Annotated in this window: 32 protein-coding genes and 1 tRNA gene (1 of these 33 cut by a window edge); 16 read left to right on the forward strand and 17 right to left on the reverse strand. The window is 59.7% G+C overall.

Annotated features, from left to right (window positions below; all coding sequences use genetic code 11):
* Nucleotides 1-324, reverse strand: partial view of an RES domain-containing protein gene (locus H535_RS24415; protein ID WP_051298874.1) — the start only. It extends 450 nt beyond the left edge of the window; the window shows 324 of its 774 coding nt (coding positions 1-324); the start codon lies at nt 322-324; its stop codon lies off the left edge, out of view.
* Nucleotides 324-707 (reverse strand): hypothetical protein, encoded by a 384-nt coding sequence (locus H535_RS0108955; RefSeq protein WP_026819287.1) that lies wholly within the window; start codon nt 705-707, stop codon nt 324-326. Before H535_RS0108955 ends, H535_RS24415 begins: the two co-directional genes overlap by 1 nt.
* Before the next feature lie 596 nt (nt 708-1,303).
* Between H535_RS0108955 and H535_RS0108965 the strand changes: the two genes are divergently transcribed.
* The 3 genes from H535_RS0108965 to H535_RS0108975 all read left to right on the forward strand — a co-directional run bounded on the left by H535_RS0108965 (nt 1,304) and on the right by H535_RS0108975 (nt 3,967).
* Nucleotides 1,304-1,375 (forward strand) — tRNA-Gln (locus H535_RS0108965).
* Nucleotides 1,376-1,427: 52 nt separating this feature from the next.
* Nucleotides 1,428-2,990 (forward strand): bifunctional UDP-N-acetylglucosamine diphosphorylase/glucosamine-1-phosphate N-acetyltransferase GlmU, encoded by a 1,563-nt coding sequence (glmU, locus tag H535_RS24420; RefSeq protein WP_081416547.1) that lies wholly within the window; start codon nt 1,428-1,430, stop codon nt 2,988-2,990.
* Entirely contained in the window at nt 2,987-3,967 is a 981-nt protein-coding gene (locus H535_RS0108975; protein WP_026819288.1) for a ribose-phosphate diphosphokinase, read from the forward strand. Before glmU ends, H535_RS0108975 begins: the two co-directional genes overlap by 4 nt.
* Nucleotides 3,968-4,034: 67 nt before the next feature.
* Here H535_RS0108975 and H535_RS0108980 read toward each other — a convergent pair whose 3' ends face one another.
* From H535_RS0108980 to H535_RS27710, 3 genes are read right to left on the reverse strand one after another with little or no spacing between them, the layout of a single operon-like run.
* Nucleotides 4,035-4,382: a hypothetical protein gene (locus H535_RS0108980; RefSeq protein WP_026819289.1), complete on the reverse strand. Its 348-nt coding sequence runs from the start codon at nt 4,380-4,382 to the stop codon at nt 4,035-4,037.
* A gap of 3 nt (nt 4,383-4,385) precedes the next feature.
* Nucleotides 4,386-4,658 (reverse strand): hypothetical protein, encoded by a 273-nt coding sequence (locus H535_RS0108985; protein ID WP_026819290.1) that lies wholly within the window; start codon nt 4,656-4,658, stop codon nt 4,386-4,388.
* Between the two features lie 18 nt (nt 4,659-4,676).
* The gene (locus tag H535_RS27710) at nt 4,677-5,933 is read right to left on the reverse strand and encodes a M10 family metallopeptidase domain-containing protein (RefSeq protein WP_051298876.1); all 1,257 of its coding nucleotides are present in this window, start codon (nt 5,931-5,933) and stop codon (nt 4,677-4,679) included.
* A gap of 195 nt (nt 5,934-6,128) precedes the next feature.
* Here H535_RS27710 and H535_RS0108995 point away from each other — a divergent pair, with 195 nt between their 5' ends.
* The gene (locus tag H535_RS0108995; protein ID WP_026819291.1) at nt 6,129-7,370 is read left to right on the forward strand and encodes a S8 family serine peptidase; all 1,242 of its coding nucleotides are present in this window, start codon (nt 6,129-6,131) and stop codon (nt 7,368-7,370) included.
* A complete protein-coding gene (locus H535_RS0109000) occupies nt 7,367-7,597 on the forward strand; it encodes a hypothetical protein (RefSeq protein WP_026819292.1) in 231 nt (76 codons plus the stop codon). Before H535_RS0108995 ends, H535_RS0109000 begins: the two co-directional genes overlap by 4 nt.
* Nucleotides 7,598-7,620: 23 nt before the next feature.
* Here H535_RS0109000 and H535_RS24430 read toward each other — a convergent pair whose 3' ends face one another.
* The 3 genes from H535_RS24430 to H535_RS0109020 all read right to left on the reverse strand — a co-directional run bounded on the left by H535_RS24430 (nt 7,621) and on the right by H535_RS0109020 (nt 9,564).
* On the reverse strand, nt 7,621-8,397 hold the full coding sequence (locus tag H535_RS24430; RefSeq protein ID WP_051298878.1) for an AfsR/SARP family transcriptional regulator: 777 nt from the start codon (nt 8,395-8,397) through the stop codon (nt 7,621-7,623).
* 111 nt (nt 8,398-8,508) lie between these two features.
* A complete protein-coding gene (locus H535_RS0109015; protein WP_026819294.1) occupies nt 8,509-9,021 on the reverse strand; it encodes a LysM peptidoglycan-binding domain-containing protein in 513 nt (170 codons plus the stop codon).
* A gap of 45 nt (nt 9,022-9,066) precedes the next feature.
* Nucleotides 9,067-9,564 carry a LysM peptidoglycan-binding domain-containing protein gene (locus H535_RS0109020; protein ID WP_026819295.1) on the reverse strand — a complete coding sequence of 166 codons (498 nt, stop codon included), beginning with the start codon at nt 9,562-9,564 and terminating at the stop codon, nt 9,067-9,069.
* A 49-nt stretch (nt 9,565-9,613) separates the two neighbouring features.
* On the opposite strand from H535_RS0109020, the gene H535_RS29605 reads away from it, so the two are divergent.
* From H535_RS29605 to H535_RS24435, 7 genes are all read left to right on the forward strand, one after another.
* Nucleotides 9,614-9,778, forward strand: a complete 165-nt coding sequence (locus H535_RS29605; protein ID WP_211236563.1) for a hypothetical protein — start codon at nt 9,614-9,616, stop codon at nt 9,776-9,778.
* A 224-nt stretch (nt 9,779-10,002) separates the two neighbouring features.
* Entirely contained in the window at nt 10,003-10,674 is a 672-nt protein-coding gene (locus tag H535_RS0109030; protein ID WP_026819296.1) for a 50S ribosomal protein L25/general stress protein Ctc, read from the forward strand.
* Nucleotides 10,675-10,684: 10 nt separating this feature from the next.
* The gene (gene pth / locus H535_RS0109035) at nt 10,685-11,269 is read left to right on the forward strand and encodes an aminoacyl-tRNA hydrolase (RefSeq protein ID WP_026819297.1); all 585 of its coding nucleotides are present in this window, start codon (nt 10,685-10,687) and stop codon (nt 11,267-11,269) included.
* A gap of 500 nt (nt 11,270-11,769) precedes the next feature.
* Complete coding sequence (locus H535_RS0109040; RefSeq protein ID WP_026819298.1) at nt 11,770-14,331, forward strand: LuxR family transcriptional regulator; 2,562 nt, start codon at nt 11,770-11,772, stop codon at nt 14,329-14,331.
* Between the two features lie 27 nt (nt 14,332-14,358).
* Nucleotides 14,359-17,043 carry a helix-turn-helix transcriptional regulator gene (locus H535_RS0109045; protein ID WP_026819299.1) on the forward strand — a complete coding sequence of 895 codons (2,685 nt, stop codon included), beginning with the start codon at nt 14,359-14,361 and terminating at the stop codon, nt 17,041-17,043.
* Nucleotides 17,044-17,602: 559 nt separating this feature from the next.
* Nucleotides 17,603-20,194: a helix-turn-helix transcriptional regulator gene (locus tag H535_RS0109055; RefSeq protein ID WP_162144872.1), complete on the forward strand. Its 2,592-nt coding sequence runs from the start codon at nt 17,603-17,605 to the stop codon at nt 20,192-20,194.
* Nucleotides 20,195-20,752: 558 nt separating this feature from the next.
* Nucleotides 20,753-22,297, forward strand: coding sequence for a sugar transferase (locus H535_RS24435; RefSeq protein ID WP_162144873.1), 1,545 nt, complete (start codon nt 20,753-20,755; stop codon nt 22,295-22,297).
* 45 nt (nt 22,298-22,342) lie between these two features.
* On the opposite strand, the gene H535_RS28975 is transcribed toward H535_RS24435, so the two are convergent.
* The 5 genes from H535_RS28975 to H535_RS24445 all read right to left on the reverse strand — a co-directional run bounded on the left by H535_RS28975 (nt 22,343) and on the right by H535_RS24445 (nt 29,008).
* Nucleotides 22,343-23,062 carry a hypothetical protein gene (locus H535_RS28975; RefSeq protein ID WP_155838630.1) on the reverse strand — a complete coding sequence of 240 codons (720 nt, stop codon included), beginning with the start codon at nt 23,060-23,062 and terminating at the stop codon, nt 22,343-22,345.
* Nucleotides 23,063-23,190: 128 nt separating this feature from the next.
* The gene (locus H535_RS0109070; protein ID WP_155838631.1) at nt 23,191-23,421 is read right to left on the reverse strand and encodes a hypothetical protein; all 231 of its coding nucleotides are present in this window, start codon (nt 23,419-23,421) and stop codon (nt 23,191-23,193) included.
* 87 nt (nt 23,422-23,508) lie between these two features.
* Nucleotides 23,509-25,107 (reverse strand): Wzz/FepE/Etk N-terminal domain-containing protein, encoded by a 1,599-nt coding sequence (locus H535_RS0109075; protein WP_155838632.1) that lies wholly within the window; start codon nt 25,105-25,107, stop codon nt 23,509-23,511.
* Between the two features lie 484 nt (nt 25,108-25,591).
* Nucleotides 25,592-27,151, reverse strand: a complete 1,560-nt coding sequence (locus H535_RS27715) for a hypothetical protein (RefSeq protein ID WP_051298880.1) — start codon at nt 27,149-27,151, stop codon at nt 25,592-25,594.
* A 264-nt stretch (nt 27,152-27,415) separates the two neighbouring features.
* On the reverse strand, nt 27,416-29,008 hold the full coding sequence (locus H535_RS24445) for an oligosaccharide flippase family protein (protein ID WP_051298882.1): 1,593 nt from the start codon (nt 29,006-29,008) through the stop codon (nt 27,416-27,418).
* Nucleotides 29,009-29,517: 509 nt separating this feature from the next.
* On the opposite strand from H535_RS24445, the gene pssD reads away from it, so the two are divergent.
* From pssD to H535_RS28980, 3 genes are all read left to right on the forward strand, one after another.
* The gene (pssD, locus tag H535_RS0109090; RefSeq protein WP_245580237.1) at nt 29,518-30,021 is read left to right on the forward strand and encodes a PssD/Cps14F family polysaccharide biosynthesis glycosyltransferase; all 504 of its coding nucleotides are present in this window, start codon (nt 29,518-29,520) and stop codon (nt 30,019-30,021) included.
* Nucleotides 30,000-31,529 carry a sulfotransferase gene (locus tag H535_RS28365; protein ID WP_081416550.1) on the forward strand — a complete coding sequence of 510 codons (1,530 nt, stop codon included), beginning with the start codon at nt 30,000-30,002 and terminating at the stop codon, nt 31,527-31,529. The genes pssD and H535_RS28365 overlap by 22 nt, the downstream gene beginning before the upstream one ends.
* A 230-nt stretch (nt 31,530-31,759) precedes the next feature.
* Nucleotides 31,760-32,695, forward strand: coding sequence for a hypothetical protein (locus H535_RS28980; RefSeq protein ID WP_155838633.1), 936 nt, complete (start codon nt 31,760-31,762; stop codon nt 32,693-32,695).
* 151 nt (nt 32,696-32,846) lie between these two features.
* Here the strand turns inward: H535_RS28980 and H535_RS0109105 are convergent, their stop codons facing one another.
* The 4 genes from H535_RS0109105 to H535_RS24455 form a co-directional block, all read right to left on the reverse strand.
* Entirely contained in the window at nt 32,847-33,779 is a 933-nt protein-coding gene (locus tag H535_RS0109105; RefSeq protein WP_026819307.1) for a glycosyltransferase family 2 protein, read from the reverse strand.
* Nucleotides 33,780-33,839: 60 nt separating this feature from the next.
* Complete coding sequence (locus H535_RS0109110) at nt 33,840-34,409, reverse strand: YveK family protein (protein ID WP_155838634.1); 570 nt, start codon at nt 34,407-34,409, stop codon at nt 33,840-33,842.
* A gap of 242 nt (nt 34,410-34,651) precedes the next feature.
* Nucleotides 34,652-35,926, reverse strand: coding sequence for a hypothetical protein (locus H535_RS0109115; protein WP_155838635.1), 1,275 nt, complete (start codon nt 35,924-35,926; stop codon nt 34,652-34,654).
* A 28-nt stretch (nt 35,927-35,954) separates the two neighbouring features.
* Nucleotides 35,955-37,415 (reverse strand): O-antigen ligase family protein, encoded by a 1,461-nt coding sequence (locus tag H535_RS24455; RefSeq protein ID WP_211236564.1) that lies wholly within the window; start codon nt 37,413-37,415, stop codon nt 35,955-35,957.
* A 250-nt stretch (nt 37,416-37,665) separates the two neighbouring features.
* Between H535_RS24455 and H535_RS27720 the strand changes: the two genes are divergently transcribed.
* On the forward strand, nt 37,666-40,749 hold a 3,084-nt coding region (locus H535_RS27720), incomplete at its 3' end, for a PKD domain-containing protein (protein WP_051298886.1).

The following is a 40,749-nucleotide window of genomic DNA, read 5'->3' on the forward strand; positions in this document are numbered from 1 at the left end:
GTGCCCGTTGGCGTGCCACTGTTGTTCGACCTCACTGCGGATCACGTCAATCGGCGTATCGAAGAAGGCTGCGGTCTTTTCGAGGTGATGCTGGTGTGCGGCGGTCATCCTCGCCCATGACAGGGCTTCCAGAAATGCCGTTTGCGGGTCTTCGGCCGCGTAAACGGTCCGTCCGGGGGCGTCGAACCGGTACCAGGTGGAACGGTTGTCGGAGAGGAGTCCGCGTTCCGGGGGATTGAGGGGACCGTAGGATTCCTTGGCCACACGGTAGGCCGATACCGGTCCATCCACCAAGGCAAGTCCGGTCTTCGTGCAGATCCGCATTAACCAATAAATCCGTCATCGACCATCGCCGCTGCTGCCGCTGCCACCTCACGGAACCTGTCTTCCCTGATGGCATCAACCGGCGAATCGTGATCGAGCCACGGGTTGGCGCCGATGAACCACATCCGCGTCACGTGTTCACCTTCGGCTTCCGAGACAAGAACCCACTGTGTGTAGGCAAACTGCAGACGTTTCACTGCCGCCGCGTTTGGTGTCGGGCCGTTTTGCTGGGCCCACTTGTAGCTGGTCTTGCGGTCTTTGCTCCCTGCCAACGCCGCAACGAGCGTAGCACCGAGCGCCGCGTTCAAGCGGCGGACGATCTCTCGGATGCCAAGCCTGGCCGTTTGGGCGTGGGCTGCTCCGGTAGTGGCTTCGATGCTCATGTCACCCTGTCTCCCTCGCCGGTATATTCCCCAAACTACCGCAGAATACGCCAAAATGCACCATAAAGCGACGAATAAACTACCCATCGACGACACGTAAGACATCCACACGTGCTTGGTGCCGCTCAGGAAATGTCCCGGGAGCAATCCATGCGGCGGACCGGGCGGAACTGGCGCAGCTGGCGGCCAGCGTTCAGCACCTCATCCAGGACCGGCTTCAGCATCGAACCGGAATTGGTCCGCTGGGTGCCGGGACGAATCTTGTCGCCAACTACAGGACCAGACTACTGGCTGCCGGCCTCATCGAAACGGCAGGGTACGGCAAGGTCGACTTCGCCATCCCCGGGCTGCGCCAATACCTTCGGGCCAGCCCAATAGCGTGATCCGCACGAACCCAAGCGTCCGGTGGAATGAGATGAAAGCAAGCTCCCTTGTGCCAACATGAGATCTGAAACGTCCGTCGTCGCAGCGCGGGGTTGAACGTGACCGCGGATTGTCTGCAAGTCGCGAAACCCGCGGGCCACATGGCACACTGGTTTCTTGTGCACCCGAGCATGCTGAGCGGCGCCGTCGGCCCGTCGGCGGCTTCGGTACATTCCGCCCTGGTGTAATGGCAGCACCCCAGCCTTTGGAGCTGTGGAGTATAGGTTCGAATCCTATGGGCGGAACGGACGGACACCAAGTACGCCGTTGGTCGGATGAAGGTAGGAGCGCGCATCTGTGAGTTCGAGTGACACCGCAGCGGTGACGACCGGCGGCACCGGAAGTCCGGCTGCAGTCATTGTCCTTGCTGCAGGGGCCGGTACCCGGATGAAGTCACGGACCCCGAAAATCCTGCACCCGATCGGCGGCCTGTCCATGGTGGGTCACGCGCTCGCGGCCGCCCGCGGGCTGGACCCGGATGTGCTGGCCGTGACAGTGAGGCATGAGCGGGATCTGGTGGCATCGCACATCCACCAACTCGACCCCCAGGCCCTGATTGTCGACCAGGACGAAATTCCCGGCACCGGCCGCGCAGTCGAAGTGGCAATGGACGCGCTGGGCCACTCATTGTCCGGGACCGTCGTCGTCAGTTATGGCGACGTGCCGCTGCTGACCACCGAACGCCTGCAGGAACTGGTGCGCGCCCACGAGCAGGAATCCAACGCCGTCACCGTTCTCACCTCGGTGCTGGACGATGCATCCGGATACGGGAGGATCCTGCGGGCCGACGACGGCACCGTCACCGGCATCGTCGAGCAGAAGGACGCCTCGGAGGCGCAGCGCGCCATCCGCGAAATCAACTCAGGCATTTACGCCTTCGACGCCTCATCCCTGCGGGCGGCCCTGTCCCGGGTGTCCATGGACAATGCCCAGGGCGAAAAGTACTTGACCGATGTGCTCGGACTCGCCCGCGATGCTGGCGGGCGGGTCGCTGCGCAGGTGTGCGACGACCGGTGGCAGGTTGAAGGCGCCAACGACCGGGTCCAGCTCGCTGCCCTGGGCGCCGAGCACAACCGCCGGACCTTGGAGCGCTGGATGCGTGCCGGCGTGACGATCGTCGACACCGCCAGCACCTGGATCGACTCGACCGTCACCCTGGACGAGGATGTCACCCTGCTGCCCGGTACCGGGCTGCACGGACAAACCACTGTGGCCCGCGACGCCGTCGTCGGCCCCGACACCACGCTGGACGACGTCGACGTCGGAACCGGCGCCACAGTGACCCGAACCCATGGCTCCTCGGCCGTCATCGGCGCCTCCGCCGACGTCGGGCCTTTCGCCTACCTGCGCCCCGGAACCAAACTCGGCGCCGACGGAAAGATCGGCACCTTCGTGGAGACCAAGAACGCCGACGTCGGCACCGGCTCCAAGATCCCGCACCTGAGCTACGTGGGCGATGCCACCATCGGCGACCACTCCAACATTGGCGCGGCGTCGGTGTTCGTCAATTACGACGGCGTGGCCAAGCACCACACCACCATCGGCTCGCACGTGCGGATGGGCAGCGACAACATGTACGTCGCCCCGGTAGCGGTCGGCGACGGCGCCTACAGCGGCGCCAGTACCACCATCCGCAAGGACGTGCCCGCAGGCGCGCTCGCCATCACCGTCGCCCCGCAGCGGAACATGGATGGCTGGGTGCAGGCGAACCGCCCCGGCAGTGCCGCCGCGCAGGCGGCGGAAGCGGCACAGGCGCCCGGTGACACTGCCGACGGCACCGACACCGCCAACAGTGCCGGTGGTGGGCTCCAGGATTCTTCGACAGATGAGACAACTCCGCGAGAAAGTGATCATTCATGACCGGCATCAAAGCGCAGGGTGAGAAAAAACTGGTACTGGCCAGCGGCAGATCGCACCCTGAATTGGCCCAGGAAATTGCGTCCGAACTGGGTACAGAGCTGGTGCCGACGTCCGCGTACGACTTCGCCAACGGCGAGACCTACGTGCGGTTCGAGGAAAGCGTGCGTGGCTGTGACGCGTTTGTGATCCAGTCCCATCCCGCTCCGATCAACGAGTGGATGATGGAACAACTGATCATGATCGACACGCTCAAGCGGGCCTCCGTCAAGCGGATTACCGTGGTCTCGCCGTTCTACCCCTATGCCCGCCAGGACAAGAAGCACCGCGGCCGCGAGCCGATCTCCGCCCGCCTGATGGCGGATATGTACAAGACGGCAGGGGCCGACCGGTTGATGTCGGTGGACCTGCACACCGCCCAGATCCAGGGCTTCTTCGACGGACCGGTTGACCATTTGATGGCGCTGCCGCTGTTGGCCGACTACGTGCGGACCCGGGTCGACACGGACAATGTCACGGTCGTCTCACCGGATACCGGCCGCGTGCGTGTTGCCGAGCAGTGGGCTGAACGCCTCGGCGGTGCCCCGCTGGCGTTCGTGCACAAGTCGCGGGATGCCACGGTGCCCAATCAGGCAGTGTCCAAGCAGGTGGTCGGGCAGATCGAGGGCCGCCAGTGCGTGCTGATTGACGACATGATCGACACCGGCGGAACCATCGCCGGAGCGGTCCAGGTGCTCAAGAACGCCGGGGCGAAGGACGTCATCATCGCCTCCACCCACGGCGTGTTCTCCGACCCCGCGGCCCGCCGCCTGGCCGAATCCGGTGCCCGCGAAGTGGTGGTGACCAACACCCTGCCGATTCCGGCCGAGAAGCGGTTCCGCAACCTCACGGTGCTCTCCATTGCCCCGCTGATCGCCCGCGCGGTGCGTGAGGTGTTCGACGACGGCTCTGTCACCAGCCTCTTCGACGGCAACGCATAGCGGCAACGCATAAACGATTGCTCCCGGGGGTCGCGACCTGCAGCCAGTCCGGCACGCAGTCCCTACTCTAGGCAGCGAGTACGACCCCCATGCCGTACGTGGCCAGATCCGCCGAGTGCACCGAGCGGATTCGGAACGTGATTTTGCGGCCGAAGCCGACATAGGCGCCTTGGTGCACGTTTGACGAGGCCCCGGACTCGCCGAAGTGGTCACCGCCGTAGAGCGCGGCCCATGTCCTGCTGCCATCGACCTTGAACACCTCGGCGGTGACCGCGTTGTCCCGGTCGAAATTGTTCAGCGAGTCGATCATTGTCACGGTTGCCCAGGCAACGAAGCTCCGGCTCCTGCCCAAATCGATAGTCGCGGTGCCGGTGTCCGTGGCCAACGCGAACAGGCTGATTTCGTATCCGTCCATGATTCACGCCTCCGCTGCCGTGCTTTGGCCTTGTTGCAGCCTGCGCACCGTCACAGTCCGGTTTCGGAGGTCGACGTCGAAAGTTGCCTCGCGGCTGGAAGGTACAGCGTCGACGTCGGCGCCCAACACGCAGACTTGGTTACGTTCGACACCGGGCGGCAGACCGTCCAGTGCCTCTTCTTCGCTGACGCGCGTACTGCGCCCCTCGGGGTCGACAGCATGGTGCATCCCGAGGATTTCACCGGTGCCCTTATCGACCATCAGATAAATATGCATGACAGCTCCTTGTTCTCGTCATTCATCCAGCGCATCCAGGGTGACGACGGTTCCCGCACCGAAGGCCTCCAGATCGCCACGCGGGTTCATTGAACGGAGCCGGAAGGTGATTCGGCGTCCATAGCCCACATAGGCGCCCTGGTGGACATTTGATGCGTCGCCGGCGCCGCCAAAGTGGTCACCGCCATAGATGGCCCGCCAGGTTTCATTACCGTCGACCTTGAATATCTCGGCGGTGACCGCGTTGTCCCGGTCGAAATTGTTCAAGGAATCCAGCATGGTCATGCTGGCCCAGGCGAGGAATCGGCGCCGGCGTCCCAAATCGATGGTCACGGAGCCGTAGCTGCCACTTGACTTGAGCGCCCACATACTTGCCACACCGAATTCCGAACGTGCCGGTACCGTGGGAGGCCCATAAATCGCCTGGATACCTGCGACGTCGTCGGCGTGCAGGCTGCGGCGTTCGCCCTCGTAACTGGGCCACATGACGGCGTCCCCCACGGAAGAATGCTTCAACCCCAGGGCATGGCCGATCTCGTGCACGGCAACCGTCTCCAAGTCGATGCGCTTCCAGAACCACCACCCGCCGTCTTCGCTGTCCCACTCTTCGGCATCATCGAAGTGCACATCGCCGGCGATGGATCCGGAGTTGACCGGCGGAGGATAAAACCCGTGGGCGTAGATGTTGCCGGAACCATCGAAGGACGAACCATCGCCATGGTCGCCGGTGCGCCAACCGAAGCTGAATTGAGCGTCGGACTCCGTGGCTGTCTCGGCGAAGCGCAGTGGTGTCACCGCGGCCCAGGGTTGGAAGGCGCGGCGGACAATGTCCCGTTCACCGGTGCCGGAAATGTCGGACGTACCGTTGTCGAAGAAGAAGCGCAGGCTGGTGCTGGACCAACTGCCGCCGGAGAGGTTGTAATCGCCATTTGTCGGTGGGTCGGGATCATCAGGGTCCATGTCCGCAACTCCGCATCGTGGCTTTGCCAACTGCACCTGCGTGGCTTGGTCGAGTATTCCAGTCGTCGTCAGACCGAAGAACCGCTGGTAGCGCAGCACCCCTGATTTCACGTGCCTGCAGAAGACTTCTTCGGGGCACGGGCACTGACGCAGGTAGCCGAACCGGTGCAGGTACTGGCGCAAATAAGCGACCTGCCTGCCGGTGTCACCGAGCTCCAGGACACGTCCGCTGGGTCCGCAGCGCGCCGGCGGGGGATCAGGTGCGGGTTGTTCCTGCTGCCGGGCATCATCGGGCCCGTCCGGTGTAACCTTCACGATCAGCTCCTGACCTGCGATGCAACTGGTTACTGCCCGCTCATCATGGCGCAGCCGGTGTTACTGCGGCGTTACTGGTCCCGCGGACCACCCTTTCGTGCGGCCGGCTGCTTCATTCATCGGGGCAATAACGCGGTTGTAACGTGAACGGGTCTACGATTGGCCCACGGGCTACTTCGGCAAAGGCAGGGTGACATGATTAATTCTGATTCGTCCGGCGCACCAGCGAATGGGGAGCAACCGGAAACCACCGGCCGATACATCGTGGTATTCGCTGACGGCGAGCCCGATCCGCCCGGCGTGCTCCGTGCGACGGCAGGAGTGTCGAATGTGGCCGACACCCGGGATTTTGACCAGCAGCGTGTTGGTGCCGCCGATATCGCCAATGCCGACGCCATGGTATTTTCCAAGCTCGGCGTCGCCGTCGTGTCTGCGGACCAGCGCCAAATGGACGCCTTGCGGGCCGCATCCGACCGGCGCGACATTGCCTCGGTCACCGAAGAACTGATCCACCATGTCCTTGCGGACACGGAGTCAGCTTCGGCCGGTTCCGCCGCCTATTCCACCCAGTTCAAGGACTCTTCCGAGTACACGTGGGGGCTGCAGGCGGTCGGGGCGGACTCATCGCCGTGGACCGGCAAGGGTGTGAAGGTGGCGGTGCTGGACACCGGTTTGGACCTGACACATCCTGATTTCGCATCCCGGTCGGTTACGGCTGAATCGTTCGTGAAGGACGAAACCGCACAGGACGGGCACGGACACGGCACCCACTGCGTCGGAACGTCCTGTGGACCGCGCATCCTTGCCACGGGTCCCGGCTACGGGGTTGCCAATGAGGCGGAAATATTCGTCGGTAAGGTGATGAGCGATTCGGGATCCGGCACCGACAGTGATATTCTCGCCGGCATCAACTGGGCCGTGAACAGCGGGTGCGCCGCCATTTCCATGTCGTTGGGGGCCAACGTGAGGCAGGTGCACCCGCCCTATACCGCCGTCGGGAAGCGTGCTTTGGACCAGGGGTCGATGATTATCGCGGCCGCCGGAAATAACGCCGACCGGGACAACGGCAACTACGGCTTTGTGGGTACTCCGGCCAACAGCCCGTTCATTATGGCCGTTGGTGCCTTGGACCGGCAACTGGACATTGCGCCTTTCTCCGCGCGCACCTTGGCCGGGCGTGGCGGCCAAGTCGATATCGCCGCTCCGGGGGTCTACGTGCATTCGTCATGGCCGATGCCCAAACGCTACAACACACTCAGTGGCACCAGCATGGCAACGCCTCATGTTGCAGGCGCGACGGCGTTGTGGGCAGAGGCCACCGGATACCGGGGCAGGGAATTGTGGTCGGTCATCATGCAGGAAAGCCGCCGGTTGCCTGTCGCGTCCCTTGATGCGGGGGCCGGGTTGGTCAGGGCGCCGCAGTTTCGCCCGGCATGAAGATCACCGTGACGGTCGCCGAACCGTATCTCTCACAGATCGGCGGAGTCGCGGATCAGCTGCGCTCGGCCGGGATGGAAATAGACCAGGTGCTTGATGCGCTTGGAATGATCACCGGTTCGGTCTCCGCCGGGAGGCTCGCCGCCGTGGAGGCGCTCGATGGCGTCGCATCAGTGGACCAGCCCATGGGTTTCGAGCTGCCTGATCCGGGCGACGAAGTGCAGTAGGTGCATCCGGGATTTATTCAGAATTATTCAAACGAAGGGCGCAAGCCGACGTCGAACCCGATGCTTTCCCCAAACTGGGGGCGGCCGGCGCCATCGATGATCGGCCGGACGAGTTCGAGGATGTCTCGAGAGGGCGTTGCACCGCACTCCCGCCAGAGCGTCGCAACATAGTTCTGATAGCTGCGCAGCGCCGGCCCGTGGTTTCCGCCTGCCAGGTGTATCCGGAGCAGGGTCCGCTGGGTGCTCTCCCTCAACGGGTCCAGCACAGAGGCTGCGGTGGCGGCGTCCAAGGCAACGTCGAGTTCGCCTGCTGAAAGGTACTGGTTGGCCAGATTCTCCAGTGTCACCATCCGCTGCCAGGTCATCCTATCCTGGTCGGGAATCAGCCACTCCTCATACCACCCCGTCAGCAGCTCTGCGTGCCGCACCTGATCGATCATTCCGGCGGGCGGCGACGTGAGCCTGCCGCTGTTGACGGCGTCCATCCACCGCGACAATTCGTCGACGTCGGTGTGGACACCGCCGGACAGCATGAGCGGGTCGCGGCCCGACCGGATCAGACCGGGAAGCTGGTGGGAGATGTGCCACAGGCACGCACGCAGGCTTCCCGATGCATGCTCATCCGTTCGATCGGGCCACAGCAGCCCGGCAAAGTACGTCCGCCTCCGGGCACCGCGCAGCGCTAATGCGGCAATAAGTCTTTGCTGCCTGTAGGTGACGGTGACTGGCTGCTGGTCCCGCTCCAGCTGCCAGCACCCCAGCAGATGGAGCCTCCACAGGACTGGATCATTCCCAGACATAGCCGTTCCAGCTTTCTACGGAACGGCTATGCGTGCCATTCCCCGAGCCCGCAGACCACCCCGTAAAATTAGCATTGTCACTTAGGTCTCATCTGTCAAGGGTTCGTGTGGTCAGGAAAGCAGCGGGATGCGGAATACCTGCCCGGGATAGATCAGATCCGGATCGTGGATCCGGTCCGGATTTGCTTTGACGATGTCGTCCACCGTGGTGTTGTGTCCCTGGCTGGCGGCGATGGCGGACAGCGTATCTCCGCTTTCGACTTCGTAGAGCCGGAACGCGATCAGGTTGCTAAACAGGGTGACGCGCACGATGTTCACGTCGGTGCCCGGCGGGTCCAGGTCCAATGGAATGTAACCATAGAGTCGCAGCATGACCTCGGCGCCGCGGATCGTTGGCCCTGACAGCGAAACGGTGTTGGTGAAGTCGCTGATCCGGCTCAGGGAGCCGACGTCGGTGACCCGGCCCGAACCAAGCGTATTGCCGTGGCCGTCCAGCACATCCCATTCGACGCTCGGTATATAGATCAGCGACTCGAAGGTCGCTCCGTGTCCGGCGATGACGAAATCATTGCCAACCAAGTCATGCTGTTGTGGCTGCCGGAGCCATATGAGGTTTGGCACCATGATGGATCCCGTCTGCGGCGCACCCGTCGATGGGCTGGCAGCGGCTTAGCGGAACAGAGGTATGCGGAATACCTGTTTCGGATAGATCAGGTCCGGATTGAGTATCCGGTCCGGATTTGCTTTGACGATGTCGTCCACCGTGGTGTTGTGTCCCTGGCTGGCGGCGATGGCGGACAACGTATCTCCGCTTTCGACTTCGTAGAGCCGGAACGCCGACAGGTCCGTGAACAGCGTGAGCTGGATCGTGTTCAGATCAGATCCCGGCGGGTCCAGCCCCGACGGATCCGAACCATAGACCCGCAGCATCACTTGGGCGCCGCGGATCGTCGGGCTGGACAGCGATACCGTATTTCCGAAGTCCCTGATCCAGCCCAGGGACCCGACGCCGGAGACCAGCCCCGAACCAAGCGTATTGTCATGGGCATCCAACACATCCCAGAGAACCGTCGCTTCGAAGCCCGTCCCGTGCCCGGCAATGACGAAGTCGTTGCCAATGACTTCGTGCAGGCGTGGTTGCCGCACTGATATCAGTTTTGGTGCCATGATGGGTCCCCTTCTCCAAGTTCAATAAGCATGCGCCCAAAGGGCACGTGTGGCAAGAGGTCGCGTTGATGATTGCTGCTGGGGCGGCAAAGCGGCCAAAGTGGTCCGGGTGGTCCGGGTGGTCCGGGTGGTCCGGGTGGTCCGGGTGGCCCGGGTGGCCCGGGTGGCCCGGGTGGCGCGAGTGGGTCAGTTCCCGCCGCTGCTGGTAGACTGACCCGCGATGCTTGGCGAGGGAGGATTCGTCCTCCGTGATCGACATGGCTGATTTCCCGCAGGGCTACGAGGCACACTGAGGCTCCGTCCCCAGTCGCGGGTCCCTTCCATGCGGCCGCCGGCAACGAAACAAGTTGAGACAGCCGGCCAATATCGCCTCTTGATCAACTGTCATCGTGCGGAGCGCCCGTTCCGCACCTGCCACGAACACTTCAGGAGCACTGCATGTCTGAGAAGAAGCTGCCCGCCGAGATGCGGACCGAATTCGGCAAGGGGGCCGCACGCCGCCTCCGCCGCGCCGAACAGATCCCCGCCGTCATCTACGGCCACGGCGATGACGTTGTCCACGTTTCACTGCCGAAGAAGGACACCACGTTGGCGGTGCGCACCCCGAATGCCCTGTTGCGCATCGACATCCATGGCGACGAGCACCTGACGCTGGCCAAGCAGGTGCAGCGCGACCCGGTCAAGCAGATCGTGGAGCACCTCGACCTGCTGACGGTCCGCCGCGGCGAGAAGGTCCAGGTCGACGTCAACGTCGTCATCATTGGCGAAGCAGAGCCCGGCGTCGTCGTCACCCTGGAAGCACCGACCGTCAGCATCGAGGCCGAGGCGACCCACCTGCCCTCACACCTGGACGTCAACATCACCGGCCACGACATTGGCGACCACGTCCATGCCTCGGACGTTATCCTGCCGTCCGGCGTGACCCTGCTGACCGAGCCGGAGACGCTCGTGGTCAACGTCGCTTCCCCGGCACTGCAGGACCTCGGCGAAGGTGAGGAGGCCGAGGGCGAAGAGGCAGCTGAAGGTGAAGAAGCCGAGGCAACCGAGACTGAGGGCGAAGCCGCTGAAGAAGGCGAGTCCAAGCCGGAGTCCGCCGGAGAGTCCGAGTAACTCGGTCGATATGAACAACACCTGGCTTGTAGTCGGGCTCGGCAACCCCGGGCCCGGCTACAGTCGTAACCGGCACAATGTCGGTCAGATGGTCCTCGATGCCATGGCCTCGAGGATGGGCGGCAAGTTCAAGAGACATAAGGCCCACGCAGCGGTGCTGGAAAGCCGCCTGGGGGTTGGCGGTCCCAGGCTGGTGCTGGGCAAACCGTTGACCTTCATGAATCTCAGTGGGGGTCCGACGTCGGCACTGGCACAGTTCTACGGCATCGGTCCCGAGAATGTCATCGCCCTCCATGACGAGATCGACCTGCCCTTCGACACCGTCCGGCTCAAGTTCGGCGGGGGAGAAGGCGGCCACAACGGGTTGCGTGACATCAGCAAGGCTTTGGGGACCAAGGACTACCTGCGCGTCCGCGTGGGGGTGGGACGGCCCTCCGGGCGGATGGCGGCCTCGGATTACGTGCTCAAGGACTTTTCCGGGACGGAGCGCGGCGATCTGCCATTAGTGATTGACCGCGCCGCAGATGCCGTGGAAATGCTCGTCCAGCAGGGCTTGACCGCCGCCCAGCAGCATTTTCACTCTATTACCTCTTAAGTGGAATAATGTCTATAGATGTGACGTTCCATCACTGGAGTGGTCACACGAAGACTTAACACATATGCTTTTACCAGCCTAAAAGGCTCCCTAAGCGGGGCCGGCGGTGGGCGGCCTCTGAGACTGGGCCACCCCCATCCCACCGTCGGCCCCTTTTTACTGCCGCGAAGCACTGTCGCAAAGCACTGCCACCAGGCACTGCCACAGGCGTTGCCGCGAACCACTGCCAGGAACCGCCGCCAAGAAGCACCTCCTCTGCCATCGATGGCCCCAAATTCCAATCCGGAGTTCAATCACGAGTCGATAACAATTCACCTGTCATCCACTTTCGTGTGAGACTTGCCACTACTCTTGGACTTCATGGTGCCGGGGGAGGTTCATGGCGCCGGGGGGAGTCTGGCAGTGGTCGGAACGGCTGGGGGATTGACGACAGTGGATACGCGTGGGCACCGTATCTCCGTTTGTGTCGTTGACGGCCCTGCGGGCAGAGCGCTGCGCCCATGAAAGTGCCGGAGCACCCGGGTAAATGGTCCTTCGTCGGGCGCGAGGAGCATGTCGGTTCGCTGGTCTCCAGCCTCTTCTCGCACCGCAGCGTCCTGCTGCTTGGGCGTCCCGGCTGCGGCAAGACCACACTCGCCCAACAGGCTTTAGCCGCACTGTCCGACTCCGCCCTGACTATTCAATTGCGCGGGTCTGCGATCGCCGCCGGACTGGAATACGGAGCCATCGGGCCGCTGGTCAGCGAGCTGGATGAGGCGGACCTTTCGCATCCGCTGACCGTGCTGCGGAAAGTGGCCGGCGGACTGGACAAACGGGCTGCCGGCCGGCCGGTGGTGCTGCTGGCGGACAACATCCAGCACCTCGATGAGCTCTCGGCGCTGGTGATTTCCCAGCTGGCCGGACAAGGCACGGTGACTTTGCTGGCCGTGAGCGAGCGCGTGGCCGATGCGCCTGAGGAGTTCCAGTCCCTGTGGAAGGACGGATTCCTGGCCCGCCTGGATGTCGGGCCGATGAGCTACGCCGAAGCCGACCGGATGCTTGGGCGGCACATGGGCACCAGCCTTTCCCGCTTCACCGTGGCCGAGCTGTGGTCGACCGCCGGCGGGAACCCGCAACTGCTCAGGTTGCTGACGCAGCAGCAGGTATCCACCGGAAACCTTGTCCGCTCCGGCGGCGGCTGGGCACTGCGGGGTCCGATTACCATCGATGATGGGCCGTTGAAAGATCTGGTTCTGGCCCGGTTGAAGCGGCTCAGCGATGACGAACGGCATGTCATTGAACTCGTCTCCCTGGCCGGACCGTTGCCCTTGGCAGTCCTTCAACAAATCGTCCCGGCTGTCAGTCTGGACGTGCTGGAAGAGCAGGGCCTGGCACATATCGACAGTTCCGCCAGGCACCTGGTGCGGATCCAGACACCGGCCGTGGCAGCGGTGGTGCGCCGCTATGTGCCGCCGGGGCGAAGCAGCATGCTCCGCGAGCAGATTCAGACCCTGCACGACACTCCCGACCAACCCGGCCAGCAGCCGCACCGGTTCGCCGCCTGGACATTGAACTGTGGTTACCCGCTGGCACCCCAAGCAGCGCTCGCAGCCGCACAGCACGCCAATGCCCGGCATGACGGGCACAGAGCCCTGCAGGTGCTCTCCGCCGTGCCGGCTACGCAGATGTCCGCGGACCTGGTTGCGGAAAAAGTCCGGGCGCTGACCAAGCTCGAACGTTACGACGCTGCCCACGCCCTGTTGAACCAGCACGAGGCCCGACGACGGTTGTCCGGACAGCAGCCGGCCGGCCCGCCGGCGTCGGACATGGACATGCCTTCGGCCCATGGCACACCCTTTAGCTCGCTGGAGAGCGCCGGCCTCGAGCTTGCACTGTCCACAACTGACCCCCGGACTGCCATTGACCTGCTGGCTTCTCTGCCCACCTACCAGCTGGGCGACGACGGCGACCCCTCGACTGCGGTGCTGGTCAGCGCCATCTGGGCGGTTGCGGGCCGGGCCGACGACGGCGCCGCTCTCGGGCTCCAAGCCGTGACCCGATGCTCCGATCTATCGGCCGGCCGGCACCGGGCCGGAGCGGCCCTGCTGCACGCTCTGTTCGTCTCCGGCCGCTGGGACGAAGTCACCGAACTGTTACAGCGCGACTACAGCGCCGGGTACAACGGTGATTCACGCTACGCAGCGGTGTCCGAGGTGATGGAAGGGGTGATGTGTTCCTTCTGCGGCCGGCACAAGGACGCCCTGAAACTCCTGCAGCCGGCTATCGATCAGTTGAGGCTGCAGAATACCTTTGGCATGTTGGCGTTGGCCTTGGCCGCGGCAGCGTACGCCCACGCTTTTCAGGGCAGCGGCGCCGTCAGCGCGGCGTTGCTGGAGGAAATGAACGTCGACGGCGTCCGGCGGACGCAGTTGCCATACTTGGCGCGCTACTTCGCGGCCCTGGCGGCCGAGCGACCTGCAGCCACCGACCAGGAAAGTCCGCTGCTGGACATCGCCGCACAATGGCGGCAGGCCGGTTTCCTCTCATATGAAATGCTGGCCCTGACATCGGCGTTGCTGCTCGGTCGCAGCGAGGCCGCAGAACGGCTGGTAGCTATAGGGGAAAACGTCCAGGGTCCCTTGGCGGGGCTGTGCCTCATGTTCGGTCGCGGCGCCGCTGCGAACGATGCCGGTGGCATGGCGGAGGCCGCGCAGCTTGCCGAAGCGATGGGGCAACAACAATGGGCGGTCGCCATGGCCGCCGAAGCCCTCGCGCGCGGCACCCAGGCACTCAGCACGGAGCAGCTCATCACTGCGCAGTTGATCCGTTCCGGCGACAGCGGCACGGCCGGTGCCGCCTCCCCAGCCGGTCGAGCGACACCGGACAGCGGGGGCGGCGGCGGTATCGGAGACCTGACCATGCGCGAACGCGACATTGCCCACCGCGCCGCCGCGGGGGCCAGCAACCGGCAGATAGCCTCCGAGCTCAGCCTTTCGATACGTACTGTCGAGGGGCATCTGTACCAGATTTACTCCAAAATGCAGATCAGCAACCGGACGGAATTGAGTATGGCACTGTCCTGAGGGACCGACACACCAAAGGGGGTGAAAATGCTCGAGACAAACCACGGTGACCGGCTTGTTGGCCGCTCGCATGCGATCAGCACCATTCTGGGCCACCTGCGGGGGGCCGAGACACCCGGTGTCTTGGTCGTCGGAGACCCGGGGATGGGTAAAACCGCCGTGGCGCAGGCAGTGATGGCCTCGTTGACGCCCGACGACGGCTGCGTCCGGTTGACGGCCGGTCCATCGTTGTCCCGGATTCCGTTCGGGGCACTGACCCCGCTGCTGACCAGGATGTCCGTTGCCGATGTGTCCTCCCCCGAGGCGGTGGTTCGTGGCGTTCGCGAATACCTGCTCGAGATGAATCGCCGCAACCGCCGTGCCCCTGTCATCATCGCCGATGACGCCCACGCACTGGACGAAGAGAGCGCAACGGTGCTTTCCCAGTTGGTCGGTTCGGGCGTGGCGCGTCTGCTGGTGCTCGCCCGGGCGGCTCCCGGTCCTCCCGATGAACTGCTGTCGCTGTGGCGTGACGGACTGCTGGACAGGGTCGACCTGGAACCGCTGAACGACGGCGAAGTCCAGGCGGTGTGCCACAGATTCCTGGGACAGGCTCCCTTGCGCAGCGTCGCCGGCTTCTTTGCCCGGGCATCGGCGGGCAACCCCATGTTCCTGTTGGCGCTGATGGCCCATTCCAAGCGTCAGCACCATCTGGTCCAGCGCAATGGTCAATGGATCCTCATCGGAGATCCGCCGGCAGCCGATATTGAACTGGCGGATCTGGTCAGCTCCGACCTGAGTCGGCTCAGCGGCACAGAACGGCATGCTCTGGAAGCCATTGCGCTTGCCGAACCTATGCCGTTGTCCGTGCTGCGCCGGATTACCGGCACCGCCGAGATGGATTCGCTGGCCGGCAAGAACATCATCGCCATCAGTGATGAACTGGACCCCTCGGTCCGTCCTGTCCATCCGGTGTACGGGGAAGTGTTGCGCCGGCATATACCCGCAGCGCGCAGCTTGTCCCTGCGCCAACGGGTCGCAGAGGCGATGGATGGCGCTCCCACCTCAATGACCGGGCTGTTGAACTATGTCGGCTGGGCCCTCGATTGCGGGACGAAGGTCGACGATCGGCAGTTGTTCCGGGCAGCGGCCATGGCCAACAAGCTGTACCAGCCGCATCTGGCCCTGCGGGCTGCCGAACCGGTACAAGCTGCGCCCTACCTGTCACCGGCGAGGGTGGAGATGGCGCGGGCACACTATACGTTGGGGAATCTGGACCGTTCGGGCGAACTGCTCGATGGCATCTTCGACATTGCCTCCAACCTGCGCACCGCACGGGCTGCGGCGTTTCTGTCGGCCCAGCTGAGGCTGCGCCGGGGAGATCAGCCGGCACGGGTCTGCCTCGATGCCGACGCCTGGGAGACAGCCGTTCACCGGATCGGCAACGGCCAGCATCCAAGTGATATGTCCGACGCGGTAACGGATTCACTGACAGGAAGCCGACTACTGCGGTACTACGGACAACTGCTGCAGGGCGATTACGGTATCGACGAGAGGGAATTAGCGGAGTTGGCCGGTGGAACCGGGACGAATCCTGAGGTCCGTCTCGTGGCGCTGACCTTACTGGGGGAGTTGCAAAGCGCCACCGGGCGTCCGGACACCGGATCCAGGACCCACGCGCGGGCGATGCGGATCCTCCGGTCCGATGACCGGTTGATGCTCACCTACCATGAATTCGTCGTCTCGCGCTGCGCCATCTCGCTCATCCGTAGCGGGCAATGGGAACAGGCCCAGCTGCATCTCACCAGATACTTGGAGGAATGTCCGCAGACGGCGATCTACCTGGGCGGCTTCATCGGGGTCATCACCGGGTTGATCTTCATCCGGCAGGGCCTGCTGCACAGTGCCCTCGGCCAACTGAGGGGAGCGGTGGAGGCACTGCATGAAACAGATTTGGAGCAGTTGCTTCCGGCGGCCCTCGGCATGACAGCATTCGCCGCGGCCGCGGTCGGGGAAGACGACCTGGCGCGGGAATTCGTTGAGCAATTCCACTCCGAACCATGGCGGGGCAGCAGGCAGCTGTACTTCATGGGGCAGTGCTATGCGGCGGCAGCCAAACGGATCATCAGCGGCGTCGACGACGGCGGCGCCCTTCAGGGACTGGCAACCGAAGCCGGCAACAACCGGATGCACTTTATTCAACAACTTGCCCTGGAACTGGCCGTGCGTGTTGGAGCGGACAGCGCAATCACCGACCTCGAAATGGTTGCAAAGCGCAACGAAGGCCACGAGGCAAAGCTGCTGTCGCGATTCGGCGCAGCTGTCCGTGCGGGCCAAGCGGCTCAGCTGCAGGAAGTCAGTAGAGATGCCGCCGAACAACGCTTCCACCTGATCGCCGCGGATTGCCTGGTGCACAGTGTCCGGATACTTGAAGCTGATGGGCAGCGTCAGCGTGCCAAACAGGCCTCAACGTTGCTGGACACCCAGCTGGATCTGCTCGAAGGGGCGACGCTGTATCAGGGGCGGCACGCTCACAACTTCCCCGAACTGACGGCTAGGGAAAGGGATATCGCACGGTACGTGGCGAAAGGGTCATCCAACCGCGGGATTGCCCAGGCGCTGGACGTCTCAGTGCGAACCGTGGAAGGCCACATCTACCGCATCTTCGCGAAGCTGGACATTTCCCGCCGCGATGAACTGACCGATACATACCTGAACTCCAATAACGAGTGACCGGCGACGCCCCACCAGACGCGAATACGCACTTTGCGAGTAGTACTCCGAGTAGTTCCAGCACTACTCACACTCCATTTGGCCGGCAAGTCCAGTAGTAGCTACTCGTGTCCAGGCTTCCAGACAGCTCTAAGCTGATGATCAGCAAGAGGGGAAATTGGGAGGATCTTGCGCATGCTGGGTGCATCGTTTTTCAGGTGTCTCTTGGGGGAATCCAAAGTCATGGAGAGCCGGGAGCTTATTCGGCACGCCCGCACGCACGAGGACTTCTACGTAGAGAATTCCCATTTGCCCGCATGTGGGGGTGCACAGATGGGAACCAGGACGGGGCCGGCGGCATCGAATTCCTATGAGACCGGGAATTCGTATAAGTGCCGCCGGCTCCTGATGGTTTAAAAGCCAGGTTACGCGGAAGCCAGGTCTTGTAAGTGGGGGGTCCAGGAATGTCGTTCGACGGCAACTCGCGCCAGCACTTCGATTCTGAATCAGGAAGATTGCAATGAGCCCCGGGGGAGCAAGCGGACGGTACGTCGCCCGCGAACAATTGGTTAGTGATGCAGTGGCCGCTATCAGCGGCCACGACGCGGTCAGCCTGGCGTTGATCGGAGAAGCGGGGATCGGGAAAACAGCCTTCATGCATCAGGTGTTGGCCCATATAGGGGCCCAACGCCATGTCGTATATATTCATCCTTCGTCGCTGACGGAACGACATCCATATGGGGCCTTGACCTTTCTGCTGGGGGACTTCGAATACGGCGCCACCCCGCACCCAGTGCAGGTCATCTCCACCCTTGCCAAAACATTTCGCGAGCAGGCGCGTACCGGTACCACCATCGTTGCAGTGGAAGATGCGCATCATCTGGACGAATTTTCCTCCATTATCCTTCATGAATTGGCCCGTAGTGGAACGATTCAGATGCTGCTGGCCTCCCGTGACTTTACAGCCCTGCCAACTGGCATTTCGTCCTTGTGGCGTGACGGGTTGCTGCGACGAATCGATCTTGAACCTATGGACGTCGAGGCATGCAGAAAGTATCTGGAATGTGAATTGGAGGCAGTTGTCTCGACGACCGTCCTCGAAACACTTGCCAAAGATAGCGGTGGTACACCCCGCTTCCTGTGGGCCATGTGCCATGATCTCCGGGAAACACAGCAGCTGACACAGCAACGCGGCGTTTGGACGTTGCAGCCTGGGATCGTGACATATGGCCGTCGCACGGCTGACGCCATGTCGGATGTTGTCGACGACTGCAGTAAGGCAGCGAAGGAAATCATTGATCTGCTGTCCTTGGCAGGAAGCCTGCCGCTGTTGCTCTTATTGAGGATCAGCTCCGGAACCGACGTCGACCTGTTGGAGGAAAGGGGGGTGCTGGCAATTGAGCAGCGGCGTGAACACATGGTGCGTCTAAAGAGTGAATACCTCGGTCGCAGTGGCAGTTGGCGGCTGGGGGCTGGCCGGCGTTGGGAACTCTACAAGAAACTGCTGGCCGTTGTGGGTTCGGAAAATGAGTTACCGCTTGAGGCGCTTTGGCACGCCCAATGGATTACTGGCTATGGCGGAACGCTGCCTTCACAGCTAGCATATGCGGCCGCCTATGAGGCCAACCGGAGCGGCAAGCCCGCGTTGGCGTTGCAGGTGGCTGAGCGCAGCAGGGAGAAGACGCCGGGTGTGGTTGCCGAAACGGTTACGGCAATGACTGCTCTCGGCGACTACCGGGACGCTGAAGCCGTGCTGAAAGAGTCGGAAGCCTCCTGCGTGACTGATGACGTTGCCGGGTGGGTGGCTCAAATGACCGCCGAAGTCCGGTTACTGATGCATACATCCCCGACAGAAGCGCGGCAGGTACTCCAAGGGATCGAACGCAGCCTCCAACCCGCCCTGAAGTTCGAAAACCTGAGCCCCGGACCCCTGTACAGCCATCAAGCCGTGACGCTGGTCAGGGCTGAGTTGGCGTCGTTTGAAGGCAGGTTTCCGGACAATGCAGAAGCACTGCCCGAAGTGTATAAGGCCGCAGCGTCCGAAAGTATCAACCTCAGGGCTCAGGTCGGCAGCTGGCTCTGTGAAGCATGGGCGCTGACCGATCGTCAGGACGAGAGTATCGAGTTGGCGTCCGAATTGCAGCGTTTCCTGGCGGATCCAACGCTTACAGATGTTTCGGCGAGCATGGTGCGGCAACGTGTTGCCGAGGTGTGCTATCTGACCGGCGCCCCTGCCGGAGGCCCCGCTCTGCCCACGGAGGAAGTGCATGGTGATGCAATCCCTCAGTATCCGGGAGCGATCCCCGCCGATCTGATGAAGGGAATTGTGAATGCCCACCGGGGCAGTACGGGTGACGCACAAAGAATTCTGCTGCCCGTGATGCGTCAGCTACAGACCCATGACGCCTTTGCGGCATTGCCTCTCGCCACAGCGGTGATGGCATACTGCTGGGCCGTCGATGGCTGGCATGAGGACGCATTGCGCATATTGAACGACCAGCCGCCGCAAGCAGGGTCGTGGAACATGACGCGGGCGACAGCCCATTTTAGAATGCTGACTCTAGCGGCAACCGGTTCCAAGGACGAGGCCGTTGAGCAGCTGAATCTCATGATCGAAGACGACCACCGACACCAGTCCGGCTCCTACGAGCTGCTGGCTCTGTATCATTTGGCCCGTCTCGGAGAACCGTCCGCGCCGGACCGTTTACTCGCGGTGGCCGGCGGATTGAGCGGACCGTTCACAGAACTGTGCACGCTGTACGGAAAGGGCATAGCCAGCCAGGACCCCAATCTATTGATCCAGGCGGCCGGGAAGGCCAAGCAGTTGGGTTTTCCAACATATTGCAGCGATGCCGCCGACGTTGCCCTGACCTTAGCCACCGACACCCGCGACCGAGCGGACTGCCGCAGGATGCAAAAGAGCGCGCGATGGGCGCTGGATGAGATAAGTCCAAGTGCCAACACCAATCGTCTCCGGCATCTAACTGCACGAGAACAGGAAATAGCAGCTAAAGTAGCCGAAGGCCACAGCAGTAAATTGATTGCCAGTGATATGTTCCTCTCAGTTCGGACCATTGAGGGGCATCTATACCGTATATACGCAAAATTGTCTGTCCGTAATCGGGCGCAGCTGGCAAGGGTCGTTACACAGTGCACGGAAACACGTTCCTGAAATACTCTTGGCTGCGAATCGGACTCCCGATTCGCAGCCTCTGTCATGTCGTATTCGAGTAACCGCACTGCAGCGATCGAGTAATCAACAACTGCCTCCGTCGATACTCAGCGAGTAGTACAGGCTCTATCGCAAGGAATAATCGAGTAGCGCCTACTCGTGATCAGTCCTTCAGCCCTCCCTAAGCTTTATAGATATACAGGATATGTGCAGTCTGAATTTCTGGGGGCGGTTTCAGGATGTTGTCCGCATACGTGCCAGACATTAATGGGAACCGCAGGTTCTATAACTTGGGAAAAGCTGTCGCGAAGCTTGAAAACCAAGACAGGTTTAATTCCTGTTCGCTATCGGTAAGTGCCCTTCAGGGAATTACCCACCACATGAGCGTATGGGACCCAGTGCGGGAGCCGGCGGCGTGTGCGAGTCTCTTGAGACCGGGACTCCACCCCCCAGCCGCCGTCGGCTCCCTTGTACCACCGCCGACAGCCAATTGTGCCGCGGGTTTGGGCGGGATTCACCATGACTGAGCTCCAGAATGCGACGTTTCGAGGAACCGGGGTGGGCTGGGAGCAGACGCAGACGCCTCCCAGGCCCCCCTCGTCCGATGGCATCACGCAGGAAGAACCCGGGACCTCGGCGGAAACTTACGAAACTCTTGAGGCATCCCCGAAAGCACCTGCATCCGGCGCAGCGTGGAGCCGGCACTATCGGAGAATTTTGGTCTTGAGCGATACGGTTGCCATCACAATCGCGCTGATGGCGACGAGTCTGACCCTCGCCGCTTCAGGCCGTGCTTCAGCGACGGGTTCGGGAACCAGCCTTCTGCTCACGGCACTGTTTGTCTTTGTGGTGTGGGAATCCATGATGGCCCTCTTTAGGACCAGGGATTCTCGCGTGGTTGGAGTTGGCGCGGGGGAGTATAAGAGAGTCGTGCGCTGCTGCGCAGCTACGGCCGGTTTGCTGGCCGTAGCGGTGCTGATTGTGGATGGAGCGGTCGGCCGTGAGTATATATTCCTTACCGTGCCGCTGGGCGGATTGCTCGTATTGTTCAGCCGCTGGGGGTGGCGCCAGTGGTTAACACGAGAACGCAAGTATGGCCACTATCTGTCACGGGTCGTAGTCCTCGGACAGGCGGAGGACGTCCGGTATGTTATCCGCCAAATCACCACGAAGTCGGGAGCAGCATACGAGGTCGTGGGAGCGGTGCTTGACGGGGACGCTCACCAGACAATGATCAACACCGGTACCCACAGCGTCCCCGTGATTGGTGCCATGGACCACGTGGCTGACGCCGTAGGAACCATTGGAGCTGATGCGGTTGTGGTCGCTGGGCATCTGAGCCGTGGCAGTGCCTATGTCCGTGAGTTGGGGTGGAAACTGGAATCGACGTCGACGGAACTTGTGCTGGCGTCTTCCTTGACCAATGTCGCGGGCCCAAGAATACATATGCGACCGGTCGAGGGCCTGCCCCTGATGCACGTCGAGTTGCCGTATTTCACCGGAGGCCGCCACATAGCTAAACGGGCGGTGGACATCTTGGTCTCCGGGCTGGCGCTGGTGATTCTGACGCCGTTGCTCATCTCGCTGGGCCTTCTCATCAAGAAGGGCAGCCCGGGGGATGCCTTGTTCTGTCAGCAGCGGGTAGGCAGGCAGGGGGACACCTTCCGGATGTACAAGTTCCGCTCAATGGTGGAATCCGCGGAACAGGCTTTGCCCGACCTAGTAGACGGAAACGAAGGCGCAGGGCCTCTGTTCAAAATGAAGCACGATCCGCGCATCACACGGATCGGCGCCTGGCTGCGGAAATTCTCATTGGACGAGCTCCCGCAGTTCTACAATGTCCTCAGGGGCGATATGTCGCTTGTGGGCCCACGGCCTCCTCTTCCAAGGGAAGTCGCGGACTACCAGGGGCATGTGCACCGTCGGTTGTTTATCAAGCCAGGGATCACCGGTCTGTGGCAAGTCAATGGACGCTCCGACCTTGACTGGGAAGAAAGCGTGCGCTTGGACCTCTACTACGTTGAAAATTGGTCGATTACCGGTGATTTAATGATCATGTGGCGCACTGTGAAGGTGATGCTCAAGCACGAAGGTGCTTATTGACCGGCTCGAAGATACCTACTGCACGGACTGTCCGTCGGCCGGCAATTACTGCCATCTCCATTCCCAACCATAGGAACCCTCGAAGCCGCCCATCCGAAACGAGGCCGCGCCACTGCCCTCTGGGACATCGAGAATGATGAGTCCTTCTGCATTGTCACCGGGCGCCACAGGGGAGGGCAGCAGGTCTTCTTCAGGCACACAGCCGGCGCTATTTCCAACGGGGTCCGAAACGCGCTTCCCGTCCGGTCCCCAAACCGTAAACTGGCGGTTCGACATGGTGAAATTTGGCCATCCCGATTCGGTGAGTTCAGGGTGGGCGTCCACGGAGAAATGTATGGCTACATACTGCCCGTTTGCAGAGGGACGGGCGGTCTCTGCCGGACAGTCGAAGTCGGTGATGAGATCCTTAGCCTTAAACCCGACAAATTCAGTGCCATCAAGAGAGTTGAAGGAACTGTCCTCGCTAACGTCTTCTACTATATTCCCTCGCTTGTTCAAATCAAGCTTGGCCAGTGGATTTTGCTGTTTCGTCGAATCCTGCTGGCGCTTATCCGCGCTTGGCGGGGGCGTAGCGGCGTTGCCATCCAGAGCCTTTTCCGACTTTGTTTGGTCTGTCGGCCTGCTTTGAACTGAATGTCCGGAGGTGCTTGAAGTATCCGGAGATGTGGATCCTTCGGAAACCGGCTCCGGGTCATTTGAACAGGCGCTTACACCTGCAGCGAGAGATCCGATAGCAATAAGTGTCAGGAAACGGGACTGGCGCATCGTGGCTCCTAGAAGAATCGCCGGTAAGAAATCCGACTCTGATGCTCCAATTCTACGTGAATTCAGTCTTGGATGGAACGCCATATTCAATTCAGGACTGAAGTATCGCGCCGTCCACCAGATGCTTGCTAACGCAAATATTTTCGGCTGTCCACCAAGGCCGCACGCACATTCATGAAGATATCCGACGCAACGTCTGGCTGGAAGGCGTCGAGCGTTTCCAGGCTTGAACCCAAATAGGTATTCAGGGCGTCGTGCCTGTAGTTGAAGGGAGGTTTTGCCCCGATGCCTGTAGCGGGGTCTATGAATGTCAGCAGCAGGCACCGCTCCGGGATCAGTACTAATGCATCCGTGGACACATTCAGGTGCAAACTGTGACCTATCCCGTGCCGGGGCCTTCCAAAATACCGCACGCCACCGTCACCGACCTTGCGTGGTTGGTACAACTAGGCGTTCGAATGTTCTTCAGTTCGTGGTCCGCTGCCGGTTGTGTGGGGCTCGTGCTGTTGAGTCGGCAACGGCTCCGCACTGGCTGGGACGCTTGTTCCGCCTGCCTGCGACCGGCGGCTTGGCTTACGTTCTATCACCGCTCCAACTACGGGCGTTGGCTGCCGTTGCATTGCATCGAGGGAAATTACTATGTCAGCTGCAGTTGATTTGTTCACCGGAGCGACTACCAAGACCTTGCTGCACTGTTTTGCAATGGCTGCAGCCATGGATGTATAGGCAGGTGGACCGGCTATGAGCAAGACATGAGTTTCGAGTGCCAGTGACTCGATCACTGTTTCCAAACGGGGACCCTGAACGAGGGAAGTAAGATTCCCGGGATTGCTTCCAATCCCCAGGATGCGCGGACCATTGCCGACTGTATGCAATAAACTCCCAGTGCTTTCAAGTTCGTAATCACCTGAGAGGAGGTCAGTGAGTCCTGGGCCCGTGACGTCATGCTGCAAGACAGACTCCGGGTCCGCTTGAACGACGATAGTGGAGATATCGGACTGGGCCAAGGCTGTCGCCAACCCGGACGAGATGCGGTCGGAAGAAGAACCCGCGATAACTCCTGTGAGCAAAACGGTGGAGTGGGGATAACCTGTTGATGCGTACAGTCCATCGCGTAACAGCCGGTACTCTTCCAGCTGGTCGGACGAATACGAGCCAGCCTGCCACGGCGTCACTTCTCCGAATACTGGTTCCAGCCCGGCAGCGGCTATGTCATCTGCCGCACGAATTCGTTTATCCAAATGTTCCAAGAGTAAGGCGAGGAGCACACCTGTCGCTCCGGCCCCTAAAATGAGGCCGCAGGCAATCAGCCACGGGCTGATCCCGGTAGGCGACTTGGGCAGGCTGGCGGGGTTAATTATGTCGCCAGGGGATCCACTCGCTGCAACCGCATCCGTTCGTTCGACTCGCACCTGAGCCAATTGACCGGAGTAAATTTGGATCTGTTCTTCAAGTTTAAGAATCTCGGTTTCGCGTGGTTCCGCAGCATCCCGAGCTTGCTTCAGGGCCGCGGTCGCTTCGTCGAGCATCTCGGAAATCGAACTGATTTGCTGGTCCCACCGACCGCTCTGGGCATCAAGCGCCCGTGAAGCACGCTCTTGCCGGTACTGCAGGTAGGCCTCCGCTAAGGCCTGCGCCCCCAACTGTGCTTGCTCCGGTGTGTCAGCGCTATAGTGAATATTGATTACTTGAGTGTTGGAGGGAACTTCTGTGGTTAGCTGCTCCGCGGTGTTATCGCTGAACTTGCCGCCTTTGGACTTAACTATTCCGGAGGCGAGTCCGATCACGCGGTCGGTATGTACCAGGCCAGCTTCGGTAGTCAAGGCCGCCAACTGTTCTGTCCGGGAGTCCGGCGTGCTCGGAGAGTACGGGTTTCCGGTCATGGGCTCAAGGAAAATCACACTCGTCGACTGGTACTGCGGTTGATAGGAAATCAGATAACCTGCGGCCGCCAGAATCCCCATCAGGATGGTTGCTACTATGATTTTCCAGCGGCGGCGAAGGGACCGGCTTGCAAACGCCGGTCGTGGAGCAGATGTATCCACTGTGTTCCCCCAATTCGTCACTCACTCTGTGCTAGCGAGTACTACTGGGCTTATTATGACACAAGGACGTCTTGCCTACTAGACCGGGACGATTCATTGGTTCGTTGCGTAAGGGCGTTTAGAAGTCGAAAAGATGCTCTGACAGGGGAAGGCAGAGGTTCCTAAGCCCTTTTTCCTGTGTCATGAAGCGCGCCAGCGTGAGGTGCCAGAATCTGATCGACCTGGTCTTCTCGCTGTAACTGGCCGCGCTTACGACTGCAGCCGGACAATGGGGCGGGGCCATTAGACAGTGGCGCCACCGGCTTTCGCAGCCACCAGTACGGTCATCATAGGCAAGGTCCAAGCTGCTATCCGCTCTGGACGGCACTCAGCGTCAGCTGTTCGGAACCTAGTCTCACATTAACAGTCGAACCATCGGTTCAACCTGCCCCGCCCCTCACCGCGGCACCGATGAAAGATCGGTTGCCGGCCTAAGGAGAAAGCGTCAGCGACTGTTCAACAACGCGGCTCTCGCACTCATGAATATGTCCTCCGTGACGTAGGCCTGGAATGCATTGAGGCTATCACTAGCTGAGCCGATATGGGTTTCTCCGGACATATAGGGCTCGCCCGAGGGGTAGTAACCATCTGAATTCCAATAGACCAAGGCCTTGATCTTGGGGTATTTCTTCAGCTGCTGCGCTGCCGTCTCGAAGAATTGATTCTTGAAGTCGGGATGTTCGGAGGACTCCTCCACGCCCCATTCGCCGAGCATTTGTGGCTTATTCGGATAGTTCTCTGCCGCCCAGTTGTAGAACCCAGGCCACGATGACCCACCATGAGTGCGGTTGACGAGGCCGGAGAAGTCGGTCAGCCAGATAGGAGGTTTCCCGAAAGAATACGAGTCCTGGGCGATCCAATCGACGACATCGTTTCCGGGATACAGATCGTCGAACCAAGGCTTGGTACCCCATTTTGCGCTGCCGACATAGTTCATGACAGTGACCATATTGTCTACACCGTTCTCACGGAGGAGCGAGACAACGTGCCTGAAGAAGGCGCGGAAGTCAGCTGCCGTTTGGCCGGAGCCAGGCGATTGGTCGACTTCATCTTCCATCTCGGCATTGAGCGAAAGGAAGAATGGTTCATGGGCATTCGCTTTCATATGATCAGCCAGCCGCAGGAGGAAGTCGTCAGCGGCTCCATTGGCAACTTGGCGCCATGTGAGTCCGTTTGGCTTCCAATTGAAGAAGAGAATCCGTTGTGCGTCGGGCTCGTTCTGACGGTTCAAATGACGCTGATTCGGGAACATATCGGACTGGCCACGCTCGTAGAAGTGCGCTATATCCATCGTTCGTCCGGCAGTCTCTTCGAATTCCAAAAGTGTTCGATTCCAGGGTTCCCCATGGATGGGACTGGACGAAGCTCCGAATAAAGTACCGCAACTTGGGACGAGGATTTCGGATAAGGTGCAGTTTGCTGGGGCGTCATTCTGCAGTGAGTCTGTAGACTCCGGGGTGGCGCTAACGGACCCATTGCCCGACTCAACCATGAGTTTCGGCGCCGAGACCTCGGTGGCTTCCTTAGAAGCGATGCGGGTTATGCCGCCGTCGGTACGGATCAATGCCAGAGATATGGCTCCGCCGCCGGCGTCCAGGCCCTTTAACGGAACTGAGAGACGATCCTGGTTGTCAGCAACGGTGGCTTGGCCAAGGAAATCGCCCAGTTCAGGCGCATTGCCCGAGCTGAGGTCGCGTTCATCCCATGAATTGGACACTTGGTGCACCTTGATGGTGCCTGCCGTTCCGCCGTGTAGGCTCAAGTTCAAAGTGGCAGCGACGTCACTGCCTGATACACCGGCGAACTTGAGGTATCCGATCTTGTCGTCCCAACCATCGTACCCGACAGAAACCTTTGCAGCGTCTCCATTGGTTCGGTCGGACAGCGAGGATACATCATAGGTGTCAGCAATACTGCTTGTTGCCTCGTCGGCTGCGTTTGCCGAAGGCGGGCTGGGCACACTCGCGGGCACGAGCAGGGCCATGACGGCCACGGTCGCGACCACCGCTAACCACAACCTTGCTGGCCCGGTCAATCCAAACAGCTTCTGGGATGAAGAGGGGGGTCTCATATAGCCATTTTGCTTTCCAGTCGCCAACTCTTCGCCCCAGCTCGCAAGTGTTCACGCGACTTATCGTAGGTTGGTTATAGAACTGTAACCGAAGCAGATGAAGATCGAAAGTCCTGGACAAGGGTTCACAGAGAGTTCAGGTGTAGGTACGGCGACGAAAGCCGGTTCCACCGGCCGCTCGAGGCAGGACAAGAGTGCTCATTCTTCTTGGTCGCCTCTCACGGATGAGATAGTCCGCTGACGACGAAGGGTTGACAGGGCCAGTGGTCCGCGGGCCTTCCAAACCATAGCCATGAGGGCGATGCACGAAGCACCGAAAACGATAATGACTGCCTCCAGATTCAAGTCGAACCAAGTGGTCGTGGCGAAATTAATAAGGCCGATCAAGAGCAGAGAAGCACCAATGATCAAAACGTGTCGTGCTATGAGCGTGAAATGCAGAAGCCGCCTGACCTGAAGAAAGCACAGCAGGTTCCGGAGAACAATGGCAACGGCCCATGAAATCGCCGCGCCGGTGATCCCGATCCGTGGCACCAGAATAAGGCACAGCACGAGGTCGGCAGCAAGAGCGATCGTCATATTCAGCAGTGACAGACCACTTCGGCCCGCCGTGATGAGAATGACATCGACCGGTCCGATAGCAGTCGCGAAGAGCATTGCGGTGGCCAGAATTTGCAGGACCAGTGCCCCTGATGCATACTCCGAACCGAAAATTGCGCCGAGGAGGAACTCGGCATGGGCCGCGATCATGAGATAGACCGGCCAGACCAGAGTGACGATCCAAAGTGTAAGTTGGCGCCCCACCACGTTGACAGCATGAGTTTTGCCTTGCGCCAGCAAGCGCGCCAACTGCGGGACGCTGACCTGATTCATAGCTGTACTGGCCAATTGGCCGATGACGAGGAACCTGGTCGCTGCCGTGTAGATTGCTCCAGCCCCTGGACCGGCCAGAGCAGTCACAACCGCCACGTCGGCACGTTGAAGGCCAACCTGTGCAATGCGGGTAAACCCGCGTGGGATTGTGAACTTCCAGAAAGCGCGGATATCGGACGTCTGCGCGGAGGGGGCGTTGCTGGGCGATAGATCGGGGGATCCTCCACCATGGCCATTGGGCAGGCATAATAGTGCGGCGGCAAGACCGATGACGTAAGGGGCCACCCAAGCTCCCGCCAACCATTCCGGGCCAGCGCTGAGAAGACCGGCGACGGCTACCAATGCCACTTGAAGGAGTGGGCGGAACAACCGTTCGATAACAATGGTGGGGCGCATTCGCCGGTGGCCTCGAGTGATCGCCAGCGTTATTTCATATGCAGTTGCGATCGGGATCGTGATCGCAAAGATCCGAATCATCGATGCCGTTGCGGCTTTCCCATTAGCGTCGGCCAGGAGGCCGGCCAAGGGGTTGGCAAGGGTCACACCAGCCACCAGCACGATGAGGCTTGCCAGAACAGCTGCGGAGACGCCGAAGAGAACGATCCGTCGATTAGCGTTCAGGCGCCCAAGAGCTATGTTCCATGCCAGGAATCGAACCAGGCCGTTGTCAACACCGAGGCGTGCTACAGCAGCGCAGATGAGGAAGATGGACGAAACGGCGAATATCTGCCCTGCAGTCTGGATTGCCCATAAATGGGTAATAAGTACGACAAGAGTAAAATTTGCGACGGCCGCTACACCCGTCGCAATAATGTTGGCACCTCCCGATCTGGCAATAGCGGTGACTGCGCCCCCAGTGTGCCGTTCACTCTCCGGTTTGCCGGTCGGGCTGGTCGCCCCGGTATTTCTGGTCGTCATACCGTTTTGTATCTAGACCAGAGGTCCCTGTTTGGTTTGGGTCCCCTGAGTGGAGGTGTCGTGGCGCGGAGTGCCACTTAGTGGTCTCTTCCCAACCAGATCGGCGAACAGTCGGGGACTTGTGGCAAATTTGACCGGCCCGGTTCGAAATTGCGGCGTCGTTGGAGGATAAAGATTGGCCGTCGTCGGTTGTGGAAAAGTTGCGTTGGGCAGCTGATGCTGGGGTTTCTGGAGTGCCAAACCGGCTACGGCCATACCAATGGCCAGAGGGATCGCCTCCCAGCGGTGGCCCAGGGGACGGCTCACAAACGCTGGCTGTGGAACAGACGTATCCAATGAATCCCCCATTTTCCAAACCACTCGTGGCGGCGAGTGCTCTGCTATCAGTATGACACAGAGAAATCAAACTCGAATAGGTCCTGAGCAGACTTTTGCTTGACTTTCGGCTCTCACTTGAGCGGATAATTAGCCAAACGACTAGCTTCTAGTGGTCATCGTAGGGGGAACGAGTGACAAATCCCAGCAGCCCGGCCAGCTTCCGCGACATGGCCCCGCCAGATGAGCGGCACGTATTGCTTATTGCTTCAACTGGTGGGCACTTGGCGCAGTTGCTTGAGCTTAAGCCATGGTGGCAGATGTACCGTCGCACGTGGGTCACTTTCGACAAAGCCGATGCAAGGTCCGCGTTGACTAACGAAGAAGTGGTCTTCGCACATCATCCAACCACGCGGAACGCCAAGAACGCCGTACTAAACTTCTTTCTGGCTGTGCGATTCCTGCTCCGAAACAGACCTTCGTTGGTTGTGTCGACTGGAGCGGGCGTTGCTTTGCCCTTCTTCATCGTGGCTCGCTTGTTTAACGTGCCGACCATCTATCTTGAAGTTTTTGACCGGGTGGATACCCACACCTTGAGCGGTTTGTTGTGCCGCCCCCTAGCGAGCGCGTTCTGTGTGCAGTGGCCCTCGCAACAGGACCTTTACCCGGGCTCCGAATGTATAGGAACCTTGTTGTGACCCCCGTCAAACAGCCATCTGGTACGGATGAGAGAACGCATTCCTTGCCAGGAGATAAACCGCTGATAGTAGTCACGGTTGGTTCTGATCACCATCCGTTTGACCGACTAATCGGTTGGATCGATCGATGGTTGTCCAACGGGGCGAAAGATCGCGTCGATTGTGTGGTTCAATATGGCACTGCCCGGCCACCTAAACATGGGATCCCGATGGCTTACCTTCCCCATGACGAGCTCATGAGACTAATGCACCATGCCGATGCCGTCGTTGTTCAAGGCGGGCCGATGTCCGTCGTGGAGTCGGTACGGACCGGCAAGTTGCCTATCGCCGTACCGCGTATCGGTCGTTTAGGCGAGGTTGTCGATGATCATCAGGTGACCTTTTGCAGAGTTATTGGTGCCAAAGGTGGGCTGTTGTTGGCCGAAGACGAGGAGGCGACCCTGGCCCATCTCGAATCGATCCTTGCGGACCCTGAACATGGCGTCGCCAGGCACGACACTGCTCAGGAAGCGCAAATTCAGAAAGCGATACAACGATTCGGGGACGTCGCAGACCAAGTCATGAACGAACAGACGCCGCGAGCGCGGGTGCTTATGCTTGGCGGATTTGGCCGCAGCGGCTCCACCTTGCTTGAACGGTGTCTGGCCGAGACGCGAGGTGTCACCGCACTCGGGGAGGTCCTTCACCTGTGGGAAAGGGGATTGGTGGACGATGAGTTGTGTGGGTGCTCCTCTCGCTTCTCGGAATGCGCGTTTTGGCAGGACATCGGTCGACGAGCGTTTGGCGGGTGGGAGCGAGTAGACGCCGCACAGCTTGTTGAAGATCGACGCCTAGTTGTCCGTAATAGGCATCTTCCTGAATTGACCATTGGCCTCTCAACACCGGGGCGGCGCCTGCGGCGATTGCGTTTTCTCCGCCATCTAAATTCCTTGTACCAGGCCGCGCATGACAGTTCGCGAGGAGACATCCTGGTCGACTCAAGCAAACACCCTGCCTACGCGTACCTGCTGCGGAGGGCGGCGGTGAACCTGAAATGCGTATTGGTGGTTCGCGATCCTCGAGGGGTTGCCTTTTCCTGGAGCAAGGTGGTCAAAAGGCCGGAGTCATCGCAGTCGGACGCATATATGCCCCGTTACTCAACCGCGCGGGCGGTGTTTAACTGGGCAGCATATGGCACCGCATTTCACGGCCTATCTCTTCTCAGAGTTCCCGTTATGACTGTTCACTACGAAGACTTTATGGATGATCCGTCCCGCGTCGTTAAATCGATCATGTCATTCGCTGGAAATGAGGCGGAAGAGATCGATACCTCGCATTTAGGATCGGACAGTGTGACCTTGACGGAGCACCATACAGTGGCGGGCAACCCGATACGTTTCACGACGGGACGCCTGGCAATCCGCGCGGACCATCAATGGCGACATGAGATGCCGGCCATTCAGCGCTTGGTGGCCACCGTGGTAAGCGCTCCCCTGAACCTTATATACAGGTTCAGGCTTCGACGGTGAGGCGCTGAGCAATGGGATGCGCCGGAGGGGTCGTTCCCGCAGTACGTCGTCCTGTGAATTCCAGTCTTAGGATAGTCTCTGGAACCTGGCGCACACCTGTCGACCTTATCCGTTCAAATGTCCAGCTATTCGGATCTGCACATGCCTAAATAGGGATCGAGCGCATAACCGGTGCAACACCGGGTGTCGTTTCGGTAAGTCGAGAATGCGTTACATTTGAGGGGGTCGAGATGATGGAAAAAATCGAACAATGCATACTGCACATTGGCACTGAGAAAACCGGAAGTACCAGTATTCAAGAGTTCCTTTTTCGGAATCGGAATGAATTGCTTCAGCGCGGCTACTTATATCCTGGAGCGCTTACGGGCGCTAGGCATCGTCCGAATCATGTCGCACTTCCCACTTATGCTCAAAACAATGCCAAAATGGATGGATTGCGCCGGTCTGCAGGCATCCGGTCCTCCCATGATATTGATAAGTACAGAGCAGTTATTGAGCAGTCATTGGAGGAAGAGGTCCGCTCCACTAAAGGTGTTAGGGTGCTTGTCCTTAGTAACGAGCATTGCAGCAGCCGTCTCATGGAGGTCGCAGAAGTAGAGAGGTTGATAAGTCTGCTCAAACAGTTCGTTCAAAGCATCTCTGTTATCGTCTACTTGCGACGACAGGATGAGATGGCTCTCAGTGTGTACAGCACCCAGATAAAGGCCGGGAAGCCAGGGGGTGATCCTTTTGTTAATGCTCAAAATCGCGGTGAATTCTATAACCATGATATATTGCTGACTCGATGGGAGCAGGTTGTGGGAGGAGAAAACATTACGGTTCGTACGTTCGACCGCTCGAGGATGATAGGCAAGGATGTCATCGGCGATTTTTTGGCTACGACCGGGATTAGAGGGAACGGGCTTGTGCGTGGACGTGTGAAAAACCAGTCGATGAGTGCGCGGGGTATGCGAATCACGGAGCGCCTTAATCCATATTTCCCTCCTCGGTTCGGGCGTCGTAGAAATCCGTTCAGGTCTTTGCTTCTTCGAGTAGTTGGATTACGCTGCCTCGGTCCGGGGCCAGCGATGGATAGTGAAGCCGCGGAACGGTTCTATTGTCAATTCCAAGAATCGAATGATGCTGTGAGGTCGAGGTACTTTCCGGATCGTCCATCCCTGTTTTGACGACCAGAACCAGAGTGTGAAACTGCCTGCTTTAGTCTCGGCGGTTCGGCCTGAACGACTGGCACTGGGCCGGCTCGCATGGCGACTATATGACCGCCAGAGCTGTAGCTAACTGGGAGCCTGTGGAACCGCGCAGCCCGCGGTACAAAGACTAGATACCTCGTCCGCGCGCGTTTAGTGACTTCATGATCGTATCCGGCTTGAGCAGGCCAAACACGATGCCTACGGCAAGGTATCCTCTCGGTTCGAGTATATTGCCTTTCAGCGAGCGGGCCGCAGTGGCCAGCGCTTCCCTGCGACGGGTCCCCGTAGCGGCCAGTGCGAAGGCCCGTTGCCCTTCCAGCCAGGCCGTGCCTTTGCGGTTTTCGGCGATACTGGGATGCTTCCCGAGGAGGTAGTTCAGCCCAGCGGCCATTCCTGCCCAGCGTTGTGAAAAGTACGATCCATCATGCCACAGGACGTCCGTAGTGGCAGTTCGGACAACCGCCACGGGGCCGTGGGCGGCGGCCCGAAGCAGCAAGTCCAAGTCTTCCCCGTAGCCGTGCGGCAGTTTCTCGTCGACCAAGCCGATTTGGTTCACCAAGGTTGTTCGTTGAAACAAGTATGTCGAGGGGTGGGCGCCCGTTAGGCGGCTGCGTGACAGCGCCGCGACAGTTATTTGGGGAACCTCGGGTATCCGGGGGTGCCGCTTTCCCGCATAGTGAACCTCGATGCCGCTGACGCACGCAATGCTTCTTTGTTCAGACATGGCCGCGACCTGATGGCTGAGTTTTTCGGTGCGCCATACATCATCGTCGTCGCAGAAGGCCACCATCTCGGCATCGGACATCATTATCCCGGTGTTGCGGGCTCCGGCCAGTCCCCGAGTGCGGCTGTTTTCAGCGGTTCGTACGATTCTATCCTTTTGGTTGCGCGCTATGTCCGTGCGGACTGGGCTGTAGTCGTAGACGATGGTTACACGGATTGTGCCTGGATAGTCTTGTCCGATAATGCCATCGATTGTCTGTAGCAACAGTTCATGCCGATCCCTTGTGGCAACGATGACGTCGACGTCTGGTGAACTTACGGCTTCTGCATTCGGCATTCTTGGCTCCTAATGTTCGTCAACGCAGCAGGTAATGTAATCAGAAGAATCCGTCCGGCACTAATCGGACCTAAGTGTACTTTCACGCCAGTAACTGACCCCTGAGCCAGCCACTATTCCTACCGCTAAGGCTGAGCCGAAGAAGATTGGTAACCCACTGCGGCTGCGCCCTTGCGCTAGTTGGGCAGACGTCGAAATGTATCCGGGTTGCGGCGAGTTTGCGGACAAGGCAGCCAGTTCCCCCATAAGCTCCTGGCGCTCCACGACCAGCGACGATGCCTTCTGTGCTTCGGAATCAGGTTCGGGCGTCTCGAAATTTCTGCTGGCAGGGGACTCCAACGATTGTTCGATGGTATTCAGCTTGGCATCGACTTGGGCCCGGTGCCGCTCAACTTCCTCCTGTAACAATTGGGTCCGCTCCGCGAGGAGACGATCGGCCAGTAACGAAGCGCCCCGCAAAGCGTTTTGCGCGGAAGTATTCCTGACGTAGATCCGAAATATACGTGAGTTGATAACCGGGGAGATTTGAACGTCATCGCGCAACTGTTTGCTGCCGCCGGGGTACGGAATTGAGCGCGCCACGTGACCGAGCACGCGATCTGACAGCAACAGTTGGGCGACAGAATCCATACTTACTGTGGTTGGCTCGTCCGTAGCCGAAGTGGCCGGGGCGCCACCAAGGATTACAACGAGGTCAACCCTGGCTCTATACTCCGGTTCGGTGGTGTAGAAGAGTCCAAGGCCACCGCCCAGGCTAATGATCACGATAGTGACAAACACGCGCCATTGACGGCGTACCAACGCCATGGGTGACATATCATGGTGGTCACGGCGCCTATGTCTTGGCTTCTGTGTCCGGTGACGCTGATCGATCATGGCGGTGGTCCAACCCCGGTATTGCAGCCGAGGCGCCCTGCCCGGCCAGCGTCCAGCCCGGCCGTGTTCAAGCGATCCGCCAAGACACGCTGATACCAGTCGCCTAGCTCCTGTACCGGTCTATTTCCTGTTGCAACGCCATCGACGGCAAACCGAGTGGCAATCATCAACAGGTACCCAGATATTATGGCCTCCAGTATGAATGTTCTTCTCGGTTCGGCTGTACTCCAGCCCGTGAGACTCAGCGTGTTATTTAAAGCATCGTACGCATTATCGGTGAGAACCTGCCGCGCCCGTGTCATGTCGTTCGTCTGGCGCAATGTCTTGTGAGCCGAATAATGGACCGCATCGATCCCAAGCGGCACATCCGTTTGGTAGCGTTCCCAGTCCCATATCATTGGTATACCGTCCCGGACGTTCAGGTTCCACGGTCCGAAGTCTCCATGCCACGATCCGAAGGGCAAGACATAGTTGCCGTAAACGGCCGAGAAGCTCTCGAACAATCGTAATAAGGCGTCCCTCTGTTGACAGTTGACTTCCGCACAACGCTCGGATAACCGCACCAGCCACCGACTAGTGCTGAGTCTGTGCTCGGATAGGCCGTCACCAACCGCTATGGCGGCCGCCGCGCCCCATGGGCCGTGCGGTATCTTTGAAGACCGTTGCGTACGTAATGCCGTCATCAAAAGCACCTCGTGGCCCTGCCACCTACCAGTGTGAAGGGGTACTGGGGTTTGAAAGGGCGTCTCCTTCTTGCGCGCCAGCAGTGACAGTACGTTATGTTCGTGACGGACCAGCGTGTTCGTCAATTCAGTGAGTCCGACCTTTGCAAAGCCAACTTCGGTACCGTCCAGAGTATGAACATTCAGGACTGGCTTGCGGTTTGCGCGCGGTGCACCGATGGTCATGGAGATCCGGACAGGCTCGCCATGCAGATCCGACAGATAGCGGACAATGGAGTCGGATTCGCCGGAGACCCGGATTCCACTCCTCATCACCGTCCAGCCAAATGGCGACCGTAGGAGGCTGGCTAACGCTCTGCGGCCCAGTTGCCGAAGAGCGCTATCACCGGCAGCCGGTCGATTAACAGCGTCGGCCGCCGCCAATGGGGAGCCAGCGGGGACTATGATCTTTGGACGTGCCCTTCCCGGCACCAGCCTGAACCCTTCCGGATTAGCCGCTATCCGCGAGCCGCGAATTTCCCCATTCGGAAAGAGTTGGGCAAGTGTGTCAAGGATATCCGAATACTTAGGGCTCTGAACTTTCGTCATGAAATCTCCGTAGTTTGAGTGCGTCTGATCAGGTGTCCGGGAGTTGGTTCTTCGTTGATGGAACGCCGGTTTCCCCAGGAGAGGAATTGGTTATTCGTTGTCGTTCATGTCGCCACAACAATCCGATCGCGATCATGAGCGTCATCAGGGTTTCGGAGATCACATCATAAAATGGAATAATACACGCGAAGAATATTCCGCACGCCACAAGCGTCTGGGCAAATCGGCCGTTCATCACGATCGCGGTTGCAAATCGGCGGCCGACGAAATATAGAAATAACACGGCGCCCAGAAGTCCGGTGCAAAAAACGAGATACCATAATGAGCCTTGTGTCCCTAGCCCTGGCGGTGAGCAATGCGGACAGTCAGGTGTTTCCCCAGCCGCTATTGAGAAGTAATTACCCTGTAGCTGTCGCGTCGCCCCAAACCCAATAAGGGGAGAATATTGGAGCGTCAACTTTATGGTGGTCGTTGCCAGGTTCGTCCGGCCTTCGTTACTATGCGGGTTATCGAACCTATCCTCGATGAGATCGCCCAAAAGGGAGAAGTTGATTATCGCAGCGCTGGCGATTCCGGCTAGGGCAATTCCAACCAAGGGGATCCACCGACCACTAAAGGCCATTCGGACAACCATATAAAACGCCATGATACCCAGTCCCAGCCATAGGCCACGATTCAGTGAGAATATTACCGGTGGGATAGATGCCAAGGCGAGAACTGCGAATATGATCATATGCCGTCGACTTGCTTTATAGCCCGTAAATGCGAGAATGAAGAACGGTAAATACATGCCAAAGTTGGCCCCCCATGAATTCGCATAGTTGAAGGGCGCCTTCGGTCTTATTGTTTCATATCCAAGAATGTCCTGAATCTGAGCAAGACCAGGGTGAATAAGTATATTCAAGAAATCATTGTTGAGTAATGCTTTGGGTAAGATGATTTGTAGAAGGGAGGGAAAATCGACCCAATAAAAAAAATACCCTGCATAGCTTCCCGCCACAGTAATAAGGAACATCCACGACATGAGTCTCACGACGAGCTGGGTTGGAAGTTCTCGTTCCGAGGCGTTACCGATGAAGAGCATGACGACTGTGACTGCTATGAACCAGGCCCCCCGATAGAGAAAGGGGACCAGCGTGTCTACTCCCTTTTCGGGCAAGACGTCCGGCAAAGGCGCCCAAAGCACTGTCACACCGATGGTGAGAACCGTCAGGAAAAGCAGCCAAGCACCGAACCCTGCCGGCAGAGTGATCGTTCGGCGCCTGAGAAGGTAGTAGCCAAGAGGGATGGACATGAGCAGAAAACCGAAGGAGCCCAGGCCGACCAGCCACCACAGAGGGAATCCGGCGAAGAACACGACGAATGGCCATGCTGGATTAGGTCGGCGCGGTGGCCGATGGTGCAGCTCCCGCGTCCGTTGAGCACCGGCACGCCCCTGCCAGAAACCACGCGGCAGAAAGGCTGAAGCTCTTTCCACAGAGAATGGCACCGATACCAAGTTTCCCCCATTCCTTGATAACCCAGGCTTCACGCATTGCCTGCTTCTATCTTATGTGAGAGGGGGCAAGGCGCGATAAAAACGGACTACTTGAGTTCTCTCCTTACAGAACCAGTAGTTCTACCTATGTGTAACTCCGTACCCGCAGCGGATAATAAAGCCTAGAAACTCGCGGTGCCGGCCTACCAGGTTGGGCCTATGACAGGTTGGGTGGAATTTAGGAGTCGGGGGGGACCTTGCAATGAAGCGATTCTGGGCGTACTTATTTTCGTTGCTGGTAGTGCTTGGCATGGGCTTGACTGTTCCATCGCAGGCTATGGCATCGGACGTCAGTTATGACGAAGTTGTCAGCGATGCTCCTGTCGGATTCACCCCCAACGTTCTGGACGGAATCGTTTTCTCCATCGCCGAGGTCGGGGACTTGATTGTCTTGGGTGGGTCCTTTACCGAAGTTCAAGCCAGCGACGGTGGTCAGGTCCTCAATCGGAACGGCGTCGTGGCGTTCAACCGCAACAACGGGAACATCAGCTCCGACTTTGCCCCGCAATTCAACAGCACGGTGCGCAGCGTGGTTCCGGCCGCAGACGGGCAGTCAGTCTACATCGGCGGCCAGTTCGGAACGATGAATGGGGCCAGCGTTCCGAAGGTCGTCCAGGTTTCAATCAACACCGGGAACCGGGTCGCGTCCTTCGCCCCGGGGCCGATTGACGCTGTTGTACATGACATGAAGCTGGTGGACGATCGCCTGTTTATCGGTGGCAACTTCACATCTATCGGTGGTGTGAACCGCAGCAGTTTGGCTGAGCTGGATCCCGATACGGGGCAGCTGCGCGACTCAGTGGATCTTTCCTTTCAAGGGACCCATCGCGGCGGATGGACATTTGTTCACAAATTTGACGTTACGCCGGATGGCAACACAATGGTCGTCACCGGGAACTTTACGAGTATTGACGGGCAGGACCGGGTCCAAATCGGAGTCATAGATGTGTCCGGCCCCACCGCCGAATTGACAGACTGGCGAACCGATCGGTGGCAGCCCAACTGCTATGCCAGCTTTGCCTACTATCTCAATGACCTCGACATATCGCCGGACGGATCCTACTTTGTTCTCGGGTCGATGGGTGGCTATGGAAGCGGCCCGCCGAGCCTGTGCGATTCGGTCTCGAAATGGCAACTGGGCGAAAGCGGCACCGGCGTCGATCCCATCTGGGTTGATTACACCGGTGGAGACAGCGTCTACGCCTTGGAAGCGACAGGGGAGGTCGTCTACTACGGAGGGCACAGCCGGTGGGCGAACAACCCGTTCGCGGGCGATCGGGTAGGCCCCGGCGCCGTTGACCGCGAGGGTATTGGTGCATTGCATGCGCTGAATGGATTGCCGGTGGACTGGAACCCGGGCCGTGCCCGCGGGCGTGGTGTGTTCGACCTGCTCGCAACGCCACAGGGTCTGTGGGTTGGATCCGACACGGATCGGATTGCCCGGTACCTGTACAGGGCACGCATCGCCATGTTCCCGCTCGCGGGTGGCTCCGGAATCCCCACCGCATCCCCGCCGGCATTGCCCGTCGACGTCATCCAGACCGGCTCCCGCGACGGTCAGGTGGACGAGCGCTATCTGTACCGAATCAATGCGGGCGGCCCGACTGTCCCCAGTATCGACGGTGGTATGGACTGGCTATCCGATGGGTCGCCGCCAGGCAGCGACTATCGAAATACCGGCAATGCGGCCGCGTCCTCCGGCGTGACGTCTGTCACCGATGCCGTACCGGTTGCAACACCGCTGGGTGTCTTCGCCACCGAGCGCTGGGATCCAACCAGTTCGCCCGAGAAGGCGTGGTCATTCCCCGTCGATTCCGGTTCGAATGTGCAACTGAGACTGTATCTTGCCGATACCTGCTCGTGTACGTCGGAACCAGGCTCCAGAGTCTTCTCAATCCGCATTGAAGGGGAGACGGAGTACGAGAACCTGGATCTGAACGCATCCGTAGGCCATCGGGTCGGAACGGTGCTCTCCCAGGATATTGTCAGCGACGGAAGTATCGATATCGAATTCCTCCACGGAGTGGAAAACCCGACTGTCAATGCCATTGAAATCGTTGACATGGACGCTCCCGCGCCTGATCCAGGACAGACGGACCAAGCCCAGCAGAGGTTCTTCGATGGTGATCAGGCAGCCGAGGCAGAACCGCTGACTTTGACGGGGGACGTTCCGTGGGACAGCGTCCGGGGCGGTTTCATAGCCGATGACTCGTTGTACTTGGCCATGGTCAGTGGGGAATTCCACCGACGTCCGTTGGATGGCAACGCGATTGGTGACGCAACTGAACTGGATCTGCATGGACTGACCGGTTTTGCCGCTGAGATGCAGCAGATGACGGGCCTCTTCTATTCCGAAGGGCGGATCTACTTCACGCTGGCAGGGCAGTCGGAACTCTTCATGAGGTACTTCGAGCTGGACAGCGGAATTGTCGGGGCGCAACGATTTGCGGTTTCTGATCCGACTGGACTGGTGGATTGGTCCGGTACGCGAGGTCTGTTCCTCGCTGGAGAAACCGTGTATTGGGCGACGGCGGACAGTAACCTTCATGCCATTCAATGGAACGACGAAGGCATGGGCGACGGAACGGTCAGCGGTACGCCGGAAGTCGTCAGTGGCCCCGACCAGGATAGTGCGAACTGGGCCAGCCGGTCCCTGATTGCCATGGAGGGAACGGCTCCTCCGCCGCCCAATGAACCGCCGACCGCTGAGTTCACTGCGCAATGCAACGCCCTGGACTGTGAGTTCGACGGATCGGGTTCCAGCGACCCGGACGGTTCGATCGATTCCTATGGATGGACTGTGGATGGAGCCGCTGCCAGCGACCAGGCAACACTGAGTCGCACCTTCAGCAGTCCCGGCACCTACTCCGTCACGCTGACCGTGACGGATGACGACGGCGCAAGCGACAGCACAACACAAGAAGTCGTGGTTGAGGCTCCGCCGAATGAGTCGCCGACTGCGGCGTTTACTGATGCTTGTGATGGGCTGGAGTGTGTTTTTGATGGGTCGGGTTCGTCTGATCCGGATGGAACAGTGGATTCCTATGCTTGGACGAGCAGTGATGGGGGAACTGGCGATCAGTCGGTGTTCAACCACACGTTCGCCGAGGCTGGAACGTATGATGTGACATTGACGGTGACGGATGACGACGGTGAGTCAACGGAGCTGGTCCGACAGATAATGGTGACGTCGGATCCTGCTCCGGTGAATGAGCCGCCGGTGGCTGAGTTTGTTGATTCGTGTGAGTTCCTTTCTTGTACGTTTGATGCTTCTGGTTCGTCGGAT

The sequence above is a fragment of the Arthrobacter castelli DSM 16402 genome (assembly GCF_000430705.1).
Lineage (GTDB): Bacteria > Actinomycetota > Actinomycetes > Actinomycetales > Micrococcaceae > Arthrobacter_C > Arthrobacter_C castelli.

Bases quoted from the DNA above. Each gene is read 5' to 3' on its own strand.
- H535_RS0108955 (WP_026819287.1), bottom strand. From the start codon at position 707: ATGAGCATCGAAGCCACTACCGGAGCAGCCCACGCCCAAACGGCCAGG.
- H535_RS0108975 (WP_026819288.1), top strand. From the start codon at position 2,987: ATGACCGGCATCAAAGCGCAGGGTGAGAAAAAACTGGTACTGGCCAGC.
- H535_RS0108980 (WP_026819289.1), bottom strand. From the start codon at position 4,382: ATGGACGGATACGAAATCAGCCTGTTCGCGTTGGCCACGGACACCGGC.
- H535_RS0108985 (WP_026819290.1), bottom strand. From the start codon at position 4,658: ATGCATATTTATCTGATGGTCGATAAGGGCACCGGTGAAATCCTCGGG.
- H535_RS0108995 (WP_026819291.1), top strand. From the start codon at position 6,129: ATGATTAATTCTGATTCGTCCGGCGCACCAGCGAATGGGGAGCAACCG.
- H535_RS0109000 (WP_026819292.1), top strand. From the start codon at position 7,367: ATGAAGATCACCGTGACGGTCGCCGAACCGTATCTCTCACAGATCGGC.
- H535_RS24430 (WP_051298878.1), bottom strand. From the start codon at position 8,397: ATGTCTGGGAATGATCCAGTCCTGTGGAGGCTCCATCTGCTGGGGTGC.
- H535_RS0109015 (WP_026819294.1), bottom strand. From the start codon at position 9,021: ATGGTGCCAAACCTCATATGGCTCCGGCAGCCACAACAGCATGACTTG.
- H535_RS0109020 (WP_026819295.1), bottom strand. From the start codon at position 9,564: ATGGCACCAAAACTGATATCAGTGCGGCAACCACGCCTGCACGAAGTC.
- H535_RS0109030 (WP_026819296.1), top strand. From the start codon at position 10,003: ATGTCTGAGAAGAAGCTGCCCGCCGAGATGCGGACCGAATTCGGCAAG.
- pth (WP_026819297.1), top strand. From the start codon at position 10,685: ATGAACAACACCTGGCTTGTAGTCGGGCTCGGCAACCCCGGGCCCGGC.
- H535_RS0109040 (WP_026819298.1), top strand. From the start codon at position 11,770: ATGAAAGTGCCGGAGCACCCGGGTAAATGGTCCTTCGTCGGGCGCGAG.
- H535_RS0109045 (WP_026819299.1), top strand. From the start codon at position 14,359: ATGCTCGAGACAAACCACGGTGACCGGCTTGTTGGCCGCTCGCATGCG.
- H535_RS28975 (WP_155838630.1), bottom strand. From the start codon at position 23,062: ATGCGCCAGTCCCGTTTCCTGACACTTATTGCTATCGGATCTCTCGCT.
- H535_RS24445 (WP_051298882.1), bottom strand. From the start codon at position 29,008: ATGACGACCAGAAATACCGGGGCGACCAGCCCGACCGGCAAACCGGAG.
- H535_RS28365 (WP_081416550.1), top strand. From the start codon at position 30,000: ATGTATAGGAACCTTGTTGTGACCCCCGTCAAACAGCCATCTGGTACG.
- H535_RS28980 (WP_155838633.1), top strand. From the start codon at position 31,760: ATGATGGAAAAAATCGAACAATGCATACTGCACATTGGCACTGAGAAA.
- H535_RS0109105 (WP_026819307.1), bottom strand. From the start codon at position 33,779: ATGCCGAATGCAGAAGCCGTAAGTTCACCAGACGTCGACGTCATCGTT.
- H535_RS0109110 (WP_155838634.1), bottom strand. From the start codon at position 34,409: ATGGATTCTGTCGCCCAACTGTTGCTGTCAGATCGCGTGCTCGGTCAC.
- H535_RS0109115 (WP_155838635.1), bottom strand. From the start codon at position 35,926: ATGACGAAAGTTCAGAGCCCTAAGTATTCGGATATCCTTGACACACTT.